At 39.8% G+C, this 57,671-nt stretch carries 58 protein-coding genes, 1 tRNA gene, 1 pseudogene and 1 other annotated feature (2 of these 61 only partly in view); of the genes and pseudogenes, 9 read left to right on the top strand and 51 right to left on the bottom strand.

The features are described 5' to 3' along the window. The 9 genes from CSV74_RS04710 to CSV74_RS04670 all read right to left on the bottom strand — a co-directional run. Positions 1–406, bottom strand: the 5' portion of a protein-coding gene (locus CSV74_RS04710; RefSeq protein ID WP_099690756.1) for a type II secretion system protein. It extends 41 nt beyond the left edge of the window; only the first 406 of its 447 coding nucleotides appear in the window; its start codon is at positions 404–406; its stop codon lies beyond the left edge, outside the window. A 118-nt stretch (positions 407–524) separates the two neighbouring features. Then, positions 525–1,736 (bottom strand): type II secretion system F family protein, encoded by a 1,212-nt coding sequence (locus tag CSV74_RS04705; protein WP_099690755.1) that lies wholly within the window; start codon positions 1,734–1,736, stop codon positions 525–527. A 2-nt stretch (positions 1,737–1,738) separates the two neighbouring features. After that, positions 1,739–2,776, bottom strand: a complete 1,038-nt coding sequence (locus CSV74_RS04700; protein WP_083031890.1) for a type IV pilus twitching motility protein PilT — start codon at positions 2,774–2,776, stop codon at positions 1,739–1,741. Between the two features lie 11 nt (positions 2,777–2,787). Next, a complete protein-coding gene (locus tag CSV74_RS04695; RefSeq protein ID WP_099690754.1) occupies positions 2,788–4,455 on the bottom strand; it encodes a GspE/PulE family protein in 1,668 nt (555 codons plus the stop codon). A 15-nt stretch (positions 4,456–4,470) separates the two neighbouring features. Next, entirely contained in the window at positions 4,471–5,967 is a 1,497-nt protein-coding gene (locus CSV74_RS04690) for a VanW family protein (protein WP_099690753.1), read from the bottom strand. Positions 5,968–5,999: 32 nt separating this feature from the next. Continuing rightward, a complete protein-coding gene (locus CSV74_RS04685; RefSeq protein ID WP_099690752.1) occupies positions 6,000–7,562 on the bottom strand; it encodes a DUF7305 domain-containing protein in 1,563 nt (520 codons plus the stop codon). Then, on the bottom strand, positions 7,559–8,017 hold the full coding sequence (locus CSV74_RS04680; protein WP_158231746.1) for a prepilin-type N-terminal cleavage/methylation domain-containing protein: 459 nt from the start codon (positions 8,015–8,017) through the stop codon (positions 7,559–7,561). The genes CSV74_RS04685 and CSV74_RS04680 overlap by 4 nt, the downstream gene beginning before the upstream one ends. Further along, the gene (locus CSV74_RS04675) at positions 8,017–8,493 is read right to left on the bottom strand and encodes a type IV pilus modification PilV family protein (protein WP_099690750.1); all 477 of its coding nucleotides are present in this window, start codon (positions 8,491–8,493) and stop codon (positions 8,017–8,019) included. The genes CSV74_RS04680 and CSV74_RS04675 overlap by 1 nt, the downstream gene beginning before the upstream one ends. Before the next feature lie 137 nt (positions 8,494–8,630). After that, positions 8,631–9,842 (bottom strand): bifunctional folylpolyglutamate synthase/dihydrofolate synthase, encoded by a 1,212-nt coding sequence (locus CSV74_RS04670; protein ID WP_099690749.1) that lies wholly within the window; start codon positions 9,840–9,842, stop codon positions 8,631–8,633. A gap of 59 nt (positions 9,843–9,901) precedes the next feature. On the opposite strand from CSV74_RS04670, the gene CSV74_RS04665 reads away from it, so the two are divergent. Further along, positions 9,902–10,768 (top strand): ATP-grasp domain-containing protein, encoded by an 867-nt coding sequence (locus CSV74_RS04665; RefSeq protein ID WP_099690748.1) that lies wholly within the window; start codon positions 9,902–9,904, stop codon positions 10,766–10,768. Then, on the top strand, positions 10,765–11,556 hold the full coding sequence (locus CSV74_RS04660; protein ID WP_099690747.1) for an ATP-grasp domain-containing protein: 792 nt from the start codon (positions 10,765–10,767) through the stop codon (positions 11,554–11,556). Before CSV74_RS04665 ends, CSV74_RS04660 begins: the two co-directional genes overlap by 4 nt. Positions 11,557–11,749: 193 nt before the next feature. On the opposite strand, the gene CSV74_RS04655 is transcribed toward CSV74_RS04660, so the two are convergent. Then, positions 11,750–12,160, bottom strand: a complete 411-nt coding sequence (locus CSV74_RS04655) for a hypothetical protein (RefSeq protein WP_099690746.1) — start codon at positions 12,158–12,160, stop codon at positions 11,750–11,752. Positions 12,161–12,194: 34 nt separating this feature from the next. Then, positions 12,195–12,389 (bottom strand): DUF6980 family protein, encoded by a 195-nt coding sequence (locus CSV74_RS04650; RefSeq protein WP_099690745.1) that lies wholly within the window; start codon positions 12,387–12,389, stop codon positions 12,195–12,197. Positions 12,390–12,547: 158 nt separating this feature from the next. Here CSV74_RS04650 and CSV74_RS04645 point away from each other — a divergent pair, with 158 nt between their 5' ends. Then, complete coding sequence (locus tag CSV74_RS04645; protein WP_099670027.1) at positions 12,548–13,132, top strand: helix-turn-helix domain-containing protein; 585 nt, start codon at positions 12,548–12,550, stop codon at positions 13,130–13,132. Between the two features lie 202 nt (positions 13,133–13,334). On the opposite strand, the gene CSV74_RS16585 is transcribed toward CSV74_RS04645, so the two are convergent. The 24 genes from CSV74_RS16585 to CSV74_RS04530 all read right to left on the bottom strand — a co-directional run bounded on the left by CSV74_RS16585 (position 13,335) and on the right by CSV74_RS04530 (position 36,219). After that, entirely contained in the window at positions 13,335–13,502 is a 168-nt protein-coding gene (locus CSV74_RS16585; protein ID WP_158231745.1) for a hypothetical protein, read from the bottom strand. A gap of 116 nt (positions 13,503–13,618) precedes the next feature. After that, a complete protein-coding gene (locus CSV74_RS04635) occupies positions 13,619–14,068 on the bottom strand; it encodes a hypothetical protein (protein ID WP_099690743.1) in 450 nt (149 codons plus the stop codon). A 37-nt stretch (positions 14,069–14,105) separates the two neighbouring features. Next, entirely contained in the window at positions 14,106–14,624 is a 519-nt protein-coding gene (locus tag CSV74_RS04630; protein ID WP_099690742.1) for a GrpB family protein, read from the bottom strand. A gap of 46 nt (positions 14,625–14,670) precedes the next feature. After that, entirely contained in the window at positions 14,671–15,270 is a 600-nt protein-coding gene (locus tag CSV74_RS04625; RefSeq protein WP_143560740.1) for a hypothetical protein, read from the bottom strand. Positions 15,271–15,287: 17 nt separating this feature from the next. Continuing rightward, complete coding sequence (locus CSV74_RS04620) at positions 15,288–16,319, bottom strand: S66 family peptidase (RefSeq protein WP_099690740.1); 1,032 nt, start codon at positions 16,317–16,319, stop codon at positions 15,288–15,290. A gap of 13 nt (positions 16,320–16,332) precedes the next feature. Continuing rightward, complete coding sequence (locus CSV74_RS04615; protein ID WP_029053665.1) at positions 16,333–16,587, bottom strand: hypothetical protein; 255 nt, start codon at positions 16,585–16,587, stop codon at positions 16,333–16,335. 21 nt (positions 16,588–16,608) lie between these two features. Continuing rightward, positions 16,609–17,094, bottom strand: a complete 486-nt coding sequence (locus CSV74_RS04610; protein ID WP_099690739.1) for a GNAT family N-acetyltransferase — start codon at positions 17,092–17,094, stop codon at positions 16,609–16,611. 237 nt (positions 17,095–17,331) lie between these two features. Beyond that, positions 17,332–19,977, bottom strand: a complete 2,646-nt coding sequence (locus CSV74_RS04605) for a valine--tRNA ligase (protein ID WP_099690738.1) — start codon at positions 19,975–19,977, stop codon at positions 17,332–17,334. 53 nt (positions 19,978–20,030) lie between these two features. After that, positions 20,031–20,249: a binding site (T-box leader), on the bottom strand. Positions 20,250–20,476: 227 nt separating this feature from the next. Further along, positions 20,477–21,100, bottom strand: coding sequence for a hypothetical protein (locus CSV74_RS04595; protein WP_099690737.1), 624 nt, complete (start codon positions 21,098–21,100; stop codon positions 20,477–20,479). Between the two features lie 165 nt (positions 21,101–21,265). Next, positions 21,266–22,561 carry a glutamate-1-semialdehyde 2,1-aminomutase gene (gene hemL / locus CSV74_RS04590; RefSeq protein ID WP_099690736.1) on the bottom strand — a complete coding sequence of 432 codons (1,296 nt, stop codon included), beginning with the start codon at positions 22,559–22,561 and terminating at the stop codon, positions 21,266–21,268. A 1-nt stretch (position 22,562) separates the two neighbouring features. Beyond that, positions 22,563–23,543, bottom strand: a complete 981-nt coding sequence (gene hemB, locus CSV74_RS04585) for a porphobilinogen synthase (protein ID WP_099690735.1) — start codon at positions 23,541–23,543, stop codon at positions 22,563–22,565. Then, positions 23,540–24,304 (bottom strand): uroporphyrinogen-III synthase, encoded by a 765-nt coding sequence (locus CSV74_RS04580; protein ID WP_029053660.1) that lies wholly within the window; start codon positions 24,302–24,304, stop codon positions 23,540–23,542. Before CSV74_RS04580 ends, hemB begins: the two co-directional genes overlap by 4 nt. Beyond that, positions 24,297–25,226, bottom strand: a complete 930-nt coding sequence (gene hemC, locus CSV74_RS04575; protein WP_099690734.1) for a hydroxymethylbilane synthase — start codon at positions 25,224–25,226, stop codon at positions 24,297–24,299. Before hemC ends, CSV74_RS04580 begins: the two co-directional genes overlap by 8 nt. 15 nt (positions 25,227–25,241) lie before the next feature. After that, positions 25,242–26,072 carry a cytochrome c biogenesis protein CcsA gene (gene ccsA / locus CSV74_RS04570; RefSeq protein ID WP_099670014.1) on the bottom strand — a complete coding sequence of 277 codons (831 nt, stop codon included), beginning with the start codon at positions 26,070–26,072 and terminating at the stop codon, positions 25,242–25,244. Between the two features lie 221 nt (positions 26,073–26,293). Next, a complete protein-coding gene (gene hemA, locus CSV74_RS04565) occupies positions 26,294–27,670 on the bottom strand; it encodes a glutamyl-tRNA reductase (protein WP_099690733.1) in 1,377 nt (458 codons plus the stop codon). A gap of 129 nt (positions 27,671–27,799) precedes the next feature. After that, entirely contained in the window at positions 27,800–28,381 is a 582-nt protein-coding gene (gene yihA, locus CSV74_RS04560; protein WP_029053656.1) for a ribosome biogenesis GTP-binding protein YihA/YsxC, read from the bottom strand. After that, a complete protein-coding gene (lon, locus tag CSV74_RS04555) occupies positions 28,378–30,699 on the bottom strand; it encodes an endopeptidase La (RefSeq protein ID WP_099690732.1) in 2,322 nt (773 codons plus the stop codon). The genes yihA and lon overlap by 4 nt, the downstream gene beginning before the upstream one ends. A gap of 129 nt (positions 30,700–30,828) precedes the next feature. Next, positions 30,829–32,097 carry an ATP-dependent protease ATP-binding subunit ClpX gene (gene clpX, locus CSV74_RS04550; protein ID WP_099670011.1) on the bottom strand — a complete coding sequence of 423 codons (1,269 nt, stop codon included), beginning with the start codon at positions 32,095–32,097 and terminating at the stop codon, positions 30,829–30,831. A gap of 210 nt (positions 32,098–32,307) precedes the next feature. Then, positions 32,308–33,594 carry a trigger factor gene (tig, locus tag CSV74_RS04545; protein ID WP_099690731.1) on the bottom strand — a complete coding sequence of 429 codons (1,287 nt, stop codon included), beginning with the start codon at positions 33,592–33,594 and terminating at the stop codon, positions 32,308–32,310. Between the two features lie 244 nt (positions 33,595–33,838). Beyond that, on the bottom strand, positions 33,839–34,804 hold the full coding sequence (locus tag CSV74_RS04540; RefSeq protein WP_029053652.1) for a tetratricopeptide repeat protein: 966 nt from the start codon (positions 34,802–34,804) through the stop codon (positions 33,839–33,841). Positions 34,805–34,888: 84 nt separating this feature from the next. Next, entirely contained in the window at positions 34,889–35,011 is a 123-nt protein-coding gene (locus CSV74_RS16990) for a hypothetical protein (protein ID WP_255408322.1), read from the bottom strand. A gap of 129 nt (positions 35,012–35,140) precedes the next feature. Then, positions 35,141–35,323: a hypothetical protein gene (locus CSV74_RS04535; RefSeq protein ID WP_099690730.1), complete on the bottom strand. Its 183-nt coding sequence runs from the start codon at positions 35,321–35,323 to the stop codon at positions 35,141–35,143. Between the two features lie 39 nt (positions 35,324–35,362). Next, positions 35,363–35,494 carry a hypothetical protein gene (locus CSV74_RS16985; RefSeq protein ID WP_255408321.1) on the bottom strand — a complete coding sequence of 44 codons (132 nt, stop codon included), beginning with the start codon at positions 35,492–35,494 and terminating at the stop codon, positions 35,363–35,365. Positions 35,495–35,589: 95 nt separating this feature from the next. Next, on the bottom strand, positions 35,590–36,219 hold the full coding sequence (locus tag CSV74_RS04530; protein ID WP_051210503.1) for an SIMPL domain-containing protein: 630 nt from the start codon (positions 36,217–36,219) through the stop codon (positions 35,590–35,592). 140 nt (positions 36,220–36,359) lie between these two features. Between CSV74_RS04530 and CSV74_RS04525 the strand changes: the two genes are divergently transcribed. After that, positions 36,360–36,548 carry a hypothetical protein gene (locus CSV74_RS04525; RefSeq protein ID WP_029053650.1) on the top strand — a complete coding sequence of 63 codons (189 nt, stop codon included), beginning with the start codon at positions 36,360–36,362 and terminating at the stop codon, positions 36,546–36,548. A 45-nt stretch (positions 36,549–36,593) separates the two neighbouring features. On the opposite strand, the gene CSV74_RS04520 is transcribed toward CSV74_RS04525, so the two are convergent. Further along, positions 36,594–37,901 (bottom strand): sensor histidine kinase, encoded by a 1,308-nt coding sequence (locus tag CSV74_RS04520; protein ID WP_099690729.1) that lies wholly within the window; start codon positions 37,899–37,901, stop codon positions 36,594–36,596. Further along, positions 37,898–38,557 carry a response regulator transcription factor gene (locus CSV74_RS04515; protein ID WP_233190781.1) on the bottom strand — a complete coding sequence of 220 codons (660 nt, stop codon included), beginning with the start codon at positions 38,555–38,557 and terminating at the stop codon, positions 37,898–37,900. Before CSV74_RS04515 ends, CSV74_RS04520 begins: the two co-directional genes overlap by 4 nt. A 220-nt stretch (positions 38,558–38,777) precedes the next feature. On the opposite strand from CSV74_RS04515, the gene CSV74_RS04510 reads away from it, so the two are divergent. Then, positions 38,778–40,250: a YfcC family protein gene (locus tag CSV74_RS04510; protein WP_099690727.1), complete on the top strand. Its 1,473-nt coding sequence runs from the start codon at positions 38,778–38,780 to the stop codon at positions 40,248–40,250. Between the two features lie 18 nt (positions 40,251–40,268). Next, the gene (locus CSV74_RS04505) at positions 40,269–41,369 is read left to right on the top strand and encodes an NAD/NADP-dependent octopine/nopaline dehydrogenase family protein (RefSeq protein WP_099690726.1); all 1,101 of its coding nucleotides are present in this window, start codon (positions 40,269–40,271) and stop codon (positions 41,367–41,369) included. Positions 41,370–41,683: 314 nt separating this feature from the next. On the opposite strand, the gene CSV74_RS04500 is transcribed toward CSV74_RS04505, so the two are convergent. Together CSV74_RS04500 and CSV74_RS17105 are read right to left on the bottom strand one after the other, a co-directional pair. Next, positions 41,684–42,310: an HD domain-containing protein gene (locus CSV74_RS04500; protein WP_099690725.1), complete on the bottom strand. Its 627-nt coding sequence runs from the start codon at positions 42,308–42,310 to the stop codon at positions 41,684–41,686. A gap of 476 nt (positions 42,311–42,786) precedes the next feature. Further along, positions 42,787–43,017 (bottom strand): annotated as a pseudogene (locus CSV74_RS17105) (peptide-methionine (R)-S-oxide reductase); the annotation flags it as partial. A 346-nt stretch (positions 43,018–43,363) separates the two neighbouring features. On the opposite strand from CSV74_RS17105, the gene CSV74_RS04490 reads away from it, so the two are divergent. Both CSV74_RS04490 and CSV74_RS04485 read left to right on the top strand, forming a co-directional pair. Continuing rightward, positions 43,364–43,999 carry a DUF1232 domain-containing protein gene (locus CSV74_RS04490; RefSeq protein ID WP_029053643.1) on the top strand — a complete coding sequence of 212 codons (636 nt, stop codon included), beginning with the start codon at positions 43,364–43,366 and terminating at the stop codon, positions 43,997–43,999. A 23-nt stretch (positions 44,000–44,022) separates the two neighbouring features. Continuing rightward, positions 44,023–45,099 (top strand): LCP family protein, encoded by a 1,077-nt coding sequence (locus CSV74_RS04485; protein WP_099690723.1) that lies wholly within the window; start codon positions 44,023–44,025, stop codon positions 45,097–45,099. Positions 45,100–45,273: 174 nt separating this feature from the next. Here the strand turns inward: CSV74_RS04485 and CSV74_RS04480 are convergent, their stop codons facing one another. The 10 genes from CSV74_RS04480 to CSV74_RS04440 all read right to left on the bottom strand — a co-directional run bounded on the left by CSV74_RS04480 (position 45,274) and on the right by CSV74_RS04440 (position 55,573). Next, entirely contained in the window at positions 45,274–46,266 is a 993-nt protein-coding gene (locus tag CSV74_RS04480) for a quinone oxidoreductase family protein (RefSeq protein WP_099690722.1), read from the bottom strand. Between the two features lie 13 nt (positions 46,267–46,279). After that, on the bottom strand, positions 46,280–48,052 hold the full coding sequence (locus CSV74_RS04475) for an acyl-CoA dehydrogenase family protein (RefSeq protein ID WP_099690721.1): 1,773 nt from the start codon (positions 48,050–48,052) through the stop codon (positions 46,280–46,282). Between the two features lie 57 nt (positions 48,053–48,109). Further along, positions 48,110–48,886, bottom strand: coding sequence for an SDR family oxidoreductase (locus CSV74_RS04470; RefSeq protein WP_099690720.1), 777 nt, complete (start codon positions 48,884–48,886; stop codon positions 48,110–48,112). 428 nt (positions 48,887–49,314) lie between these two features. Beyond that, positions 49,315–49,476, bottom strand: coding sequence for a hypothetical protein (locus tag CSV74_RS16870; protein ID WP_233190771.1), 162 nt, complete (start codon positions 49,474–49,476; stop codon positions 49,315–49,317). Between the two features lie 170 nt (positions 49,477–49,646). Continuing rightward, complete coding sequence (locus CSV74_RS04465; RefSeq protein WP_099690719.1) at positions 49,647–52,100, bottom strand: penicillin acylase family protein; 2,454 nt, start codon at positions 52,098–52,100, stop codon at positions 49,647–49,649. A gap of 1,140 nt (positions 52,101–53,240) precedes the next feature. After that, a complete protein-coding gene (locus CSV74_RS04460; RefSeq protein ID WP_158231743.1) occupies positions 53,241–53,630 on the bottom strand; it encodes a hypothetical protein in 390 nt (129 codons plus the stop codon). A gap of 288 nt (positions 53,631–53,918) precedes the next feature. Further along, positions 53,919–53,992 (bottom strand) — tRNA-Arg (locus CSV74_RS04455). 61 nt (positions 53,993–54,053) lie between these two features. Next, the gene (locus CSV74_RS04450; RefSeq protein WP_037561718.1) at positions 54,054–54,452 is read right to left on the bottom strand and encodes an SET domain-containing protein; all 399 of its coding nucleotides are present in this window, start codon (positions 54,450–54,452) and stop codon (positions 54,054–54,056) included. Positions 54,453–54,673: 221 nt separating this feature from the next. Further along, positions 54,674–55,318, bottom strand: coding sequence for a DUF3885 domain-containing protein (locus CSV74_RS04445; protein ID WP_099690717.1), 645 nt, complete (start codon positions 55,316–55,318; stop codon positions 54,674–54,676). A 36-nt stretch (positions 55,319–55,354) separates the two neighbouring features. Then, positions 55,355–55,573 carry a choline/carnitine O-acyltransferase gene (locus CSV74_RS04440; protein WP_099690716.1) on the bottom strand — a complete coding sequence of 73 codons (219 nt, stop codon included), beginning with the start codon at positions 55,571–55,573 and terminating at the stop codon, positions 55,355–55,357. Positions 55,574–55,996: 423 nt separating this feature from the next. Here CSV74_RS04440 and CSV74_RS04435 point away from each other — a divergent pair, with 423 nt between their 5' ends. Beyond that, a complete protein-coding gene (locus CSV74_RS04435) occupies positions 55,997–56,851 on the top strand; it encodes an Rv1352/Rv1906c domain-containing protein (protein ID WP_099690715.1) in 855 nt (284 codons plus the stop codon). 44 nt (positions 56,852–56,895) lie between these two features. Here the strand turns inward: CSV74_RS04435 and CSV74_RS04430 are convergent, their stop codons facing one another. Both CSV74_RS04430 and CSV74_RS04425 read right to left on the bottom strand, forming a co-directional pair. Further along, positions 56,896–57,249: a DoxX family protein gene (locus tag CSV74_RS04430; protein WP_099690714.1), complete on the bottom strand. Its 354-nt coding sequence runs from the start codon at positions 57,247–57,249 to the stop codon at positions 56,896–56,898. Positions 57,250–57,417: 168 nt separating this feature from the next. Continuing rightward, positions 57,418–57,671: the final stretch of an FAD-dependent oxidoreductase gene (locus CSV74_RS04425; protein WP_099690713.1), read on the bottom strand. 1,435 nt of this gene lie beyond the right edge of the window; 254 of the gene's 1,689 nt are visible here — the last part of the coding sequence; the start codon falls outside the window, past its right edge — the gene reads right to left on this strand; its stop codon occupies positions 57,418–57,420.

Here is a 57,671-nt window from a genome sequence, read left to right as displayed (position 1 = left end):
TAGCTGCATTAATATCTGCAGCTGAAGCTTCCTCGAATTTCACAGATACATTACCGTTTGTAGAAGTACCATTTATAGTTGTAGTTGTAACTTCTCCAGTCCCTTTGGTTATAGTTGCATCAGAATCTTTAAAGCCTCCTGCATCCTCTAAGTAACCTTCATCTTTTAATACAGTTGTTGTAACTGTGTTAGCTGTAGCAGTAGTCGTTTCAGCAAAATAAATATTAGCAGCAGATAGAGCATTTTGCCCATCAGCCTTCAAAGCACTTACCTTCGAATTCGTAATAATATTCCCAATAGCCGGCACCGCAATCGCAGCAATAATTCCTAAAATAACAATAACTGCTAGTAACTCGACAAGCGTCAAACCTTTTTGATTTAATTTCTTTTGCAAGAACTTTTTCATATAATTTCCTCCTCTTGTTTTTTCTTACTCTATGAATATAGTATATCAGAGGTATTAGGAAAATAACACTAGTTTTATTGAAATAAATAAAAATAATACATCACATTTGTTATTTCTGTTACAAACTATCTATCTGTTCAAACATACTAAACATCGGCAACATGATTGCCAAAACTATAGTCCCAACTATTGCCGCTAGGAAGACAATCATTAAAGGCTCTATTAAAGCTTTCAAACGGTCCGTAGCAGCCTCTACTTCTTTCTCATAAAAATCAGCAACTTTTGCTAACATAGAGTCCAAAGAACCAGTCTCTTCTCCAATCGCAATCATATGAGGTATTAACGGCGGGAATGCCCAGTGGTTCAACATAGGTTCAGTTAAAGATCCGCCACGTTCCATTGATACTCTAGACTCACCAATTACTTTTGAAATGACTTCATTACCTACAACTCTTTCCGTCATAGTTAGTGCCTGTAAAATCGGTACTGAGCTTGAAAACATTGAACTTAATGTACGAGTCATCATAGCAAGTGAAGACTTTTGAGCGATGCTGCCGAATATAGGTAGTTTCAACAAAATGGTATCAAGAATATATTTCCCCTTTGGATTGCTTCTAAACAGTACATAACCAACAACTAAAGCTGAAACAATTAGAATTAACAAGTACCAGTAGTTTTCAATCCATTCACTAGCCGCCATAACAGCGCGAGTTAGCCAAGGTAATTGTCCACCTATGCTATCAAACATATCTACGAACATCGGTACGACGAACCATAAAAGAAAAATGACTACAGCAATCGCTATAATGCCTACTACAACTGGATATGCCATCGCAGACGTAACTTTCTGTCTCGTACGATACGCTTTCTCGAAATGCTCCGCTAATTGATCCAATGATTCATCCACTGTTCCTGAAACTTCTCCCGCAGCCACCATATTCAAAATCAACGGCTCAAAAACTTTAGGATGCTTCCCAAATGCGACCGATAAAGCTGTACCTGTGCGCAAATCTTCCTGAACTGAGGTCAAAATCTTTCGGAATGAAGCCTGCTCCACCTGCTTAGATAAAATCCTCACCGCATCCACAATCGTAACCCCCGCTTGAAGAAGCGTTGAGAACTGTCGCAAAAACATGATCAATTGATCACGCTTTACAGGACTTCCAATAGTTATATCCTTCGTCAAGACTGTCTCTTTCTGTTCCACAAGACTTACCACACGAATTCCTTGCCCTTTAAGTTTGATTGCCGCATCGCGTTTATTCGTAGCGGTTACCGTACCACGGCGAATCGCTTTAGCATCTCGCCCTTCATATGTAAAACGAGCCACTATTAATCATCCCCTTGCAAAAACGGCAATGCTGCTTCATACGAAATGATTCGCTGATCCATCAAATTCTTTACGGAGTGATCCATCATATGCATCCCTTGCGCACGACTTGTCTGAATGACGTTCGGAATCTGGTGAATCTTCTCAGATCGTATCAAGTTTGACACAGCAGGATTATTAATCATAATCTCCGTTGCCGCACGTCTTCCTTGCTTATCCATCGTTTGGAATAAACGCTGAGAAACGACTGCCTTCAAAACGCCCGCCAATTGCACACGAATTTGCGCCTGTTGACCATGAGGAAATACGTCTATGATTCTATCAATCGTCGAAGCAGCACTCCATGTGTGTAAAGTCGCAAGAACTAAGTGGCCGGTTTCCGCAGCAGTAATGGCCGTAGAGATTGTCTCCAAATCACGCATCTCACCAACTAGAATAACGTCCGGATCTTGACGCAAAGCAGCACGTAAACCGTCCGCAAACGACAGCGTATCGAAACCGACTTCACGCTGATCAATAATAGAAGAACCGTGCGCATGCATATACTCAATCGGATCTTCCAATGTAATAATATGCTTACGCATTGTTTCATTCATATAACGAATCATCGCAGCAAGTGTCGTGGACTTACCTGAACCTGTTGGTCCTGTTACTAAGATTAATCCTTGTGCCGTATCAGACAAACTCTTCAACGTTCCCGGCATATTCAAATCATCGATCGTCGGAATCTTTGTAGGAATCGTCCGGAAAGCCAATGAAATCGCACCGCGTTGTTGGAATGCGTTGACACGGAAACGTGAAACGCCAGCGATTTCATAAGAATAGTCAATCTGTCCAGCTTCTTTAAAAGCAGGAATCATCTTTTCTGGAATCGTCTGATAGGCAATTTCTTTTGTGTCTTCTTCAGTCATAACGGTTTCACCAAAACGTTTTAAGTCACCATGTACTCGGAAAACTGGCGGCACGCCTATAGTTAAGTGAATATCGGATGCTTTAATTTTAAAGGCCTCAGTTAGTAATTGATCAATTCTTTCCGTCACAGCAAACACTCCTAATCTAACAAGGCTACTCTCAACACTTCTTCAGTAGTTGTAATGCCTTGCTTCACTTTTTCCAAACCATCATCTATCAGGAATATCGTTTCACTTCTCTCTGCAATATCACGAAATACTGTAGGTGCTGCGCCGCTATTAATGGCATCACGCAATTCCGCATTTATAATCAAAACTTCATGTATTGCAATACGTCCTCGATAACCAGTCATATTACACGCAGAACAACCTGTACCACGATGGATCGTTTCTATCGTTATCCCACGTCTAGCAAAAATTTCTTTTTCACGATCAGTAGCCGGCTGAGTAGTACCACAATCTCGACAAACACGTCGAACCAATCGTTGAGCTACAATCGCATTCAAAGAAGCAGTCAAAAGGAAAGGTTCCACACCCATATCAAGCAATCGTGATATAGAGGCAACCGAGTCATTCGTGTGGATTGTGCTTAAAACCAAGTGTCCTGTCAATGAAGCACGTATCGCGATTTCCACCGTCTCTTTATCCCGAATTTCTCCGACCATTACTACGTCAGGATCTTGTCGCAATATCGACCGTAACCCTGTCGCAAATGTCAATCCCACGTTAGAATTCACTTGAATTTGATTAATACCCTCTAGCTGATATTCTACGGGATCTTCAATCGTAATAATATTTACTTCTTCGCTATTTAATCGATTCAAAGCCGCATATAACGTAGAAGATTTACCTGAACCCGTTGGACCAGATATCAGAACGATACCATTTGGCTTCTCTATTTCTTCAAGAAAACGCTCTAGATTCGTTGACCCAAAACCAAGCTTTGTCATGTCGTTTAACGAACTGCTCAAGTCCAAAATACGCATAACGACTTTCTCACCGAAAACTGTCGGCAAAGTCGATAACCGCAAATCAATCGGACGGAAATCAATCATTACTTTAATCCGACCATCCTGGGGCATGCGTGATTCGGTAATGTTCAAATTTCCCATAATTTTAATCCGCGCAAGCAACATCGACTGCATATGCTTTGGTAAAACTCGTTCCGTCTGCAACTTCCCGTCAATTCTAAAACGGATGATGACTTGATGTTCTTGAGGATCAATATGAATATCACTGGACTTCATAGACACCGCACTAGAAATAATCTGGTTCACTAGACGCACAACAGGAGAATCATTATCTACGATATCATCTTGTTGCTCCAACTGACTTGCCGTAGTTTCTGGTTCTTCAAAAAACAAGTCATCAAATAATTCATCATCATAATATCGAGTGATCGTTCGTGTTATATCATCTTTTGACGCAATCGCTGTTTCTATATGAAATCCTGTGGAAAGTCGTAAATCTTCAATCGTATTGTAATCCATTGGGTCCGCCATCGCGACAAATAATTTATCTCCATCTTTTTTTAACGGAACAATCATTTTTTGCTGCGCTAAACCTTTAGGTACAATATTAAACAACTTCGGATCAAACGGATATCGGAACAAGTTGACGTGAGGAATTCCGAGCTGAAACTCCAACACTTCAATTAATTGCTGCTCCGTAATATACCCACGCTGCAATAACGCATCACCAAGTCGCTCATCCCGAGACTTTTCTTTCAACGTACTCATTAACTGTTCGTCCGATAGCAAACCAGACTCTATTAATAAATCTCCAAGACGTTTTCTAGTTGTCGCCATCTGAATCCCCCTTTATCAATCGATTGGATTACCATTCTTGTCGACTTTAATCAGATTGCCACCTTTATCGTAATCATATTTCACATCATCTTTGGTGCCGGAACCATTCGAGTTACTTGCATCACTTCCGTTAGATGATCCAGAGCCAGATGAATCACTGTTGCTTGATCCGCTTCCAGTAGATGATCCTGAGCCTTTGCTCCCCGATCCCAAGTCACCATCGCTACCTGATCCGCCACCATTTGGAGAAGTGGAGCCATTTCCGTTAGATGAATTAGACGGATTATCAGTCGACCCATTACCTGAAGTGTTTCCATCGGTATTGCCAGAATTACTTTCCACATTACTATCAGGAACTTTCTCTACTACTCTTTCTAAACTATGGCGTTCAATAATTGGTTGCGGCGCATAGAAATCAACCGATACATCTTCAATCTCTTCCAATGAACCATTCAGCATAACATTACGTTTAACCGCAACTTCCATGCCTTTCTTACCTTTATCCACTACTTCAATCGCACCCGCATTTACAAAAGCGCTATAACGGACAACCGTTTTAGGGTCATACTTTGTAATTTTCTCCACTTCAGTATCGTAGCTATGCACAAATGGCAGACCTTCAATTGACAGCTCCAATTGTGAGCCTGTCCAATCCGTACGAATCGTGAAGACTGTTTGATTAGGGTTCGTGAAAAGGAGATCCAAATCGAGCTTACGATTAATCGCCGCTTCGAATCCTGGTTCAACGCCTGATGGCAATTCAGTAGAAATGTTTCGTTCATCCATGATCCAATTCGTTTGCAGCGCCGCTTTATATAGAAGAGACGCCATAATCGTCATTTGTAAATCTGTCGCACTAGCAGACTCTTTCCCTTCTAGATATTCACGGAATGAAAACGAGGAATTCGGCTGAATCTCCAACCCATCCAAGTCATCCATTAATAAACGCAGACCTTTTGCTAGTTCATCCACTTCATATGTTGCTGAAGCAATCACTTGATTCTGCTCATATAACTCAGGAATATAGTTGGCTACATATACTTGTTGTGGCATAATACCACTCCGTAGCTGAACTTCTATTTGTGCAGCAATCGTCTCCACTTCGGCTTCACTGAATGTAAGCGAATTAAAACTCTGCTTCATCACCGTGCGAAGACCTTCACGGGAAACACTCGCGACTAATGAATTATCATCTCCACTTTTCGCTTGGTTTAGTGTTGCATCCGGATCAAAACTTACTATTTCTGCTGGAACATCTACTTGAAGATCTTGTACGATTAGTTGTACTGATAAAGTTTGTTCAAGCTCTGCAAAATTATTTATAAGCTTTTCTTTTGCATCTTTACGATTATGCTTTGATATGTCAAACGGCCCTGCATATGTGTGCTTGCTGAACTTTTTAAAACTCGAGAAGAAGCCGTCGCCTGCGTAGGCTTGTTGGGCGAATACTGCGGAGATGACCAGTAGTAGAACGCCTAAGGCTAGGCTGGTTTTGTATAGTTTTGATTGCATTGGGCACCTTCCTTTATCAATAAAATATATTGCTAAATTTCTTTGAATTCGCCTTTAGTAATATGCGGTGGTGTGATTATAGTATTGTCAGGAACTACCGGATCGGGCTTATTTGTTCCGGGACCAATTGGAACCGCACTTATAATCGGCTGCTTGAAAGTCACACTAGCTCCTCCATTAGCGGTAAATGAATCTGCATAAATCGCACCACTTATGTTACCTCCACCTGATATATTAACAGCGGCATTCGGTGCTAGGATTAATGTTGGATCTGCTTTAACCCCTCCACTTATCTTTACCTCTTTTCCACCCGTTAAAATATTTCCTTTAATTCCACCACCGCCTGTCAACTCGATGTCTGCATCCTTCGCATAAAATGAACCACTAATCTGAGTTTCATTATCGAATTTTACTTTTTTAGATTCCTTGGTAGTTGAGCCCTCGAAGAATATACCTAATTGATCGGCAGAGCCGCTGTTTCCAATAGATCCTTTTACATTGATTTTATCTTTTACCATTAATGTAAGTTTACCTGTACCTATGATCTCTATTTTCCCTTGAAGGATATCTAGATGGTCCACAACAATGACCCTATCTTTATCTCCTACATTAATTTTCAGCGTGTTATTTTCAGCAATCTTAATAGTAGTTAAATACATGTTATCATCGATGTTTAACGCATAGTTATTTGAGACATAATTGTCTGCGTAGACGCCACCATCTTTGATAACATCTTTTCGATTATATTGGTCGCCTATTGTTACATCAGACGGTTTCTTATAGGATGGGTATTGCGGAAACTCTGGTAATTTCATCATTCCAGTTTCTTGCATACCAATAGGTACTGGGATGGTCATCGAATTCGGTTTATCTAATGCACCTCTTTCAGAACCAATAGGCACAAAGATATTTCCAGAAATTTTAGGACCACCACTAAGCGTAATAGATTTATTATCTGTTAAGTTAGTTCCTATACTTCCATTTATTATAGCCCCACCACTTATACTTATTTTCCCATTGACAAAAACAGCTGTGCCGTCCGGAACTTTAATTGTGGGTAAACTAGTTGATGTATCTGTTCCTACATTTCCATCACCGCTATTCTCACCTTGGCCAGTGCCTATATTTGGAAGTGTTTCATAATTCAATGTTATAATCTGACTTACTGTTCTTACCTTTTGTCCTATTTTTCCTGTAGAACGGATTTCGTACTTCGAAATATCACGGTCAATTGCCCCTTTTATTTCAACATTTATAATCTTGGGAATCTCTCCGTATAAATCTTCAAATTGCTGATTTTCTGTATCTACCTCAATACCTGCTAAACGAACTTTTTCACTTACCACCTGAAAAAATTTAGTTTCATCGTCAACTTTAGTAAATTGAGGAGCAGTGGTAGTAGCAATTTCATTTATTCGGGCTAGTGTATAGTTCACTCCAGATTCTGCAATGTAGAAAACTGACTGATCGTCCTGCTCTCCCATAGTCATTTTAGAATTATTCAATGATAGTCCAATTATGGAGGTGCCTAAAACAGCCATTACAACCAGAACCATTAAAACAACAACAAGTGTATATCCTTTGTCGTTTCTCATGACTCCCCTCCTTTTCTAATCACGATGGTTGTCTCAATCTTTTTCGCATCTTTATTCCTATTAAGTTTATCATCGCTAAACACTTCAATTTTTAATGCTTTACCATCAGAAGACTCCACTTTGAAATCTTTAATATTATCAGCAAGCACTTCATCATTCTTAAATAATGTTGTACCCTTACGTCGATAAATATCCGTCCCTATCTCTTTTTTAATTTCCAGCACATCTTCATCGAATACTCTAAAATTATTCTCTTTTCTAATCTCTTTCGTGAGATATTTCATTACATATAGAATGTTTTCCTGATGTTCTGTTTTTTCTTTTTGGATATCATACTCTTTTTTACCAGAGAGATAGACTCCAAATATCATCAACCCTATTAGTGACAAAAGCACGAGAACAGCCAATAATTCTACCAGTGTTATACCTTTTTGATCTTTGACAGAATTCCCCATTATTTCTCCCCCCACCATAGAATTGTTTCCATCTGGGCTCTCAGCTTTTCCTCTAGGTCCAATTGAGAAACTTTTACTAGTACATGTGAAGTTTGATGAGTCACATCTTTATTAAAGATAATTACAACTTTATAGGATAACTCTGGAATTTCTCGTTCCAATACAATTTCTCTAGCAGTCGAAGGAACTATTTTGTAACTAACTCTACCTTCATTCTTTATTACTCTTTCACTTTCCTTAAGCTTTTTTGCTAAGTCAGTAAGACCATCTTCCTGTCCTTTTATGCTAATAATATATTCCATTTCAGATTGAGCAATATATGTTGCATCCATAAACTCTTCAGAAGCTTTATTTTGTTTTGCAACAGTGGGAAAGACTGCCAAGAAGGAAATTATTATAATTGATAGCAACACTAGAGATGCTAAAACCTCCACAAGAGTCATTCCTGAATTTTTTTTCACATAATGCATAAACATATTGGTCTTCCTTCCTGAAATGATTCTTTGATTTCTAAATATATATTAACCTTTATTTTCGTCATATTTTACTATACAGAATAAAACTAAATACCCTAATATAAATATATAAGTCTATAAAACTCATTCTATTAAGCCTATTGTCTCATTAAACTACTCAATAAGTAAAGAGAGCCAACGACTACTTTTATGTGTTTTTGTGAACATTTCAAATTCACTTCTTCATATGAAATTACGCGACTCGCTTCTATAGGACAAACCACCTGCAAATCCTCCGCTTTCGCAGCTTGCTCATGTGGAAAATCCACAAACGTAAAACTATTCGCAAGCGGTGCCAAGATCTTCAATGTTTCCGCGTAATCTTTCGTATTCAACATCCCGACAACCCAATCGACATTCTCTCCCGGAAACTGCTCTTCAATCGTCCGCACCAACATACGAGCCGCGGCGGGATTATGCGCTCCATCAATATACACATTCTCCGCAATTTTTTGGAATCGAAAAGGCAATGCAACATTCGTAATCGCTTCTGCTACTTTGTCTTGTTTTAAAGGCACCCCTGCCAATGATAAAGCTTCTAGTGCTACTGCATGATTGATTGCCTGATGTGGGCCTTTCATATGCCGCACTGGAATTTCAAATGTAGACATTCCCCTAAACTTTTCCGTCTCCCCTTGCTCCATAGTGAAATTCTCTCCATATGCACGCACTAAACTTTTTTTCATCTTTGCTTCTGCCAGTACAACCTCTTTCGCTTCTTCTGGTAGCTCTCCTATAACTACAGGAGTATATGGTTTAATGATGCCCGCCTTATGCTCTGCGATCTTCGCTACCGTGTCACCAAGAAACCCAATATGATCTAGCGCAATCGACGTAATGATGGACACTAAAGGCGTCACAACATTCGTGCTGTCGAATCTGCCACCCATCCCCGTCTCAAGTAACACATAATCAGGTCCCGCGTTACGAAACGCCAAAAAAGCCGCCACTGTCAGCAATTCAAAGTCCGTCAGCATACCACTCAATCCTGCGGCTTCCATCTCCTCGAACACATACTCCAATTCCTCATGTGTAATTGGCTTTCCATTGATTCGAATCTGATCATGTACATCCACTATGGCCGGTGAAGAAAATACGCCCGTTTCAAATCCGTGTGCTTGCAGGACAGCTTCCATTACCGCAATCGTCGAGCCTTTACCGTTCGTACCCGCCACATGAATAATTCGTAAATCTCTCTCAGGATTCAACACACTCGCCAATGCCTCTTCAATCGCGTCCAAACCCGGTTTAATCAAATCATCACTCATTATGTCAAATTGTTTTTTATATTCATCAAATTTTGGAATCAAAGAAATTCCTCCTGTGCTAAAATTAAGTTATATACAGTATAGCAAAGGTGGCGTCGGGATTGAAAAGTTGTTGGGTTATTTATAATGGTAGTTTAACGAGTGATAAATTCGCAGATCAAGCACGGCTTATACAGGAAGCGGCAGAGCGTGCTGGTGTACGGACGACAATTTTAAAAAATTATGAAATTCAGATGGATGTGCAAAACGAAGTGAAAGATGCTCCTGATTTCATCGTCTTCCTTGATAAAGATACGTTACTTGCACAGTATTTAAAAAATATAGGGATCCCCGTCTTCAATGATCCTGAAGTCATTGAAACTTGTGATAATAAAGCAAAGCAGTATCTTGAACTAGCGAAGCATGGTGTCGCCATGCCAAAGACGATCATCGCACCGAAAGTTTATCCTAATTTCACGATTACAGAAAGCGGATATTACGAGAATGTCCTTGAGACTCTACGCTTACCTATGATTATTAAAGAAGGTCATGGCTCATTTGGTATGAAGGTGTATTTGATTGAGACGAAAGATGCGTTCTATGAGAAAGTCGATGAGCTGCGTGGCGTGGATTATATCTTTCAAGAGTTCATTGAGACGAGTAGAGGTCGAGACTTACGCGTAAATATAGTAGGAGATCAAATCATTGCGGCTATGTATCGCCACTCAGAGACAGATTTTCGAGCGAATATTACGAACGGCGGCGTAGCTGAAGTGGTGGAATTGACTAGCGCACAGAAAACACTAGCTATGGAAGCGGCAAAAGCAGTTGGAGCGGAATTTGCAGGCGTAGATTTATTATTCGGCGCGGATGAACAGCCCCTCGTTTGCGAAGTGAACGGCGCAGCACATATCCGAAACCTCTTGAACGTCACCGGCATTAACGTAGCCGATGCAATGATCGCGTACATATTGGAGAAGATTAAATGAAAGGCGCCGTTTACTATAATGAGGAGGAAGCGAAGAGGAATCACGCGTTTATCGACGATCTTTTGAAAGAAGCGAAAAATCTAGGTATTGAATTAAAGCTGATAACTGATTCGCCTACCGAGCCGCTTGATTTCATTTTATTCCGAGATCGTGATCCTACATTCGCTTTGGAATTGGAACAAGCGGGCTACCGAGTGTTCAATCGAGCGAGTGTACAGAAAATCGCCAATGATAAACTGCGTACATTTGAACTCGCTACCCTACTTGGTATTCCCGCCGTTCCCACATTCCGAGCCGATCAACTTCCCCCCTTGCCCTTTGTAATGAAAACGCGCGGAGGTCATGGCGGTAGTGAAGTATTTCTATGCGAATCTGTGAAGCAAACTGAAACTATTCTAAATCAATTCAATCATAATGAACTAATCGTGCAGCCCTTCATCGAATCTAATGCAACAGATGTCCGAGTATTCATGTTGGGTAATGAAGTGTTAGGTGCTGTAAAACGAACTGGAGCGAAAGACTCATTCAAATCCAATTACACATTAGGTGGCACGGTAGAAATGTACACGTTGAACAACACGGAAACCAAACAAGTTCAAGCGATTTCCCGGGCAATTTCAAGCGATTATATTGGCATGGATTTCATACTTCCAATTTCAGGTGGCTGGTTGCTGAATGAAATCGAGGATCCAGTTGGTGCCCGTTCACTCTATCAAACACATGAGTTTTCAGTAGCGAAGAAATTATCGGAGTATGTCAAAAATCAGTTGGATGATGACTCATGTTAAGAAAACGCTATACTAATTTGGATGAAGTAGATGCAAGTAAGACAGTACGGGCCACGATTTGTTGGCAGAAAGAATATAATGAGATACGAAAGATTAACGGATCGTAATCGAACAAGCACCAAAAAAGTAAATCGCCCACTCCCTCGCCTATTTTCCAAAGGCAAGGGAGTGGGCAGTTTTTCAACTATTTTTTTTAAAAAGAGGTAATCCAGTTTGCAATATCTTCACGGGAAACTGTTAGAGTAATTCCAAGTTTCGATTCAGTTCCCATATAGGAATTAATATAGCCAGTATCCATGAAAACCGTAAACTCATAAAAATTTTCATCATGGGGATCTTTTGAATAAGCGAAAGAAACTCCTGGGGAAAGTACACTAAGAGTACCATAATTCTTTTCATCCATTTTCTTCATTTGTTCCAATAACGTTTCGATATCTTGATTTATCCAAATAAAATTATGTGAGTAATTCAAGAATCCATAAGAGAAGGTTAGTTTGAATTCAATTTCGAAAAGGTCATCCTCTGGTTCTCCAATTTTGATTACTTCATGTTTTACTTCTGTTTCACTGAACTCGAAACTTCTATCTTTAAGTGTATATTCCATAGTCACTTATCCTTTCAATAATCTGATAGCTCGTTCATAATTTATTCCCACACCAAGGGCAAAAAGAAATCCCAATACTTGAAGTACCTCCATCATGAATCAACAATCCATAATCCTGATCTGTTTTATCAAACAGGATGAATTGATCTGGACAATTAAACGGCTTCTCGTGTATTTCACATGTGAAATTTGCATGATACGCCATATCTTCGCAACAATGCTGTTTCATTCCTATTCACCTTCCTTTCTGCTACCTCAGTGCTGTTCTTTTATATTATTAAGTAAATTATCCATGCTAGTACAGATGAGTGTAACAAACTCCACGGAACGTTTGTTGATGCACGTGAGAGTTGCGCCTATGATATATAGAGAGCAGGAGGGAAAACGATGGATACGAGTAAAGTTGGAGAAGTAATATATAATTTGCGCAAAGAAAAAGGATTCACACAGAAGCAATTAGCCGATCAAATGAATATCTCGGATCGCACCATTTCAAAATGGGAGCGCGGATATGGTTGTCCTGATGTAACGCTTTTATCTAGCTTATCTACACTACTAGGTGTAAATATAGAAAACATTTTAGACGGTGAATTACTGTCTAATGAATTTATAGGAGGAAATATGAAGAAATCAAAGTACTTTGTATGCCCATCTTGCCATAATATCGTATTAGCAACAGGAGATATTACAATATCTTGCTGTGGCAGGAAGCTGGAAGCGCTCGAAGCGAAGAAAGCGAGCGAGGCAGAAAAACTAACGATTGAAGAAGTGGATAATGAACATTTTATCTCAAGTGATCACCCGATGACAAAAGATCATTATATATCCTTTATCGCCTTCGCCACTGGTGATCAAGTCCAAATCATCAAACAGTATCCTGAGTGGAGTTTCCAAACACGCCTACCAAAACGAAAACATGGCACTTTATTATGGTACGATACACAGTTAGGGTTGTATTATCAATTTATCTAAACAGCTAAAAGCACTTCTCCTCATGAAGTGCTTCCCTCTACACGATTCATTCCATTATTTCTGAAGAAGTCTATTGTTTGCTTACAGGTCATGTAAGCCAGTTCTCTATTGTATGAGGAAGCGTAAGGATCACTAAACCCGTGCTGCCCATCATACATATGTACATCTACATTCGATTTCTCTAATTTCCAAAGCATCTCTTTCACATCAAATGACTTCTCGACATTCGAAAAATAGCGCTCTTCGATTTTTTCTTAGGCAACGCACCTTGCTTCATTTTCTGATCCAGTCTCTTAATGACAAATACCACAATCAGGCCCGCTATTATAATAGGTAATACAATACCCAATACTTCAATAATTGCTAGCATTACTAAACTCCTTTCTGTTAGTACCTATAATAATATTATGTAAACCAGCTTAATGGAATCTCAGTATTTGATTCACAATTCTAAAGATGGCTAGCACCTCTAGTAACGGTTCTCCACTATTCAATTAACACGTTCCCTACATATTCTACCGTTCCACTATCTGCAAGAAGATGTAAGACAATGATATATTTACCCTTCTCGTTAGGCATGTTGAAAACTTCCCCATCTACCTCGATTTCTGTCTTGATTCCATCTTTCATAAAATAAGCGTTCAACTTCCTAATAGCAAAATCCTGAGTGACAAATACGATTCTCACTTCTTGTCCTATATGATAAACCAATGTTTTCTGATCGTTTGCGACTGAAAAAATATCATTGGTTTTCTTAGTGTATAATTTATCGGAATCCCACTCGATATTCACCGCAGTCAATTCATCTGTATCAGTATATTCCGTATGATTCATCAGCGTAACATCTGGAGGGGTGAAATCATAATCTTCTCCAAAACATGCGGTTAGTAGAAGTGTTGAAATTACTATGATTCCTAACTTCGCGAATAACCTCATAGAACACCTCTTTATCTTTCATTTTTCCTTCCACATATCACTCTTTGGCATCGTACCAAATAAGCGCTTTTCGCTCTAATTCCTTCACAAACAAATTTTTCCCATCCATATAGGATTGTATGTCGTCTGGAAACATGGCAGCCAGTTTCATTTTCAATTTGCCATAGAGCTTACTCTCCTCAGGATGAACGAGAAGATAATCTCTAACAGCTAAATGACGAGCAATGTCGTATAGGTTATCCTCCTGGAATACATGGATTTGATGTGTTCGAGTCTGTTCACCTTTTCTAAAATAACGTCTTCCCTTCATTCCAAATTCACCAAGCGCTTCATAACCGATTTCATTCATCTGAGTACTCAAGGCGTCAACATTTTCGATTGTCTTTACTACGGGCATTATATCAATAATTGGTTTAGCTGATAGACCTTCTACAGATGTACTGCCGATGTGATGAATACTTACTAATTCTTCTTCAAAAACCGTGGCGATCTTTTGAGATTCTATTTTAAACAATTCTGGCCATTGATTGTTGTATTCCACTACTTCCACTTTCATATCGTTCCTCCCTATTTATTTTATCGATCTACATTTAACCCCTTTATTAATCTTCCCAATAAAAGATGGCATCCAACACTAGATATTGTCGCTCATTCCGATATATTGTTGGGATTTTTGTTTTAAACGATAGTGGTGCACTCATTTCTTTTGCAGCTATTAGGTTGAAATCAAACTCCTGTAGAGCTTTTCGTAATTCTATTGCTAGTATTTCCACTTCCGCACCCACAACTAACGAAGTAGGATCATCAAGAATTGTACCTTGTCCACTGCTTACTTCCTCGTTCGTCTCTATACGAATAGTTCTATACCTAACGTCTTCTCCCATTATAGCGACTGATGCTAGACGACTTATATCGAGTATAATACCTTTTATCTCTATTTCACGTATTCCATTCTTTTCTTCCACAACGATACAATCTTCTTTCCGATAACAAAAAAAATCCACAAAGGAAGCATAGCCACTGCCAAAATGATCCCATTCCGCTTCGCAGAGCACATTGTGGATGCGATTGATTCGGTAAAACAGCCGATTGATATGTGCCAAGATCTCTTTTTCATCATAGCTATCATAAGGAAAGGTGTCCCCTATAACTTCACCTTTGACGAGCATTCGCAATTGCTGATCTGTAAAAATTAAAAACACCTCATTTATCTACTATTTTACTCAACGCCACTCTCGAGAATCGAAAACGTCTCGTGTTCACAATCTATCTTCGCCAATGCCCCATACGGTAATATAAACTTAGGTTCTGTATGGCCATAGTTCAAGTTGTATAAAATAGGCAAATGCTCCAAACCATATTCTTTCATCACGTTCAGAATTTCCTCTTTATACTCATCAAAATATTTCTCGTCTTGAGGTTTACCGAATATAATCCCATTCACTTTCTGTAAGATTCCTTGTGCTGCATAATTTCTTAACCAGTATCGAATCAAACTAGGCTCGGGCTTTTCTTCGGATGTCTCAAAGAATAATATACTGTTGTTCCAATACTCGTCTTCTGGCCAAATCGCCGTACCCTTCGCAAATTCTAATACTTCGATACACCCGCCGATCAATCGTCCTTGCACAGTACCTGAGCCTTGAAGCAGTTCGTATCCAGTATTCTGATTCATCGTACGTCGCTTATCTTTATTCTGAGCGATCCATTCCAACCGCTCACTTGTCCACTTTTCAGCTGGTTGGATCTCACCAATAATTTCAGTAGAAAAAAGGGTCCTATTTACCATCTCAACCGTGTAGGAATCCATCTCCATATTTTCAGCGAAATCGGTTAATATAGCTGGTCCGTAGAATGACGAAATTCCCGCTTTATGACAAAATAGATGAGATACCGTAACATCAGAGTATCCCATAAAGATTTTTGGATTTTCGTGTATTACGCTAAAATCGATATATGGAAGTAAGCGGATGTTGTCCTCTCCTCCGATATTCGCAATAATTCCTTTAATATTCGGGTCCTTAAATGCCGTCATCAAATCTTCTGCACGCGCTTTCGGATTCTCATAGAGAAAGGCGGCTCCCTTTAAACTGTTTGGCATCGGCACAACAGTTAAGCCGAAAATATCTTCCAATCTCTTTATGCCTTGCTCATATCGCCACCTGATTTCCGGTTCGCCTGCGCCTCCCCACGAAGGACTCACTGTTGCGACCTGATCACCACGTTGCAATTTCTTTGGTTTAATTAACATTCGCTTCTCTCCTTTATATATTCATAGCTGTAAAGTAGATATATAATATAAACATTACCGGAATAAACGTGATAATAAACCCTAAAACACGAATCCTTTTGCTTAACTGCAAAGCTAAGCCGACTGCCCATATTACGATTAAACCTAGTATGGCAATATTAGGAGTAGAATCTTCTCCCATTCCGCTAATTCCATAGCCTACAACACTAGTAATCAGCACAAATAAACCAGTAAAAATATTTACTACAATGAACAGTATTCTATTCAAGCAAATCCCCCCCAATTACTCTTAAAGAATCCATTTCATTTGAATCGTTTTCAACATATGGCCGTCAAAGTAATCATCATATTCTTTAACCGTCTCAAATCCTATCGCTTCATAAAACTTCCGCCCAACTAGATTTTCCTTTTCCACTTCGACCACAATTTCTCTCATCTCTCCCAGAACTTCAATTCCCTTTTGTATAAGAGCCGAGCCCAATCCCCTCCCTTGTCGATCAGGATAAAGATAAATAGCACGCAGTTCGGATTTGTCGCCATCATCTACCTGTGAAAAATCAGCAAACCCAACTACTTCATTTTCATCTTCTACAACAAATAGATTAGAATTTTGTAGACGGGTATTCATCATACTAGTACTATAAGCCGCATCCAAAAAGCAATCTTGAATCGCACGAGGAATCATCCCCTCATACGTAGCATGCCAACTCACCCTAGCAATATCTTGTACTCTCTCAATATCCTCACATAACATCTTCCGAACTAAAATGCCCATAGAACACCCTCCTAACATTCGCAATATCAGTATTCCAATTATACCCATATTACTAGATGAATACTATACTTAACATATGATTTTGGGTTAGGAGCGTAGGAGAAGCCCCTGGAAAGCGTCCCTTACGAAGCGTAAATCCCTATCTCTCTTCCCTTAACCCTCACCAACCCCAAACGACAAAAGCCCATCCAACAGCATCGCGCTGTCAAATGGGCTTTCACCTTCTTCAAACTACTTTTAAATTTCCTTCAGTTCCGCAATACGACGTTCAACCGCCGCATACTTTTCCAAATAATCCTTCTCTTTCGCACGTTCTTCCTCAACAACTGACTCAGGCGCCTTGGCAGTAAAACGTTCATTCGACAACTTGCCCTGAACCCGCTTTACTTCTCCTTGCCACTTGCCGAGTTCCTTCGTCAAACGAGCTAACTCTTCCTCAATATCAATCAATCCTTCAAGCGGCAAATACAACTCTGCCCCCGTCACGACTGCTGACATCGTCTTGCCTGGCGCATTCACCTTCACGCCAATCGTCAACGTTTCTGGATTACAGAAACGCACAATATAGTTACGATTCTCTTCCAGTACCGCCACCGTCTTCTCATCTTTCGCCGAAATATACAAATCGACTTTACGACTCATCGGTGTATTCACTTCTGCACGGATAGTACGTACGGATTTGATAATGTCCATCAACAGTTTCATATTCGAAGCACGGGACTTGTCCATCATCGTTGCATCTACTTCTGGCCACTTCGCTACAGTGATTGACTCTCCTTCATGTGGAAGGTTCTGCCAAATCTCTTCTGTAATGAAAGGCATCAATGGGTGCAATAAACGCATCGTCTGATCTAGAACATGCGCAAGAACCGAACGTGTCATTTTTTTCGCTGCTTCATCTTCACCGTGTAGTGGCAATTTCGCCATTTCGATATACCAGTCACAGAAATCATCCCAGATGAAGTTATATAACGCGCGACCCATTTCACCGAACTCATAACGGTCAGCTAAGCTAGTTACTGATTCAATCGTTTCATTCAGACGAGTTAAGATCCATACATCTGCAACGGATTTCTCTCCTGATAGATCGATTTCTTCATACGTCATACCGTCCATATTCATTAATGCGAAACGGGAAGCATTCCAAATTTTATTGGCAAAGTTCCAAATCGCTTCTACTTTTTCTGTAGAGTAACGCAGATCTTGTCCTGGTGAAGAACCTGTTGCTAGGAAGTAACGCAATGCATCTGCACCGTATTGCTCAATTACGTCCATTGGATCTACACCGTTGCCAAGAGATTTAGACATTTTTCGCCCGTCTTCCGCGCGTACTAATCCATGAATCAAGACATCCTTGAATGGACGCTCTTCTGTGAATTCAAGTGCTTGGAAGATCATGCGGGACACCCAAAAGAAGATAATATCATATCCTGTAACAAGGGCATCTGTCGGGTAATATTTTTTGAACGTTTCGCTGTCAACATCTGGCCAGCCCATAGTCGAGAACGGCCATAGAGCAGATGAGAACCAAGTATCCAGTACGTCATTGTCTTGTGTCCAGTTTTCTTCATCAGCTGGTGCTTCTTGACCCACATAAATTTCGCCTGTTGTGTTGTGGTACCAAGCCGGAATTCGGTGACCCCACCATAGTTGACGAGAAATACACCAGTCGTGTACGTTTTCCATCCAACCCAAGTATGTTTTCTCGAAACGTTCAGGCACAAACGTTACTTTTTCTTCTTCATTTTTCTGAAGATTGATTGCTTGCTCAGCAAGTGGCTGCATATTGACGAACCACTGTGTAGAAAGGTAAGGCTCCACTACTGCGCCGCTTCGTTCCGAGTGTCCGACAGAGTGCATATGATCTTCAATTTCAAATAGCACATTCATCTCTTGTAAGTCTTTGACGATTTGTTTACGGCATTCGAAACGATCCATACCTTCATACTTACCTGCTAATTTATTCATCGTGCCATCTTCATTCATCACCAACACACGTGGCAAGTTATGACGGTTACCTATTTCAAAGTCATTCGGGTCATGCGCTGGTGTGATTTTTACTGCGCCGCTTCCGAAGTCCATTTCTACGTAGTCATCCGCGACGATCGGAATCTCGCGTCCTACGATCGGTAATGAAACCATTTTACCGATTAAATGCTGGTAGCGTTCGTCATCCGGATGAACCGCAACAGCTGTATCACCGAGCATCGTTTCAGGACGTGTTGTCGCTATTTCAATTGAGCCTGTGCCATCTGTCAGTGGGTAGCGCATATGATAGAATGCACCCTGCACATCTTTATGGATAACCTCAATATCAGATATCGCCGTCTTTGTCGCAGGATCCCAGTTGATGATGTATTCACCGCGATAGATCAGCTTTTTCTCATACAACTTAACGAATACTTCGCGTACTGCTTTTGACAAACCTTCATCCAAAGTAAAACGCTCTTGGGAGTAATCGAGAGCCAGACCAAGTTTCGCCCATTGTGCACGGATATGGCTCGCATATTCTTCTTTCCATTTCCATGTTTCCTGTACGAAGTTTTCACGGCCAAGATCATAACGTGTTTTGCCTTCAGCGCGAAGTTTTTCTTCTACTCTCGCTTGTGTCGCAATTCCAGCATGGTCCATTCCTGGCAGCCACAACGCATCATACCCTTGCATACGCTTCATGCGGATGAGCATGTCTTGTAACGTCGTATCCCAAGCGTGCCCTAAGTGAAGCTTACCTGTGACGTTCGGTGGTGGAATCACAATTGTGTATGGTTCTTTTTCGCTTGTTACATCCGATTCAAAATACTTCCCTTTAAGCCACCATTCATAACGTCCTTTTTCAACTGCCTGTGGATCGTATTTAGTCGGCATCGTCAATTCATCAGTCATTTCAGTTCCTCCTTCAAATAAAAAGGGATACAAAAAAGCCCCACTCATCCCGGTAAAAGGACGAAGGAGCTCGTGGTACCACCTTTATTTATGAACGCTAAAAAGCATTACATCTTCATGATTTGGTAACGGTGTTCACCGGATCCTGCTACTACAACTTCACAGAAACTGCTCATAGGGGACTTCCATATGTTGTTTCCAGGTACGTTCCACCAATCGCACCCTCTCTAAAGAAAACGGTTCACATGTACTTTCCTACTCTTCGCATTTATATTCATATACCCATTATTATACGCGAAACATGTAGAGTCCGTCAACTGAATAGTAGTCTATAGAGAAAGGATGGTGAACGATGCGAAGAGGTTATAACCCATATCTATTGCCGCCATGGCTACGGAAAACGAGATTTTACTGTAAAGGCTGTATCATCCCATTAACTGTGTTTCAGTTGATCCGTTTGCTCATTGTCCCGACGACCGGCGACTTTTTAATATTTTGCTTACTCGCTGCTTTGTCCTTCTGCTTCTACAAAAACATTATTTGAATGGAAGATCTTTCTCGTTACATCGTCATCCATCTCGGCGATGTATAAGAGAAAGTCTTCCATTTCATTATTTACTTGTTCCACCGCACGGTCAGCATTTGCGAGAAACTCCATATGAGAAGTCGATGCAGCCACGAACTGTGGTGCTGCGGGCTCTTCTTCAATAACAACCGGTTCTTGTACAGGCTTTTCCTGTTTCAAGTGAACAGTCCACTCGAGCTTCAACCCTCCGTCTTCTTGTGATGAAGTTTTAATATCTGTCACTTCAAGTTGCAAGTCTCCATCGAGTTCTACCGGCAGATCAACATTTAAAGGCACAGCGTATTCAAAATACCCTTTACTATTTTCTACTTCCACGTCATTAATCACTAATACATCTTCAGTTATCAATTCCACTTGCTTGTCTGCATCAAATACAACGTTTGCCGCGATATGATAGATCCCTTGCAAACGGACCGCTTCTTCCGTACGATCCTCCGTAAACCCTGGTGTCACCTTTACCTCAGCCGATTCAGCAAATGCCCCATACTCAGCAGGGAAATAAAAAGACTCATGCAATGTCCATTGATGCGTCGTCATTTTCGCTTCACTCCTTTTCTTAACTCAGGCTACTATATGAAAAAATGGAGGAGTTTAGAAGTGAAGTATAGCGTAGATTGGAAATGAAATAATGGCTACCGCGCTATTCCACAAATTTTTATCAAAAAAAGCGCCAAGCAAATAACTTTGCCTGACGCTTCATCATTATCGCTTCAATTTCTCAAACACTGTATGGAATGCTTCCACAGTTTTCGCGATGTGTTCTTCTGTGTGTGCTGCTGACAAGAACATTCCTTCGAATTGGGAAGGCGGTAATAAAATACCTTCTTCTGCCATCAGACGGTAATACTCTGCAAACAACTCCAAATCAGATGTCTTCGCTTTATCGTAGTTATTAACACGTTGATCCGTAAAGAAGAACCCGATCATCGAACCTGCACGGTTGACGGTATGCGGAATATTATTAGCTTTCGCTGCTGCGCGGAAGCCTTCTTCCAACTGATCGCCAAGCTTGATGAAGTGTTCGTATGTTTTCGGTGTCAACTTTCTCAACGTTTCAATACCTGCTGTCATTGCTAATGGATTACCAGACAATGTACCCGCCTGATAAATAGTTCCTGCAGGCGCTACATGTTCCATAATCTCGCGAGAACCGCCATACGCTCCTACAGGCAGTCCACCACCAATTACTTTACCAAGACATGTTAGGTCCGGTTTGATGTTGAAATGACCTTGTGCACATTTATACCCTACACGGAATCCGGTCATGACTTCATCAAAGATTAGTAATGAACCATTTTCTTCTGTCAACTCACGTAAGCCTTTAAGGAAGCCGTTATCAGGTCCTACAACACCCATGTTTCCTGCAACTGGTTCTACAATAATTGCAGCAAGGTCGTCCCCGTACTCTTTAATAGCCAATTTAACACTTTCAAGGTCGTTATATGGAACCGTGATTGTGTTAGACGCAATCGATTCAGGTACTCCAGGGCTATCAGGTAAACCTAATGTAGCAACACCGGATCCCGCTTTAATGAGCAAGGAATCCGCATGGCCATGATAGCAGCCTTCGAATTTGAGGATTTTATTACGCTTCGTATAGCCTCGAGCTAAACGAAGTGCACTCATCGTCGCCTCCGTACCGGAAGATACCATACGTACCATTTCGATGGATGGTACACGGTCGATTACTAGCTCTGCCAATTCATTTTCTAGAAGAGTAGGTGCTCCGAAACTTGTACCTGTTTCAGCTACTTTCTGAATTGCTGATACTACATCAGGGTGTGTGTGTCCTAGGATTAGAGGACCCCAAGACAGAATGTAATCTATATATTCATTGCCATCGATATCCTTAATAATCGCACCTTTACCACTTTCCATAAAGATGGGATCCATGTTGACTGATTTGAATCCACGAACTGGTGAGTTGACGCCACCTGGCATTAACTCAACTGCTTCTTTGAATGCCTGTTTAGATTTTGTATATGTTTTTTGTCCCATATTACTTCTCCTCCAACCAGCGAGCAGCATCTTTTGCATGATACGTCATGATGATATCTGCGCCTGCACGCTTCATACTTGTTAACGTTTCTAATACAATTTTCTTCTCATCTACCCAGCCATTTAATGCAGCAGCTTTGACCATAGCATATTCTCCACTGACATTATAGGCTACGACAGGCAATAATACATGATTCTTCACGTCGCGAATGATATCAAGGTAAGACAATGCCGGCTTAACAATTAAGAAGTCCGCACCTTCAAGAATATCAGTTTCCGCTTCACGCATGGCCTCCATACGGTTTGCCGGATCCATTTGATACGTTTTACGATCACCAAATTGTGGTGTGGATTGCGCTGCTTCACGGAACGGACCGTAATAAGCAGATGCATATTTAACTGCATACGACATGATCGGAATGTTTTGGAACCCTGCATCATCTAGTGCTTGACGAATAACTGCCACAAATCCGTCCATCATATTCGATGGCGCAATAATATCCGCTCCCGCTTTCGCTTGACTGACCGCTGTCTTGGCAAGCAATACAAGGCTGGCATCATTATCTACATCATTGTCATGAATAACGCCACAGTGACCGTGATCTGTATACTCGCATAAGCAAGTATCTGCTACTACGACTAATTGCGGGTGACGTTCTTTCACTGCGCGTGTTGCACGCTGAATGATTCCTTCGTCGTCATATGCTTCAGAACCGGTTGCGTCCTTTTCGGAAGGAATACCGAATAAAATAATAGAGGAAATACCTAATTCGACTACTTCATCCGTCTCTTTCAATAATAAATCAATTGAAAACTGATCTACTCCTGGCATGGAAGCGATAGGATTACGTACGTTCTCGCCTTCTGTAACAAAGATAGGATAAATGAAATCCGCTGCTTTAATTTCCGTCTCTCTTACCATCGCTCGAACGGTCGGATGTGCACGAAGTCTACGATGACGCTTAAATTCTATTGGATTCATTTGAATTCTCCCTTTCGTTTGGCCAGTTCATGGACTAGCTCGACTAATGTATACGTTTCAGGTTTGACGTGAACGGGCGCACCTACTTTTAACAGTGCACGCTCCGTAACATGTCCAATTGCGCAAACCGTAAAGCCAAACCACGTCGTTTTCGGTGCAATACGTGAAGAGAACACTTCCACCGCTGACGGACTTGCGAACAGTACGGACACCTGATTTTTATGAAGTATAAAGCGACTCAATTTATCTATTTCACTCGTTGCACTCTTGGTCTCATAGACTGTCCATTCCGATACATGAAACGGCAACTCCTCACGAATTAAACTTCCTGCGAGAGAACCTTTCAAAAAGACCACATGTAATCGTTCTGACTTTTTCGGATTAAACTGTTTGACGAAAACATCTGCACTAAACACGCTAGGAATGAAAGATACAGCAAAACCAAGTCGATCTAGCGCAGCCGCTGTTCGCGTTCCGACCGCGGCAACTTTTCCGTTAAACGTATCCGCTGTTACATTGAACCGTAACATCTTCGCACGGAATGCAGCAACTGCTGATTGGCTCGTAAAAATGAGCCAATCAGCTTTCATTGCTTGTTGCAACTTTTGCTGATCAGCCTTCTTCTGTATTTCTCCCACTTCAATAAGGGGAATCGAAACCGGAATGCCGCCGTACTTTTTCACAAGTTCGGCCGCTTCCGTAGATTTTGGTGTTCCGGTGAAAATAACCGTTTCTCCTGCTAACGGTAATGCGTTACGCATCCATTTCCGCCTTCACTTTCTCGATTACTTCAGCAGCACCTTGGTCACGTAAAATTCTGCTAACTTCTTTACCAACTGCAACAGGATCTGTTCCTTTCACCGTTTCACGGAACACTTGAATTGCATCCGGAGACGCGATGAAGCCAGTCATTTCCACTTCATTACCATCATACGTTGCAAATCCACCGATAGGCACTTGGCAAGAACCGTCCATTTCATTAAGGAATGTGCGCTCAGCCTGTAACTCAACCCAAGTCTTCTCATCCGTGAGTTTCGCCAGTTCATTTAGTAATTCTGCATCATCTTCACGACATTCAATCGCTAATGCACCTTGTCCTACTGCTGGGATACAATCTTCAAGCGAGAGGTGTTCTGTGACGATGTTATCATCCCAACCCATACGCTTAAGTCCTGCAGCCGCTAAGAGAATTGCGTCAAATTCACCGTCACGTAATTTACGCAAGCGTGTATCAATGTTACCGCGAATCCACTTAATTTCAATATCTGGACGCAACATTAATAACTGTGAACTGCGACGAAGACTAGATGTACCGACAACCGCTCCGATTGGCAAGTCCATGAAGCGAACATGATCGTTTGCGATGTATGCATCGCGTGGATCTACACGTTTAGGAATACAGCCGACAGTCAAACCGTCTGGAATTACCGCAGGCATATCTTTCATGCTATGTACGGCAAAATCAATTTCTTTATCAAATAATGCTTGCTGAATTTCTTTTACGAATAATCCTTTACCGCCAACTTTTGACAACATGACGTCCAAAATTTGATCGCCTTTCGTCACGATTTCTTTTACTTCAAACTCAAATGGTGCACCCGCCTGCTTCATTTGTTCGATGAACCATTTCGTTTGAGTTAATGCTAGTTTACTTCTTCGTGAACCTACAATAATTTTTCTCACAAAACTCTTCCTTTCCTATATCCATAAATGAAATTGTGACAGCGTACTGCCCAAAAAGAAATTAACGACCGTTAAGAGAAATGCAAATATCGTCATCCAGGCAAACTCCATTGATTGAAGCTTTCCCTTATAGTTGAAATAAATAACTGAAGAATAGATGAGTAATACTGCAAATGACCCCATAATTTTCACATCAAAAGGAGACCAGTGTTCAAGCGCTACGTACGCCCATTGAACTCCGAATAATAAACTAACGAATAAAATCGGAATGCCGGTATAAATCGACATTTTCATCCCCGTCATGGTCTGATGTAAATTAGGTAGACTGGAAAATCGTTTTCCAAACTTTTTACTTTTCAATACGTTATATACAATCAAATATAATACCGCAAAAACAAATGCTAATGCGAACACTGCATACGAGAGGATTGCTGACGTAATATGAACAAATAGTACTTCTGAAATGAGCGAATCACCAACAGTGGATGCTGTGTATTTCAAATTGGAAAAGACATGAATCATTAAAAATGCAAATCCAATAATATTTGTGAAAAACACCATGAAGTTTACTTTATAAATCAACTGGAACACGATAGATAATGTGACCAGCAACCACACATAAAAATATATTCCTTCAACTAACGATAATACAGGAAAGCGTTTCATCTGAATAATATAAAGTGATAAAATTGCGGTTTGTGTAAGCCATACGGTAACGATGAGCCAAAAAGCAATACGTTGGACAGCTTTTGACTTCTTCAAGTAATCAATAAAGTAAAAAACAAGACCGAGGGCATAAAGAACAATCATGAATTCCTGAAGTCTTGCGACGGTTAAATCAACCATATGCTATTCTCTGCCTTTCAAGCGAAAACCTCTCTTTTGATAGTAAGGTGTGTTCGTCTTCATTGTCTCAAATGAGAGGGTGATACTGCAAATAATTGCATCCATGGAAAGCATCTTTTTACTAGTGACATGAATACTTATACATATATAGTATATTTACCTGCATTAAAAAAGTGGGCCTGTACCGTTCTTGTGAAAGACAGATACAGAACCACCTGGGATTAGTGTTGATAATGTAAGTTCGTCACATCAAAAACATCTGATTTTTGATCAGCACGTTTTTGAAGACGTTCTTTTGCTTGTAATGCCAGCTGTTCCTTTTCTGTTACGACATCTTCGGAAATTCCAAAGATTTGTTCGAAAAGTGCGAGTTTCTCCGCTGCTTTTTTATCAGTAGATAATTCTTTAGCCTGTAGAATAGGTTCTTTTAATAATTGATTAATAATCGACTTTGTATGCTTGTTCAGAACCTTCTTTTCACGTTCTGTTAAATCCGGCATTTTATTTTCAATGCTGATCATTGTTTCACTCTGAATACGACTCGCCTTCTTGCGTAGTGCAGAAATCATCGGCACGACGCCAAGTGTTGTTAACCATTCTTTGAACGCAACAACTTCTTGTTCAATCATCAGACCGATCTCATCAGCTGCACGCTTACGTTCAGCCAAGTTTGCTTCGACAATACCTTGAAGATCATCGATATCATACAAGAATACACTGCTCAATTCACCAATTTTCGGATCAAGATCACGTGGCACAGCGATATCCACCATGAATAGCGGCTTGCCTTTACGTAGTCTCTCGACATAATCCATTAATTCATAATCGATAACGTATTCAGTAGCGCCCGTTGAACTGATTAAAATATCCGCTTCGAGTAACAAACACTGCAACTCTTGCATAGATTTCGCTTCACCATTAAATTTCGCCGCTAGAATTTCTGCCTTAGAGAATGTTCGGTTGATTACGGTAATCTTCCCAACACCACTTCCCTGCAAGTTCTCAACTGCTAATTCACCCATCGTACCTGCACCAAGAATGGCAATATGCTTATCCTTTAGTGAACCGAAAATCTTTCTACCCAGTTCTACTGCTGCATAAGAAACTGACACGGCGTTTTCACCAATTGCTGTGTCGGTATGTGCTCTCTTCGCTGTTGTGATCGCTTGTTTGAATAATTCATTAAATACGGTACCTGTTGTACCAATATTTTGTGCAGCGAAAAAACTACTGCGAACTTGTCCTAATATTTGCGTTTCACCGAGTACCATGGAATCAATGCCTGCAGTTACACGTAATAAGTGTTCCACTGCACCATCTTCTTCATGAATAATTAAGTGACTGGAGAATTCCTCCATAGGAATAGAGAACCAATCAGCAAGGAATTTTTTTATATAATATCGTCCAGTATGAATCTGATCAACCACCGCATAGATTTCTGTGCGGTTACAAGTAGAAACAATGACGTTTTCTAAGATGCTCTTTTGTTGTTGCAATGTTTGCATCGCTTGTGGCAAATCAGCCTCAACGAATGATAGCTTCTCTCTAATTTCGACAGGGGCGGTTCGGTGGTTAACACCGACAACGACTGTATACATTAGGTGCTCACACCTTTCGGAATCTTTTTCGTACATTCATTATAACATACATAGCGCTTTAGTCGGAATGCAAATTGTGAACAACGTTTGAAGTCATAATGTAGCAATTCCATCATAACAACTCATTACTTACATGCGACTTTCAATTTCACGCCATGCTTCATCCATACCCATTCCCTTTTCAGATGAAAACAGGATTAGCGGCTCGTGTATTTCCATGTTAAATGTTGTACGCACGATCTTCTTATGTTTTTCCCATTTACCTTTAGGTATTTTATCTGCTTTTGTTGCAATGACGATCGTAGGGATATTGTAATGAGACAGGAAGTCGTGCATCATGCAGTCATCTTTTGTCGGTGGATGGCGCAAATCAACAATCTGTACTACTGCACGTAATTCTTCACGTGACGTGATGTATTGTTCGATCATACCGCCCCATTTTTCTTTTTCGGTTTTCGAAACTTTCGCATAGCCGTACCCTGGTACGTCAACGAAAAATAATTTTTCTTCGATTTTATAGAAATTGAGTGTTTGGGTCTTCCCTGGTTTTGAAGATGTACGTGCCAAGCTTTTACGCCCAATCATTTTGTTAATGAAGGAAGATTTACCTACATTTGAACGCCCGGCTAAAGCAAATTCAGGATAACCTTCTGTTGGGTATTGTTCAGGTCTAACCGCACTCATAATCATTTCAACGTTATGGACTTTCATTTCTTTTCCTCCAAAGCGATATCGAGTACTTCATGAGCATCCGATACTAGTTTAAATGTTAATTCTTTTCTTACACTACCTGGAATATCATCCAAATCGCGTTCATTATCAGACGGGATGATGATCGTACGCAGTCCTGCACGGTGAGCACTAAGCGTCTTTTGTTTTAGTCCACCAATTGGCAGCACACGTCCACGCAGTGTCACTTCTCCTGTCATACCGACTTCACGGCGTATCGGGCGTTCTGTCAATGAGGATACGAGTGCCGTGACGATAGTAATACCCGCGGAAGGTCCATCTTTTGGCGTTGCACCTTCTGGGACGTGAATATGAATATCCCATTTTTCATGGAAATCAGGATCAATATCAAATGTCATGGCTTTTGAACGAACATAGGATAATGCCGTTTGTGCTGATTCCTTCATGACATCCCCAAGTTTACCTGTCAGCAATAATTTACCTTTACCTGGGGATAGAGATACTTCAATTTGCAATGTATCCCCTCCGACAGTTGTATAGGCAAGTCCAGTTGCCATACCGACTTGATTCACCGTTTCTGCCTGCCCAAACCGGAAACGTTTTTTGCCAAGTAACACTTCTAAAGATTTCGGGCTCACTGTTAAGCTCTTCTTATCGCCTGCTAGAATTTGGCGCGCAGCTTTACGACAAATGCTTGCGATTTCTCGCTCAAGTGAACGTACACCAGCTTCGCGTGTATAGTATCGTACGACTTCCAGTACTGCTTCTTTCTGGAAACGAAGTTGTGATCTCTTTAGTCCATGTTCTTTCATCTGTTTGGGAATCAAATGATTAATAGCGATCGATTGTTTCTCCTGTTCTGTATAACCAGGAATCGAAATAATTTCCATACGATCTCGCAGTGGTCCGGGAATAGCCCCCAGATCATTTGACGTCGCAATGAATAATACACTAGAAAGATCATAAGGCTCTTCTATATAATGATCGCTAAAACTACTGTTTTGTTCAGGATCGAGCACTTCCAGCATGGCAGACGATGGATCTCCTCGGAAATCATTGGACATTTTATCGATTTCATCGAGTAAGAAGACCGGGTTGACAGTGCCCGCTTTTTTCATGCTTTGGATAATACGCCCAGGCATAGCGCCTACATACGTTCGGCGATGACCACGGATTTCAGACTCATCACGGACACCACCTAGTGATAAACGTACAAATTCACGTCCTAGTGACTCGGCGATAGAACGGGCTAACGAAGTTTTACCCACACCTGGAGGACCATCTAGACAAAGAATCGGTCCACGCAGAGAATTTGTCATCTGACGTACAGCGAGGTATTCAAGAATCCGTTCTTTAACGTTTTCCAAACCTTCATGATCACGATTCAATATATCTTCTGAACGAGACAAATCTAGTTGATCTTCTGTCGCATGAGTCCATGGCAGCATAATGAGCCATTCAATATAATTACGAATAATGCCACTTTCAGCTGAAACAGAAGGGATTTTTTCATAACGTTCCAATTCGCGCTCTGCTGCCTCTCTCACGGATTGCGGCATATTGGCTTCTTCGATTTTCTTTTTCAGTTCGGACACTTCTAGACCTTTACCATCTTTATCGCCTAGCTCAGTTTGAATCGCCTTTAATTGTTCGCGTAAGTAAAACTCTTTTTGTGTACGTTCCATTGCTTCCTTCACGCGTTCATTAATTTTTTGTTCAAGCTCCATAATTTCCTGTTCATTATACATTCGACTGATTAGCCATTCCAAACGTTCAGGCACGTTTAGAATCTCTAGCACTTCTTGTTTGGCAGTTAGTTTTAATGGCAAGTTGGATGCGATCATGTCCGCTAATCTACCCGGCTCTTGAATGCTTTCAACCGTCTCCAGTGTTTCGTCTGAAATCCGTTTGCTATTCTTCGCATATCGTTTGAACTGTGCAACAAGTGACCGCATCAGCGCTTCTGCTTGCGCGTCTATTTCTTCATTCTCTTCGTAACATGTGACATTGACAACTGGATACAGGTCAGCTTCTTGGTAACTGCTCCATTCTGCTCTATGTATGCCTTCGATTAACACACGGTACGTACCATTTGGTAATTGAGTCATTGATTTGATACTCGCCAGAGTACCTAATTCATGCAAATCTTCTTTTTCCGGATTTTCCAAACTCAAATCTTTCTGCGTCGCAAGGAAAACCTGATGATTATCTGCTAATGAATGTTCAATGGCGAAAATTGAGCGTTCTCGACCCACATCAATATGTAAAAGCATCGTCGGATAAACTATCACTCCGCGAAGTGGCAATAATGGGATGTTCTGCTTTTGAATCGTCGGCATGATAAGCCACCTCCAAATAATTATGTTTATGTATGTGTGCTGCTTAAATGAAATCTTATGTAAGAAAAAGCCGACTGCCGAACGTATAAGATACGCATCGGTGGAGCCGGCCCTTTTGCCTTTTCGGCGTTATGCGGTATTTTTTTCGCTATCTGATTCGTATATAGATCCATCTTCTCTGTGCAAGATCGGAGTCGACTTACCAAGAACAGAGTCCTTCGTAATGATACATTTCTTCACTTCTTCAAGTGAAGGAAGATCGTACATTACATCCAACATGATGTTTTCGATAATCGAACGAAGTCCACGTGCACCCGTTTTACGAGCGATCGCTTCTTTCGCAATTTCAATCAATGCGTCATCTTCAAATTGAAGTTCTACATCATCCAGTTCGACCATCTTTTGGTATTGTTTTACGATCGCATTTTTCGGTTCAGTTAGAATTTGATACAATGTATCCGCATCTAATGTATCGAGAGTTGCAATCACAGGCAAACGGCCGATGAATTCTGGAATCAAACCATATGACTGGAGATCTTCAGGAATCAGTTTAGCCAATAGGCTATCTTCTTCGTTGATCTCTTGCTTGGATTCAGAGCCGAAGCCGATCACTTTACGGCCAATACGGCGTTTAACGATATCTTCGATGCCATCAAAAGCTCCACCTACGACAAATAAGATATTCGTCGTATCGATTTGCAAGAATTCTTGATGAGGATGTTTACGACCGCCTTGTGGTGGTACGCTAGCAACTGTTCCTTCAAGAATCTTCAACAAAGCTTGTTGTACACCTTCACCGGATACGTCACGAGTAATCGATGCGTTCTCAGATTTACGAGCTACTTTGTCGATTTCATCAATGTAGATAATTCCTTTTTCAGCTTTATCAATATCGAAGTCCGCTGCTTGAATCAATTTCAAGAGAATATTCTCTACGTCTTCCCCAACGTAGCCTGCTTCAGTTAATGAAGTCGCATCTGCAATCGCGAATGGTACATCCAAAATACGAGCCAACGTTTGCGCAAGTAATGTTTTACCGCTACCAGTTGGGCCGATTAAGACGATATTGGATTTAGCCAGCTCGACATCATCAATTTTACTGCTTGAATTCACCCGTTTGTAATGATTGTATACTGCTACTGCGAGTGATTTCTTTGCGCGATCTTGCCCGATAATATAATCATCGAGGATACCTTGGATCTCTCTTGGTTTTGGAACGTCTTTTAGCTCGAAGCCTTCTTCAAGACCGACTTCCTCTTCCACGATTTCCGCACAAAGTTCAACGCATTCATCACAAATATAAACACCTTGACCTGCTACTAATTTACGGACTTGCTCTTGAGATTTTCCGCAAAAAGAACAGCTCAGGTTATCGTTTTCATCATTAAATTTGAACATTATGCTCACCCCTATTCAAGTGAATATACTACAAGATTAACATGACTTAATCAACTATTTAGAACTTAATGACCGATAACTACCAGCCTGATATGTATCATTATTTATGTTCTAGCTTATGGAGTTTCCCAAAGTCTATACATGAAGTTGTTTCATTTAAGAAAAACAAGGTACGGACAAACCGTACCTTGTTACATTCATATAGAAAGATTAGTCGATGATTTTAGCGTTATCAACAAGTAGTTGTACTGTTTTATTGAAGCGAAGATCGTTCTCAAGTACAGATGTGCCACCAAGAGTTGTCTTGATTTGCTCAACGTCCATACCGAATTGCTCAGACATCTTTTCAAGCTCAGCATTTACTTCTTCTTCTGGAACTTCTACTTTTTCAGTAGCGCCGATTGCTTCAAGTGTCAATGAAACGCGAACGCGGCTTAACGCGTCGTCTTTCATCTGGTCGCGAAGTGTTTGCTCGTCTTGACCAGAGAACTGGAAGTAAAGATCTAAGTTCATACCTTGCATTTGTAGACGTTGTTCGAAGTCCTGCATCATACGATCCGTTTCTGAATCGATCATCGCTTGTGGGATTTCCATTTCAGCGTTGCTTGCAGCTTGTTCTACTAAATCGTCACGAAGAGCTGTTTCAGAATCATTCTTTTTCACTTCTTCAGCTTCTTCTTTCAACTTCGTACGTAGTTCTTCTACTGAAGATACGCTTTCATCGATCTCTTTTGCTAACTCATCATCAAGTTCAGGAACTTCTTTAGACTTGATTTCATTAACTTTCACTTTGAATATAGCAGGCTTTCCAGCTAATTCAGTAGCGTGATATTCTTCAGGGAAAGTAATTTCAATTTCTTTTTCTTCTCCTGTTTTCATGCCTACTACTTGCTCTTCGAATCCTGGAATGAATGAACCAGAACCTACTTCAAGTTCGTAGTTTTCAGACTGCCCGCCTTCGAATGCTTCGCCATTAGCGAATCCTTCGAAATCGATTGTAGCTGTATCGCCATTTTCAACAACGCCGTCTTCTTTGACTACCATTTCTGCTAGTGCTTCAGTACGTTGTTCAAGCTGCGCGTCTACTTCCTCGTCTGTAACTTCAACTGCTTTACGAGTTACTTCAAGACCTTTGTATTCTCCAAGCGTAACTTCTGGCTTAAGAGCGACAACAGCAGTGAAAACGACAGGTTCGCCTTTTTCTAGCTTTTCGATGTCGATTTCAGGAGCTGCGATTGGATCAACGTCTGCTTCGTCTACTGCAGCAGAGTATGCTCCAGGTAGTACGATATCGATTGCATCGTTGTAAAGTGATTCTTCACCGTACATTTTGTTGAACATTTTACGTGGCATTTTCCCTTTACGGAAACCAGGTGCCTGTACTTTCTTAACTACTTTTTTGAACGCTTCGTCTAATGCTTCGTTGAAACGATCTACGGAAACTTCAAACGTAAGTTTCCCTTCACTACCTTCTAATTTTTCCCATTTAACTGTCATATGTATGACCTCCAAATCATTTGCAATACTTTTATTTTTATTTTAATCAATTATACCTTCGCATGATTGTATCTGAACTTTTTCTGTACATCCTAAAAAATCTTCGACACTCTTTGAAGGCTTTACCTGAATCAGCTTATTTTGTTTCACCTGTAAGTAGCGACAACGTTGCTGAGGACAGATAAGCAGTTGACAACCATTTTAGTATAACATAGTCTATTCATCTTTCAAGAATTAATCACTGTCAGCTTTCCATTTCTTCATCTACCGAACGTATGAACGTCAGTAATGAAGATTCCTCCGTCTGCTTACCATACAATAACTGCTTTGTATACGCTACATACGCTCCTGCCACCTCTTCCGTCGTGTAAGGACCCCAGTGGAATGGAAACAGCAAGACACTATACTTAAGGATCAGATTGACGACCAGTTCACTAGCGGTTGGATCTTTCTCAAATTGCGCTTTCGCGAGAAACTGCACTTCTCCAATAAATTGATCTTCTTCGGGTGACACTAGTCTTGATGGATTAGCTTCAGTCTCAAAGTGGTATTTTCGAACAGCTAGCGACTCTTGGTATCCCGTTTGTTGCAATAACATCAATGCATAGGTCTTGACAACAGGTAACGATTCCTCTGCTTCAATTACCTCTACGAGCAACGGTATATGCGGCTGTAATTTCTGATGTTGCAACGATAATAAGAATTCCTGTTGTTCCATCGATCCCATTTGGTGAAATTGCTCGCTTGTAATAGAGGGCTCCTCAATAGAAGGTTCTTCATAACGATCAGATAATCGACTATTCAATTCCCGCAAATATTGGAACTTCTGCAAGCTATATTCTGGAATGATTTCTTTCTCCAAAAGACCTTGTATCGTCAGCTCTACCTCGGCGTATTGCTGTAACTGAATCGAGATCGAAAGATAAAGCTCAAGTAACTCTATGTAATCGCCTGCTTGGTTTTGCATAGCCAGAAGGGTAAATTCTTTCGCTCGTTCATACTCTTTCATTTCATATAAAGAAATAGCCAGACCATCGAAAACTGTGTAATCTTCTGGATTAATTTCCAATACAGATTCGAAATTCCGGACCGCTTCTTCATGAAGATCACGTTCCATTGCTTGTCTACCTTGCCGATGAAGACGTTCGAGTGTTCCAGGGAAAACAACCACATTTCCTTTTCTAATGACTTGTCTTCTCTTCTTTTGCATTGTAATCACCTGCCTGCTTTGTTCCTTTCACTATAGCACAGCATTCTCAATCGATTCCACCTTGACGCCATGAATGATATGAAGCTAGTACACTTGCAATTTATCCGCCACATACCATTTCTGCTGATCTACTTCGCAAATGACTGGCTGATCAGTAGTTGTTCCAATATATCCCCCGTCGGTATGGCGACCTACTGCTTGATTCATTTCAATGCACTTGATTACTGACGGTGATTATCCAGACAACATAGAGCACGCGTGCATCTGCATCGTTTTGAATTACCGCGTTAAAAGGTTTGAGGGTTAGTAATCTATGCGCTACAGTCAAAGCAAACACTACGCTGCCAAGCTGCCAAGCTTCCATTTATCTAACGTCTCTTTAATAGTAGACGGACTAGCTGCCAATGAAACATCCAAGCCGAAATAACAATTACTTGCAAAATAACGTTGGTGTGCGTCATTCAATTGAACGGAGCCAAAGTCTACAGTTTTTCTTTCTGTTGCAATATACGATTTCACTTACCGTAAACTAGTGAATGCTGGAAACCACCTTGCTCATCATTCTATCATGATGAGCAATAACGACACGTTGGCTTGTCCAGTAAATTTCTGCGCCAGTTCTTTCGCATGATCACGTCGCTCCGTGATGTGTAATGGATAGCTGATGTTCGTTCGCAAGCTAGCCCACAACTTAGCTTCCCTGTCATCTCCAATTCATTTATGCTGAAGTGAACATCCATACGGACCGTCTCTTTCATCCTAGTCGCAGACTGCCAATTGACATACTAGACGATTTGATATTTCACTTGCAGACTTGCGCTGATTGTAATCGTGCCGGACTCGATTGGTGTTCTGCCGGTATCCGCCATAGCCATCGCACGAAATGCTACCGGTTGAGATGTATGCTGTTCTTCAATCTTCATAGGAATGGGTCGGTTCTGTAATTTCAATGAAGTTCCAATCGTAATCATCTTTGTCTCTGCATCTTGCAGAGCTAGTACTAACGCTTGCTGATATTGTTCATCTTGGTCCGGCATCGTGAATTCGATCGAGCCGATTTGATTCGCACCATTTTTGACCGCAAGATCGACGAGTTCTCCTGTTCGTGAAAGTTCATTACTTGTAATGCGGATGGAATTAATCACTTCATAGCCCTGAAAGCGCTGTTCGCCGTTAATATACTCATAGACTGGTCGAATTTGAAAATCAATTGTTTGAATAGACGTTTCCGCAATGCCCGCCTTTTGCAGCGACTGAATTACTTGATTCATACGTCTAGCATTTTCTTGCTGGATTTCTGCGAGTTCCGTACCTCTAGATATAACAGATAGTACAATATGAACCGTACTAGGCGAGACTTTTACTGCCCCTTCACCAAAAACAGTAATCGTGCGTGCTTCCTGTTCGTTATACATATAGAACACTCTCCTTTTTACAGTATTATCATGTCTATGCCACACTCGAACCTAGTTAGACCTTTTTTGTTTGTTCACACACTTGAACGAGAATAAAGGCTTCATCATAACTTAAAGAAAACGGCTATGGAGGGATTCCTATGCGTGAAAGTGAAAAACAAATCGCGAAATTAGCATTGCTCGGTGAATCTATCGGCTTGTTCGGCCAAGCGATTACGACGCTAGCGGCTTATCTTGCATTAGTAGATGAGGAAATCGAAGATGATAAGTTTATTAAAATGCAGAGACAGATTGATGATTTATTGAGCGAGATGAGACAAAAAAAGTAATGCAGAAAAGAGCTGTACATAAATCATCAGCTCTTTTCTACAACTTCATTTACAATTTCTTATAATAATTTTAAATGTGACTCCACTTGACTGCTTCAACAACTCGATCGATCCTTGATGCTTTTCTGCAATCTCTTTAACTATTGATAAACCTAGACCATGTGCTCCGGCCTCGCCTTTCGTAAACGGAGTAAATAATTTATCTTTAATCGAAGAATCAATAGCTTGTCCATCATTATGAAAATAAAGTACAGCTTTGCCATCTTCCTTTACACAACGGATGGATAGCAGTCTTCTCGCATATTTTATTTGATTGTCTAGCATATTTTCGATTAAAATTTCTAATTCATGACGATAGCCTATCACTGTCAACTGCTTAGCGAGTTGCAAATCGACCGTTAAGCCGGATGAATATACGTTGAGGTTTTCGGCAACTTGTTCAATGAGTTCATCCAACTGTACAAGTTGGATATCTCGACCATTTTGAAGTATTTCAGCATTTGACTTTGCAATAAATAGTAAGTCCTCTACTCTACTTTCTATCCTAGACGTTTGTTGTGTAATGGTTTCTAGTGTTTCGTCTATAGACCCTTTCGGATAAATTCCCTCTTTTGCGGATTCGGCATAACTGGATATGATCATAATGGGAGTCTTTAATTCATGAGAAATATATCGCAACGTGGACTGCTGTGCCAAATCTCTCTGTTTCAAATTGTATTTCATAGCGGAAAACGATGAAGCTAATTCTTGAATATCTGCATCTTCTGTTTCCAACACAAGTTCCGTGTCCCAGCTTTTTGTGTCAGTCTGCATCATATACCGTTTTAATTCATGAATATTATGATAAAGCTTGTTCGTGATCATTCGTGTGAGTAATACAGACAAAATAAAGATGAATGCGGTAATAGCCAAAAACCACAATAACATTTTGGGTAGAATTTCACGGTAAATATCTTTAACAACGGAGTATTTATATACTTTTTCACCATTTTCATAATCCAAATCGATTTTGTACAATAAATATTTACCATCTACTTTTTCACGGTATACTTTACTTTCCTCCATCTGTGCCACTGCGTGATCCATGATATATTCCGCGGTGGGCTGACCATGAATAGCTTCAACTATATCGATACTGTGCGCTGTCACACCTAAAATCCATTCATTATATACGCCACGTTCTTCATTCTTTTCATACGTATATTCATCGATAATACGATCTTCAAAAATCTGTCCGAAATAATAATACGACCAAAAGTATACGATTGCGACACTAGCAATACTCATCAGTGTAATAAAAACAGCCATTAATATAGTGATTTTTGACGCAAGCCATGTCTGACGTTTTTTCATACATTGCACCGATAGCCAAAACCGTATATCGTTTCTATATGAAATAGCGGCAGTTTCTGACGAATTTTTTTAATGTAATTATCCACAACACGTTCACTGCCGAAATAATCCTCTCCCCAAATTTGCTGTAACAATAACTCCCTAGGGATAGCAGCTCGATTATGTTCTACAAAAAATTGGATAATATCAAATTCCCGACTTGTCACATCCAACTCTTGTTCTTCTACCAAGATTAACCTTCGCTTTTCATCTATTTTATAAGGTCCTACTATTTTAAATTCCGTTTGATTTTGCATAGGTGTGCTCTGCAAGATCTTCTTTACACGAAGAACTAATTCTGCTGGTAAAAAAGGTTTTGTGATATAGTCATCACACCCAATTTCAAAACCTATAACCCGATCTATACTTTCACCTCTTGCAGAAATTAAAATTACTGGCGTATGAACATCGAGCTTTTTAATTTCTTTCAACAATTCAAACCCGCTACCATCTGGAAGCATGATATCTACTACCCAACAATCTATATGGACATGCAGCTGATTTAAAGCTTTGTATAAAGTATCGCATGTTACCACATTCCAGCCACTTTTCTCTAAATAAATCGAAAGTACTTGTAGTAAATCTTGTTCATCTTCCACAAGACAAATCGTTTTCATCACGTTCACTCCCTCCATTAAACACAGTATTTTTAGTATACAATTCTTCTACCCGAATGTAGTGCGGCCCTACTCTTCGACACAATCAAACACATTTCGTACATAAATGAATACATTTTCGTGAAAAAGTACACACATTCACACTTTATCATAAGAATTAGAAAACTTGATGCGCATGTGAAGTAAGCGCATACAAAAATATGATACATGGAGGTTTCGCATGGAAAAGAAGAAGTTTAAACTGCCCACGGCTTTCACTACATTACTTATAATTACCGTAGGAATTGCATTCCTAACGTTTATCATACCCGCTGGAGAATATTCCTACAATGAAGACGGAACACCAATTGTCGGGACATATGAACAAGTCGAGTCAAATCCCCAAGGTTTGTGGGACATATTCTCTGCCCCGATCAACGGATTCTTTGATGCCATTGATATAATTATTTTCGTTCTGGTTCTAGGTGGTTGTTTAGGTATTGTATTTGAAACGAAAGCAATCGATGCAGGTTTATCTAAAGTAGTCTTTTCATTAAAAGGGCGCGAAAAATTGATGATCCCTATTTTAATGACTATTTGTGCCATCGGTGGTGCTACATATGGGATGGCGGAAGAAACCATTGCGTTCTATCCCATTGTAGTTCCTATTCTTCTATTGGCCGGTTACGATGTCGTTACAGCTGTCATGGTGATTTTCTTAGGTGCTGGAATTGGTGTAGCGGGTGGAATCACCAATCCATTTTCTGTTGGAATTGCTTCCAACCTGGCAGGCATCTCTATTGGAGATGGAATTTTTCATCGTTTATTACTTTTCTCATTGTTCCTAGCTTTCGGTATTACCTTTGTTATGCGATATGCAGCAAAAGTAAAAATGTATCCTGAAAAATCGATTGTCTTTGATATTAAAAGTAAAGTCGAAGCGCCTTTTAAGAAGATCGATCCGAATGATGTAGCGGACCTTACGGGAAGGAGAAAAGCGGTACTCGCTGTATTCAGTAGCTTCTTTCTTATTATGGTTGTTGCTCTAATCCCTTGGCAAGATAAGTTTGGAATTTCAATATTTAATACATTGCATGATAACATACAACAAACACCTATACTGGGTGTAGTTTTAGGACATATTAGTCCACTTGGGGAATGGGGATTCGGTGAATTAACAGTTTTATTCTTCCTAGGTTCCATTATTATCGGAAAGATGTATTCATATAAGGAAGATGAAATAGTACGTTTGTTCCTTAATGGAGCAAAAGATTTGATCAGCGTCGCACTCATTCTCGCGGTGGCAAAAGGTATTTCTGTCATCATGACAAACGGATTGATCATTGGAACTATCCTGAATTTCGGGGAACATCTATTGGCAAATGTCAGCAGTTCTATAATTGCACCACTTGCCTATCTCTTGTATATACCGCTCGCGTTCCTAATTCCATCATCATCTGGCCTAGCCACAGCGACAATTCCTATACTGGCCCCTCTTGCAGACTTTGCAGGAGTTGACCGCGCTTATATTGTCACTGCCATGCAAGCTGGTGCAGAAACGATGAATTTATTTTCGCCGACACAAGCCGTTTTAGTGGGTGCTTTGACGCTGGCGAACATACCGTACGAACGCTGGCTGAAGCATATTATCCCATTCGTGCTCGGTATTATATTAATAACTACAGTCGTTTTAGTCACTTTGTCTATTATCTAAATTATAGGAGGATTTTATATGAATAAAATTTCAATCATTGGTGCAGGTAACGGCGGCTTGACAGCAGCTTATCATTTATCAAAACTTGGACATAGTATTTGTCTATACGATTCCCCTCAGTTCGATACACAGATCCAAGCGGTAAATAAACTAGGCGGAATTAAAGCACTTTCGGAAGATCACGGAGCCCAGATGATGTTTCCAGGTTTCGAGGAAATCACTCATGCGACAACTGATATAAAAAAAGCGATGGAGTTTGCTGAAATGATTATCATGATTTGTCCTTCATTCGCACAAGAACTTTTATTTGAACAAATGCTCCCTCACTTGCAAGATGGACAAGTTATTTTCATAATGCCAGGAAACTACGGTGGACTGGTCTTGAATCGCATGAAAAATGAATCTGATCAAAAGTATAAAGATATTACATTTGTGGACGGGATCAGTATTCCATGGGCAACACGCATTGTAGAGCCTGGTGTTTTAACCATTATGGGGTTGAAAAAGTTTTTATCTGTCAGCATTTTCCCATCAGAAAATGCGACTGATGAAGTGAAGCAGCTGATTACAGAATCTCTCCCAGTTCCTGTAGAATTTTTAGATAACCCATTAGTCGCAGGATTGGAAAACATTAATTTTGGTGGACATCCTTTATTGACTACATTAAATATGGGACTACTCGAAAACTTTGATGGAGATTTCAACTATTATCGGGACTGTTGTAGTCAAGCTACTGCAAATGCGGCAGCCAAGATGGATCAAGAACGGCTCGCTGTTGGAGCAGCTCTTGGATTTTCATTAAGGACTGAATTACAAGCAATGAATGCTTTGTATGGCTCAAACTATAAATCGGTCTATGATTTCAATCGTGATTCTACAACACACGGTAAAATAAACAGTGCTCCGAACAGTTCGAAAAACCGATATGTGACTGAAGATGTACCTTATTTACTTGTTCCATGCTTCGAATTAGCCCAAGCAGTTGGTATCCGTGTACCGATCGTAGAGTCTTGTATCCATATAGCTTCTGCGTATAATGATACCGATTATTTTAAGACGGGCAGAACATTGAAAGATATGGGTATAACTGCAGAGGAATTAAAGAATCTAACATCATAACTATTTAAAAACCCGGACATCTCTTGTAGATTTCCGGGTTTCGTTTTAAGAAACAAAACTGAACTTTCATTTTAACTAAAAAAGCTCTCGATCTATTATGACCGATGAGCTCTGAATATACGTTTTCGTATTAAAATGTGATGAATCCTTTTTGTACTGCAAATCCACCTAATGTAAACAAGGCGATGACAACGAGTGTAATGATGAATAATCGATTATTTCTGTCCAAGACGTCACCTTTTCTCTATTGGATAGATTAGTATTGCTAGTTACTTTATTCTATCCTATCGAGTTCAGAATTGGCAAACTAATTTTCAATCAATCTCTTTTCTTAGTTGATGCAAAAAATCTTCCATGAAGTCATGTCGTTCTTTCGCCAAACGCGTGCCTTCTCTCGTGACCATCAATTCTTTCAGCAATAATAACTTCTCGTGAAAATGCGTAACCGTAGCCGTTTCTTTTTTTCGGTATTCTGACACTGACATATCCTTTCGAGCTTCTTCTTGCTGATCATAAAGTTTCCTGCCACGCGCACCACCAAACGCAAATGCACGCGCTATTCCAACCGCGCCAATGGCATCCAAACGATCAGCATCTCTGACAATAGCGCCTTCAATCGACGTAATATCTTTTGCGTTGCCGCCACTGAATGACACACTATCAATCGCAGATATCACATTATCTGTAATCTGTTGTGTCGCACCTATTTTTTCAAGAAGCTCCACCGTAGTTGCTTCATGCACCTCTTTATATTTCGCATCTTCTACATCATGCAACAGGACTGCTAAACGTACGACTAGTTCATCCGCACCTGACTCAGTCGCTAAAATTTTCTCAGCGTTTTTCATTACGCGATCAATATGATCGAGATCATGACTCGCATCAAATTTATTGTAAATGCCTTCAACTTCTAACCTGCATTTCGCTATCATTTCTCGCATTGAATCCCTTCCCCTCTTTTTCATTAGTTATATGCGAATACCTCTCTAAAAATCAGTTCTTATTCATGACGAATAAAGCTCACTTCACTGAATTACCGAGTCGAATCATTACCGTCGTACCTATTTTTGAAGAAGAGCTTACTGAAACTTTAGACGCTTCACCGTAATAGAGTTTACCACGCTCATCATCGTTGTGAATACCTACACCGCCAAGTTTTATCATACTATGTGCTGATTAAACAGGCATACCCAATCCCGTTTACAGTTTCTTAAACGATAAATAGTACATGACCATCTTCATATACTGCGAGGACTCGTATTTCACCTTATCGTGTAAAAAGGAAAGGCAACCAAGGTGGCCCCTTTCCTTCTATTATATTACGAGTATACTATTTCACATAACTTGTCAGATAGCCGTAACCTTTCGCTTCCATTTCTCCAAGCAGTACAAAATTGATCGATGCGCTGTTGATACACTAACCTAACCCGCCGCGATCTTTCAGCCCGTCTTCGAAAATGTGTACGAGACGGCTATCTCCTGCACGGCTTGTCACTTCAGTTCGCACCATATTGAAACTTTTATCAATATATTCCGTCAGTATTTCCGGAACGATTGGTCGGGTGAAGCTTGGCCAACCACACTGTGAGTCATATTGATCGTCACTTGAGAGTAATGGTTCAATTAGTGCGACATCGATAGAGATGCCATTTTCAAACGTATCCTATTATTCATTCAAGAATAATGCTTATGTATGGTCGCCTTGTGTCACTTATTACTGATCTTTCGTCAATTTCTCTATCCATTCTTTATCGCTTGGTTTAGGAAAGTCCGCTATCGTTTGACGTCTTCCTTTACTATTTATGTACCTAGTATAAATTAAAGACACGATAAAACCTATGGATTGAGATTCTGAAAATTTTATATAGCCAAATCCAGACGTTTTTTGAAAAAATGATCCTCGCCTATACCTGTTGACAATTTGCCAACAAACATTTATTCTTTTAAAGAAGTAGATATTTTTACCGTTGTCGTAGAAATGGAGGGGGAGTGTCATGTCAGAAGGTAGTCTTGGTCTGTCTATCGGGCAATTATTGCGTACTGTTTTAGATGAACGTTCATTGTCCATGCGCAAACTAAGCGAACTTACAGATATTGATACTTCAACTATCTCTAGGATTATCAACGACAAGCGCAAAGCAACACTAGACCACCTGGAGAAGTTTGCGATCATTTTGGAAATCCCTTTAGCCAAATTACTTCAGGCGGCAGGCTATCCGGTTGATCATAAACACACGATACGTTCTGGTTATGATGAAACCATTCAACATTTGGTCAATACTTCAGAACTTCTATCTGCGGATATCTCCATTGAAAAAGTTAAACTTCAACTTACAAGTTACGAAGCGTATGTTCAGACAACTGAAGGAAGAAAAAGAATTTTATATGACTTCGATAAGAAGTTAAAATTGGCAGGCGGAGTAGGTCCATTCGTCGATCAAATAAAAGAATTATTTACACGATTTACAATGCAAGACGTTGCAAAACGTGATCTAACCGTTATCGGTAGCGCATTATTGTACTTTATCGTTCCTGTGGATGTCATCCCGGACTACATTTTTGCGGTCGGATATCTGGATGATGCAATCGCAGTCCAAATTGCTTCAAGCGTTCTAACAAAGAGTTCATAATCAGATGAGTAGGTGTGACATTAATGGAAAACAGAGAAACTGGAAAGCGTCGTAAGAAAAAACTTAAAAGAAAATATAAACGGGTACTATTCTTGGTATTCACTTTGCTACTATTAGCGGGTGGCGGATATGTCGCTGCACAATATTCAAACGGCCTGTCCTTTGCGAATGACGGCAACACAAACGAAATACATACAGAACTTAGCGATAGTAGTAATACCTTTTCTGATAGCAATTCCACCTTTGACGACTTTGAAGGTGGCGAATCACAATTTGGAGAAATTAACGTATTGTTGATCGGTGATGACGCAAGAGGCGACGAAGATGAAACTCGTTCAGACGCTTTAATGATTGGCCACTACGATCAGACAACCAACAAAGTAAAGTTGATCTCTCTAATGCGTGATACATACGTCGACATTCCAGGTCACGGTATGGAAAAGATTAATGCCGCTTATGCACTTGGTGGACCTGAATTAGTACGACAAACGATTAAGCATAATTTCGATGTGGATGTACAATATTACGCAATTGTTAATTTCGAAGGTTTCTCTAAAATCGTCGATGTTATTGCGCCTGACGGTATTGAAGTCGATATTCCATATGAAATGTCACACGGCCTAGGTTTAACGCTCTATCCTGGCCAACAAAAATTAAACGGAGATCAATTACTCGGTTACGTACGATTCCGCCACGACATCCATAGTGATTACGGTCGTGTGGAACGTCAGCAAGAAGCTCTAGCGAAACTGAAAGACGAAGCGATGAGTTTGCAGACACTCGTCAATATACCGAAACTTATGGGTGTTATTGATCCGTATATTGATACGAACATCGACAGTAAAACTATCTTTACCATTGCTAAAGGTATGTTGACTGGTAGCAAGAATAACGAAATGGAATCTCTGCGTATTCCCGTAGAAGGATCATTTGGCGATCTACGCACAGACGTTGGTGCTGTTCTCGAGATTAATTTAGAACAGAACAAACAAGCATTACGAGAGTTTTTATCATTAGAGGATGAATCCGTAGATGATGGAAGCGTACAAGACGTAGAATATGCAGAAGATCAACCATATAATCAAGATCAGCAATTCTGAAACGATATACGTCCACATAAGAATAAGCTGTTCCAGTCATTCAACCGACCGGAACAGCTTATTTTTACGTTAAATTATTTATTTGCCAGAATAGATTTCACTCTTCCCTAGCCTCCTCCATTTAGTGCTTCAATTATATGAAACGTATCTTATAATCCTAAATGAAACTAAATTTTAACTTTCCGTTTTATATGATGTGGTCAGCACTAATTTTCCCATCGTCTTCCTACCCTGCAATAGTCGCTGTGCTTCTGCCGCCTCTTCCAAATCAAATGTCCCACCTATTGTTAGTTGTAAATCTCCATTTCGTACATAATCGAGTAACTCTTTAAAGCTATTTTGATATACTTCATAGTTTTTCATAATTTGCGGCAAGAAAAAGCCTACGACCGATTGATTCCGTTGCATCAATTCTCCCGCATCCATTGGAGACCGTTCTCCACTTGCCGCACCAAAGACTACCATGCGTCCAAATGGTGCAAGACACTTTAGTGTTTTTCTAAAAATATCTCCCCCTACCATTTCAAGCGCCACATCCACACCTTTACCATCAGTCAGTTCCCGCACCTTGGATTCCCAGCCTACTTCTGTGTAGTTGACCAGATGATCTGCACCCATATTTTTTGCGTGTGCTAGCTTTTCCTCACTGCTCGCTGTAGCAATAACTTTGCCAGCACCAAATAGTTTTGCTAACTGCACTGCAATTGCCCCTACACCGCCTGCTGCTGCATGTACAAGAACTGTTTCCCCTTTTTCCAATCTTCCCATTGTCTTTAAGATGTGATAAGCCGTCTGACCTTGAAGGGGTAGTGCAACTGCATCACGATATTCCACACCGTCTGGAATCGGTGCAAGTGTCATTTCTGGGATCGCTGCATATTCGGAATATCCTGCCGATTCAATAAGTGATACTACTCGCATACCTGGCTTAAAACGTTTTACGTCTTTCCCAACTTCCTTAATAACCCCCGCCACTTCAGCTCCCGGGATAAAAGGAAGTGGTGTCGGTACTACATACTTCCCTTCACGGCGTGCAACATCTGCATAATTTACACCAATAGCTTTAATTTCTACCAGTACATCTCGATTCCCTACATCTGGTTTATCAATTTTCACAAGTTGTAGTACTTCTGGTCCGCCATACCGTTCTAATTGAATTGCTTTCATGTCATCTTCCCCTTTATGAAATATAGTCTTCTGCTTGGTTAACCGCTTCTGCAATTTCACGCTTTGTACCCACTGTACCTTCAACCGATAATTCACTACATCTATTAAATATATTGTTCAGAATATATGTTTTAGTATGTCCCGAAGCAACACTAGAAAGTAGTTTTCTCGCATTCATTTCCACACGTAGTAATGTATCCGTAACAAGGGCTTCTGTTAGTTTGATTTTTAGAGAGGCAGACTTGATATTTGAAGACTCTATTGCTTTAATTGTTCGTAAGACAGCCGATTCCATTGCATAGAGATCAATTGCTATATCAGCAAGTTTCATGAGAGCTTCCTGTTCATTCACAATATGTTCTCCATACTTTTGATACGTGAGATCGATACTTAGTAAGAACATATTTCTTACTAACGTAACTGCTTGTTGCTCTCTTGAAAGTGCAGCACTTTGCAGAGTCGCCGGTTGAGCCAGTGCTTTACTTGCTTCTTTTACCAATTCTTGAAGTGGAACCATTCCTTTAGATGCCTGACTTAGTAATGAAATGGGAATGAGCAACCGATTAATTTCATTCGTTCCTTCGAAGATTCGGTTAATACGAGAGTCCCGGTACACTTGTTCAATTGCATAGTCTTTGATATACCCATACCCTCCGTGAAGCTGCAATGATTCGTCGGCTACTTGATCTAGCGTTTCGGACCCATATACTTTACAAATGGCACATTCCACAGCATATTCCATCATCCGTTTAGCAAGTAAACGATGGTCTTCTGAATGCTCCAAGTCACCCAGTGCATTTTCTAAAAGAGAAGCAGTTCTATACTGAAGCGATTCTGCAGCATAAATCCGCGTCATCATATCCGCTATCTTTTCTTTTGTAGCAGTGAATTCAGCGATGGATTTTCCGAATTGCTTGCGCTCTTTTGTATAATCAATTGCTAATTTCATGCTGAACTTTGAAGCGCCCATTGTTGCAGAACCTAAATTAAAACGTCCTAAATTGAGTACGTTTAATGCAATATGGTGACCTTTTCCCACTTCCCCCAGTAGATTACGAACGGGGACTTCACAGTTTTCAAAATACACTGCAGTCGTTGATGAACCTTTAATTCCCATTTTCTGCTCTTCTGGGCCAAGAGAAATTCCCGGGAAATCTTTCTCTACAATAAATGCAGTAAATGATATACCGTCTACTTTTGCATAAACGATAAATGTATCGGAAAAAGCAGCATTCGTAATATACAACTTTGAACCGTTCAAAATGTAATGTGTGCCTTCTTCATTTAACTTTGCTGTCGTTTTCGCCGATAATGCATCAGAACCTGAAGCTGGCTCTGTTAAACAGTAAGCACCAATAAATACGCCAGTTGCAAGTTTCGGTAAATAGTATTCTTTTTGCCATTGCGTTCCGAAATAAGTGATAGGTAGCGTGGCTATACATGTATGATTGGAATGCGCCACACTATATCCCCCCGCAGAGCCTAAACACTCACCAACAAGTCCTTTAGTAATTTTATCGAGACCTAGCCCACCATATTTTTCCGGTATACTGTGCGCTAGTAATCCGAGATCTCCCGCCTTAGTTAACAATGACTTCACAAGAGTAAAATCTTGTTTTTCAATTTCTATATTTCGTGGATGTACTTCTTTTTGTATAAAGTTTTTTGCTGTATTTGCAATCATATGGTGTTCGTCAGTAAATTCTTCTGGAGTAAATACTTCATGTGGTAATGTTGAGCGATATAGAAAAGCAGCACCATGGTAGAGCTGATTTTTATTAGACATGTACGTTCTCTCCTTTATCAATAATACAGCTGAAAACTTTGTCCCGATTTCCATTTACTAGACTTGGCTACTCATACCGCCATCCACCACTAATACGTCTCCAGTCATATATTCAGACGCTTTTGATGCTAAAAATACAGCTACACCTTTTAAATCATCTTCGTTACCTAATCGATTTAACGGTGTTCCATTTAAAATGTACTCACGACCGTTTTCAATTGTGACATTCGACATTTTCGTCGGGAAGAACCCGGGGGCAATTGCATTCACGTTAATATTATATCGTCCCCATTTTGCTGCCAAATCTTTAGTCAATACGATGACTGCACCTTTGCTCGTATTGTAACCAATCGTATCCATGAAATCTGGATGCGTTCCGCCAAGTCCTGCAACAGAAGCAATATTAATGATTTTTCCGCTATTTTGCTTAATCATGACCTTTCCCACTTCTCTGCTCATGATGAATGTTCCCGTTGCGTTTACGTTAAGCACTTTCTGAAAAGCTTCGATCGGCATATCTATTGTTGGCGCCCCCCATGTGGCACCGCTATTATTCACCAGAATATCAATTGTTCCAAATTCCTTTACTGTCTCTTCAACTACTCTTTTCACATCTTCTTCATTTGCTACGTCACAAGCTAAACCTATTGATCTAACACCTAGCTTTTCTAACTCTTGACTCATGTCAATGCAAGGTTCTACTTTGCGCGAACAGACCACAACATTTGCTCCTGCTTCTGCAAATCCCCTAGCAATTTGTGCACCTAGTCCTCTTCCACCACCAGTAACTACTGCCGTTTTACCCTTTAGATTAAACAAATCAAGAACAGTCATGCCTATTTCCCCTTTTCTATAAACTACTATTTTCTTTCTCCACATAAAAACCACTTTAGTATACTAACCAGTTGGTATGTTCAGAATAAAAAGATATAAATATTATAGTAAACGCTCAGCTATTATTAAGCAAGACTTTACTTCCACCTTTAATCGTTAAACTTGAAGAATACCTCTTTAGGAATATTAGGTGGTTTACACTTGGTTGAACAATAAAATTAACGGTAAGTAGAATCATACACAAAAGTGAGAAGTCTACTATGCAGACAAATCGAAGAACGTTTTCAACAGATTTCCAAAAACATGTCTCGTCTGTAAATCGGTCGTTGTAAATAGTTGATTGTCCTATAGATTTGTGGCTATTGTATAGACCATCATACTAACAGTGGCCGATGTTAGAAACCCTACCATTGAAACGCCAATGTCATTTAAATATTTATCATCAACCTGCCAAATCCCTTTTGCAATCCACCCCTCGCTATGATTGCTTTAATTTGCAAGATTTTATCACAATTCGTTGGAACCGCCCCATGATTAGCGACTTCCATTAGTTCGGCCACTCCATATTTACCTATTTCATCTTTCTCCATATCTACTAGTCATTAGGCAAGAGTCATTGACAGTAAATTCCATGCTTTAAATTAATACGCTCGATCCATACTAATAAAAAACTGAGAAGAAAAATAAATGCTTTTTCTTCTCAGTATCTCCTTTACGTTCTACCTGAAAGTTCTTTCATAGTAAAACTTGACTCATCCTATTATTTTCCTTGAAAATCAATCTCAAATGTCTCTACAGCATTATCTAGAACGTCCTCTTTTTCAAAAAGCATTTGCTTATACTCAAAGTTCTTAAACATTTCAATTTGATCTTTATAATGTTGCGAATACTCACCGTCTTGTTTAATGAAACCTATCTGGCCAGGTGGTGTAATATTCATGCCTACAGGTCCATTCTCTGTCATTTCCACAAAATGATTTTCACTTCCTCGGTTCATAAAAATAATTGGTTGCTGATCTCCGAGTCCATGTGGCACCCCTATAAGGGATTTAGCTCCGAATGTCATCGTCTCAATAGGCATGATCCATTCTTTCATAGACACACCATATTCTTTTTCCAGCTCAACTACAACTTGGTCGAAACTATCACGTGCAATTTCTTCGATGTTGCGTCCTTTTAACCAATCATTTTCTACTTGTAACGCTGCTTTATCTCCTTGAACAAGATGGGACAATAAACTTGATCCACCTGATCGATGATCTACAAATGGTCTCATTTCTTCATAAAACTTACCAATATCTTCTTCTGTAACATTTACAAAGAACTGATCCCACCAAGCCTTCATAATTGTTGCGCCGGGCGAATCATAGTAGCCATCATTGTCACTATCTTCATTTAAATTATTCCAATCCTCTAAAATGAAGTGAGCTTCTTCATATTTGCGATCGCTATCTACCTTCTCAGAGAGAGCATCTAGCAAAAATGGTTTGAACCAACGTGTCTTCAAATTAACAAAGCTTGCTTCATAGTTTACTTCATTAACTTCTTCAATCGTTAGCTTATTTCGTTCACTAATCCTGTCAATAAATTGATGATTTCGGTGATCTGCCCCCCACATATAGTTTTGTTCATTCGTATTCCAGTTCGGTCCAGGTTTGTTGTTCCAATTCGCTACAAAACCACGTTCAGGATTGACCTCATGCGGATTATCCTCTGTTTCTAGAAAACCTTTCCACTCATACTCACCTGTTCCTGGTGTGGGAAAACGCCAATCTACTCGCTCATCCCGCTCTGGTATTTGACCGACATGATAGTAAGCAATTTCATCGTTTTTATCAGCATAAAACCAATTCAATGACATGGTATACTCTCTTGCAGCAGTCGCAAATTCGTCTTGATTCTTTGCATAGTTCATCTTTAAATAAGCTGCCCAACTGTCTGCTTCAGTTCCTCGAAATGCCCACTTTTTACTGTAAGCAACCGGGTGGTTATCATCTTTAAAAATAACGGGACCATGAACACTATCGTGAAATTCCCGAGTAACCGTTTCAATCTCCCCATCATCCTTCTTCACATCAATACTTTCAGTTCTTTTTTCAAATTCAATCCATTCTCCATTGAACTTATACTCATTTGGATTTTCGGGGTTTACCTCTTCTTCAAATACATCTGATACATCACCATAGCCAGCAGTTGCTGTAAAGGCAAAATCATTCGTCGCACCAAACATAATGAATGGATATCCAATAAATGAAGAACCTTGAATAGTAAGATCTGGACCGTGAAGCCCGACTTCATAAATAAAGCCAGGTGCTGTAAAACCTACTTGTGGTCCACCAAACATGATTGGATTACCAGATTCAGATTTTGAAGCACCAATAATCGCTGCATTACTTCCTACTTTCAATGGAACTCCTAGTTCTTGCCGTTTATCAACAAAATCCTCTCGCAACGTCGAGACAGTTTCCCCTGCGAATGCGACTTGATCTAGCGTTTTAGCATTTGCAAATGGCGTTCCTTCCCCAATTGAAGCATCGCTATCTGAACTCGTTGGTGCATCTAGGTCATTTATCCAAACCATATCATTAAAGATTGCTTGCGCTTTTTTTTCATCGTATTCATCTAACAATTTGGCATAAATAGTAGCATTTTCAAGCTCTTGTTCTTGGTCCATGAAGGCCGTCATAGATGCCATGTACAAACGAAGAACATCTATACTTGTCCAATTGTCAGGTTTCAAATCATACTCAGCAAATTCCTTTGATAATTTATTTTCGGGATCCTCAAGGGCCTCATCGACATAGCGATCAATCCCACTTGAAAAGTTTTCAATAACTTGTTTCGCAAAAGGATCCATTTCATCGATCATTTTTTGAATCGCTTCATCAGTGTGTCCATCACGTCGAATCTTTTCATCATGCGCTAAGTACTCTTCGCCAAATACTGCCGCAGCGGTACCTTCATTTGCCCGTTTAAACATCTCCAGCTGAAAAAGTCGATCTTGTGCCATCACATAACCATAAGCTTTGTATAAGTCTTCCATCGAGTCCGCATAAATATGTGGAACCCCAAATTCATCGCGATGAACTTCCACAGCTTTGGAACCAGCTTTCACTTTTTCATTTAACGATTCATCCTCTTTTGAGCAAGCAGATAAGAAGATTAAAACCAAAATAAGTACCGTATGCGTAAGTAATTTCATTGAACGCTTCATTAAAATAACCACCCTATCAACTAGTATTCTAAAGATCAATTCAAACTGCGTTTGTTCCTACTTGTGTAGAGAACTACATTCAATTAATAATACTTCAATAAGAATTTTACTAAGTGATAGCGTTTTCATTTTCTAGAAAAAAAAGATTTATATCGCAAGATCCTACACCCCTTCCTGTCTTCCATCGAATCCCGTTTTTTCCTAAAAAGGTTTAACCCTTCAATATATAACACTTTTTAAACGGAGACCTTGTTTTTCATTATAAACATCCACTTTCATAAGTCAATAATATTAAAAATATTCAAACTTTAGTAATTAAATATTTTACTAACATAGGTACGAAGAAGTACACTATATTTCTTTTGAAGTGTTCCTGGTACATGAATTAGATACTCCAGAAAAAATATGCTTATAGAAGAACTTTATCGAGAGAGACTTTAACGTAGGTCAATGGCGGAATGGATACTACCTTTAAGATAGGGCGATCTTGTAAAAAGGAAACAGACTGGTAATGAGCTTCAAATAACGCTTACCGAATGGACTTCGGTTTATGGACTACGCCATACACGCGCAAGTATCTTGCACTACACAAAGGTTAGAACACAAGGATATTGACAACACATTGAAGTATTGTGCACACATCATTAATAAATTACGCGTACGTGATGAGAAGATTACCATCGCTACTTGCGAGAATATGATCGAGTAAATGTGTTTAATGGCTTTACTTCCTATCGTTTTCTAACGTCTTCTCCAAAAATAAAAACGCTATAAACGCTGTTATTACAACGTTTATAGCGCTATTTAAATTTCTTAACTTCTTCTTAACTGTCTTGATTGCGTCCCAGAAGGGATTCGAACCACGACCTACGACTTAGGAGGCGTTGCACTTTCAAGCTGAGCTGCTGTGCTTGAAGCGTCGTGAATACAGCGCCTATAGGAATACTTGTTTAGTAACATTCAAGCTTACTCTTTTTGTTCGAACTAGAGTATTTGTCCAATTATCTAACTCACCTCTTCATATAATGAGTATAAGGTCGGCCGGCATAAAAAGCGTAATGGAGGTGAAAAGATATGTGTTTCAAAAATCATAGACGGGGAAATCGGGTAGAGTTGGATTGTAAATGTCGAGAAGTAAGATCAAATCACGATAATAGGCACCACTGTGACCGTGACTTTAAGCATCACGATAATAAACATCACTGTGACCGTGATTTTAAACACCAGGATAATAAACACAACTGTGATCGTGACTTTAAACACCAGGATAATAAACATCACTGTGACCGTGACTTTAAACACCACGATAATAAACACCACTGTAACCGTGATTTTAATTGTAAAAATGAGTTCAGGTGTCAATGCAGAAGATGTAATCGCAGACGCTTTAACTTTTTCTGGTAAATACAATGAGAGTAAGAAGGTAAAATAATAAATGTGTCTGCGCAGACAAAGCATAAGAAATGGAAAGGCAATTACTTTAAATTGAGTAATTGCCTTTTGGGGATTTGAAGTCGTAAAGCGTGACAATAGGTTATATATACTGTTAATACGTAAGGTGATTTTAAAGTGTAACTTTTTATCAAATCTCCACTTTTATAAACTGTTTTTTTACTAAACGAGATTAACTATTGCAATATCTTAGAGGGATTGGTGGTTCTGCCGAGATTTGTGTTCATCTTTAGTACTCTAACACTGGCAAGTCATTTTTAATAGACCTAGTATTTGTTAAGTCATTTTAAAGGTCCATTCTAGTAATCAATTTCATGGATTTGATTACTATCAAAGTGTTTGGTTTCAGTAAAAGTAACCAAATAACGTCCTAGAAGGGATTCGAACCCCCGACCTACGCCTTAGGAGGGCGTTGCTCTATCCAGCTGAGCTACTAGGACATGATAGAAATGAGTAACACTTCGATTCATCTGCTGATTCAAAGTGTTCTCATGCTTATGATTAATCGTTAGCCGTACCATCATAATCTTCATTAAACCATAATTGCTCATCATCATCCACGTCGCCATTATAGTTAATCAAAATTTCTTCTCCAGCCTTGATATCTGTATAGGCAAAGAAGTCAAATGTATGGTGATCGAAATTAATATCATAGGTCGCATTTGGTTCATAAGAATGATTGAATAACATTCCGTAACCAAGTAGGACAGCGGTATGATTTTCTCCATACTCGAAAGCGTAATCAGCTAGAACAGTTTTTTCAATATGTTGATGTTGTTCATTTGGATAGGAGATAACAGGCGCCTCGTGTAACAGCTGCCCTTTTTTAATATCGCATTTTGCAAATACGCCCCTATTGAATTCCCCTTCGCCAATTGGAGAAAGTTTTACTTCTATCATGTCTTTCACCTACTCGCTTGTAAATTATACTTGGCTAGTATACCATTAATTCCATCCGATTGCTGATTTCTTTTCTCATAAATAAAAACGGACTTTAATAGTAATTACTTATTTTTCAAAGATAGATGCCGACCAAACACCTTGGTACAATCAATCGGTGTTACAACTGACCGGAATAGACCTTTGACTGAATACACTTCATACATAAAACCTATACCTTTCTATGCGAAGTCTTTATCCACTTCCTGCTTATCATAATCAAGGATCCACTCTGGGTATTGTTCATATAATAATCGAATAGATTCTCTGTCAGCCGCTATGATATCACATCCCCGATCATCGTATAGATGATAAATGATATTTTTGGATAGGTGGATGAAGAATATATCATAACCACTTTCAGGATTCTGTTTTAAAATCGTTGTTGGATCAGCAAAGTCTTCGTAACAAATCGCTTTCAGCAACTGCTTATACCGAATATCCTGTTTCTTACAAGTAAGCATAAATCGATGCGTTAGAATTCCTTCCTCCTCATGACCATGGGGATTAGGAATCGTAGAAAACCGCAAAGTATATAATAATTCTTTTCGTTTAATAAACTTGGAATACACATTCAAAGGTCTTTCACGTAGAAAATGATTATTTGTATGGACATCAGTAACCATCATGATTTCATCATCATCCCCAAACACCGCTTCGAATAACGTAATGGACCGATAGAATGCTTGTTTTAAGAAATCTGGTTCATCAAATGCAATGGATTCTGAAATTTCAAAACGTATAGCTTTATTTGTTTCGTAAAATAGTGCAGGTGCCAGTTCAATCCCATGGAAATACTTATCTAAATACAATTCTAAAGTTCTCATTCATTTCACTCTCCATTATGATTACTTAGATGATAGTTAATGCAACATCTCGTAGTTCTTCCAACGCATCTTAAAATAGCTTGGATCAGTAAATAGTGCAGGTGCTTTTTCCCTCTTATGCTTATCTCCATACATCGGAAATATTTTATGTATACCATATAAATGTCTTTCCACACCAAAACCTTTTTGTGCTTCTCCTGCTTCTTCGAAAACACTGTTGTACAATCCTTTTGGTTTCTTAGAATTCTTCTTCATTGATCAATGGTTATTCACTTCGAGTAATTTACTCTGTATCTACGAGTCCACTTTACATAATATTATTATATTTCCACCCTTCAATTTATAAACTATACAGTAAAGAATAGCATATTAAATTGATTACCCACCTACTTATATGGAAGATTCTCTATCATCCACTCTAAGAACACCAAAGAGCTGCACTGGTCTATGCTGTTAGGAACTTGTTCTAGTTTTCATGGTACCAATTAATCTACTGTAAAATAGTACGTAAACATTCTTGACGAGCTCTTTCTTCTTAATACTATATTATTTATCAATTTATAGGCAAGCTGATCAGCATCCCACTTCTCTGGTTCTCAAAATGCCTAATAGGTAGATTTTGTAAAGGACTATCATGTATCATATAGATACAATGTAAAAAGTGAGGTTACAGACTATATGAACAAAAAACAATTATCATGGGCTGTAGCTGGTGCAGTCGTATTGCTAGTAGCGCTAATTATTGCCATTATAAGCAACAAAGAAACACCAGAAACTACAACAGAAGAGCCAGTATTAACCGAAACCCCGACACAAGGCAAAGCAACAGAACAATCCGATGAACTTAAACTTACAGAAGTTCCCACTAAGGAACAGCCTAATATGAATGAAATTAAAAAAGATGGCAAAGAACCTGAAGAACCAACAAAAGAACAGTCAACAAAACCAGTTACAGGATCATCTAACACGGTTCAAAATACAGCTCCGACACAGCCGTCAACGCCGGCATCAAAACCAACAGAACAAAAGAAACAAGCTAAACCGGCAACTACGAATTCCATAAAAGACGGTAGGTATGAGGTAGGAACAGATGTAGAACCAGGTGAATACCTCGTATTCTCCAATGGTGTTACACTCTTGGAAAATACAACGGATCAATCAGGAAATCCTGACAGTATTGTATTCAACGTGGCACTGGATGGACGTTCCCATACTTACGTAACATTACGCGAAGGTGAATACTTTACGCTAAAAGGTGGAGAAATGTATCCCGTAGCATCCGCGCCTAGTATTAAACCGTCAAACGGAATATACAAAGATGGCCAATACAAAGTGGGTACAGATATTCCCGCTGGTTCGTATACATTGTTGGTAGATGATCAAAGCGACATAGGATTTTATGAGATTAGCAAAAATAGCCGACAAGACATGATGGATCTTCTCGTAAGTGATGTAGTGGAAGGTGAAACGTCTATTAACATAACGAACGGCCAATATTTGACGATCCGAAATGCCTATTTAGAAGTACAATAAAAAGCACACACAAAACCTCTTTGGTTTTGTGTGTGCTTTCATTTTTAGATCTTTCGCACTTTCAATACCCACCAAATTAATATAAATTGCAGTGGAAGTCTTAGCCATAATGCTGTTGCCAATACATCGAATTTCTCAGCTGTAAAGGCCATATATATATTAACTGGGAATATTAGAACTAAAAATATCGCAATTAAAAAACCTGTAACATAACGTGTCCGCTTCATGAACAATCCAATAGCCAATGCAATTTCCATTACACCTGATATATACACAACGGCTTTTCTAAACGGTACCCACTCGGGCATCATGCCTGTAAAAAATGCTTCCATTGCAAAGTGACCGATTCCTGCCGCTAAAAATAACACACAAAATGCGTATAAAGCAATTTTTCTCATACACTATAGTCTCCTAACATTCCTCTACTCTGCTAGTGTCCTTTACGCAACCTACGTAAACCTGATCAACTATTAATATTATATTAAAAAAGTAAAGTGGTCTACTATTCATTTCAATAAACAAAAAACCTAAGCTCTCCGAATGGGAGCTTAGGTAATAAATTAAAGTTAATTGAAGTTATACTCCGTTACAATTTTTTCTCTATCTGAGATCACATCATTGTAATACTCATATAAACAAATACCAAGGAAAGAACCCGAGATATTCACGATGTTATCAAAGCCACTATTTTGTAAGGCCATCAACGCATTGTAGCTACGCTGTGAAGACCTGCAATGAACATAGACGGGTACATCTTTCGGCACTTCTTCCATTCGGTCACGTAGCTGACTGAGTGGAATATTAATCGCATTCAATACGT

Origin of the sequence: Sporosarcina sp. P19 (assembly GCF_002743165.1) — a bacterium.
Lineage (GTDB): Bacteria > Bacillota > Bacilli > Bacillales_A > Planococcaceae > Sporosarcina > Sporosarcina ureae.
The sequence above is the reverse complement of the archived record's forward strand: the minus strand, read 5'-3'. Positions and strand labels throughout refer to the sequence as shown.

What these genes read in the sequence shown, in the direction of transcription:
- CSV74_RS04430 (WP_099690714.1), bottom strand. Translation starts at nt 57,249, where the DNA reads ATGAGAAAAATTGCTTTATACGCATTTTGTGTGTTATTTTTAGCGGCA.
- CSV74_RS04510 (WP_099690727.1), top strand. Translation starts at nt 38,778, where the DNA reads ATGGAAAAGAAGAAGTTTAAACTGCCCACGGCTTTCACTACATTACTT.
- hemL (WP_099690736.1), bottom strand. Translation starts at nt 22,561, where the DNA reads ATGGGACAAAAAACATATACAAAATCTAAACAGGCATTCAAAGAAGCA.
- CSV74_RS04465 (WP_099690719.1), bottom strand. Translation starts at nt 52,100, where the DNA reads ATGAAGCGTTCAATGAAATTACTTACGCATACGGTACTTATTTTGGTT.
- CSV74_RS16870 (WP_233190771.1), bottom strand. Translation starts at nt 49,476, where the DNA reads ATGGAGAAAGATGAAATAGGTAAATATGGAGTGGCCGAACTAATGGAA.
- CSV74_RS04505 (WP_099690726.1), top strand. Translation starts at nt 40,269, where the DNA reads ATGAATAAAATTTCAATCATTGGTGCAGGTAACGGCGGCTTGACAGCA.
- CSV74_RS04630 (WP_099690742.1), bottom strand. Translation starts at nt 14,624, where the DNA reads ATGAAAGTGGAAGTAGTGGAATACAACAATCAATGGCCAGAATTGTTT.
- CSV74_RS04515 (WP_233190781.1), bottom strand. Translation starts at nt 38,557, where the DNA reads ATGAAAACGATTTGTCTTGTGGAAGATGAACAAGATTTACTACAAGTA.
- CSV74_RS16585 (WP_158231745.1), bottom strand. Translation starts at nt 13,502, where the DNA reads ATGCTAGCAATTATTGAAGTATTGGGTATTGTATTACCTATTATAATA.
- CSV74_RS04525 (WP_029053650.1), top strand. Translation starts at nt 36,360, where the DNA reads ATGCGTGAAAGTGAAAAACAAATCGCGAAATTAGCATTGCTCGGTGAA.
- hemA (WP_099690733.1), bottom strand. Translation starts at nt 27,670, where the DNA reads ATGTATACAGTCGTTGTCGGTGTTAACCACCGAACCGCCCCTGTCGAA.
- CSV74_RS04450 (WP_037561718.1), bottom strand. Translation starts at nt 54,452, where the DNA reads ATGATAGAAGTAAAACTTTCTCCAATTGGCGAAGGGGAATTCAATAGG.
- CSV74_RS04690 (WP_099690753.1), bottom strand. Translation starts at nt 5,967, where the DNA reads ATGCAATCAAAACTATACAAAACCAGCCTAGCCTTAGGCGTTCTACTA.
- CSV74_RS04660 (WP_099690747.1), top strand. Translation starts at nt 10,765, where the DNA reads ATGAAAGGCGCCGTTTACTATAATGAGGAGGAAGCGAAGAGGAATCAC.
- CSV74_RS04540 (WP_029053652.1), bottom strand. Translation starts at nt 34,804, where the DNA reads ATGCAAAAGAAGAGAAGACAAGTCATTAGAAAAGGAAATGTGGTTGTT.
- CSV74_RS04635 (WP_099690743.1), bottom strand. Translation starts at nt 14,068, where the DNA reads ATGAGGTTATTCGCGAAGTTAGGAATCATAGTAATTTCAACACTTCTA.
- CSV74_RS04530 (WP_051210503.1), bottom strand. Translation starts at nt 36,219, where the DNA reads ATGTATAACGAACAGGAAGCACGCACGATTACTGTTTTTGGTGAAGGG.
- CSV74_RS04580 (WP_029053660.1), bottom strand. Translation starts at nt 24,304, where the DNA reads ATGCGTAACGCATTACCGTTAGCAGGAGAAACGGTTATTTTCACCGGA.
- ccsA (WP_099670014.1), bottom strand. Translation starts at nt 26,072, where the DNA reads ATGGTTGATTTAACCGTCGCAAGACTTCAGGAATTCATGATTGTTCTT.
- CSV74_RS04675 (WP_099690750.1), bottom strand. Translation starts at nt 8,493, where the DNA reads ATGTTTATGCATTATGTGAAAAAAAATTCAGGAATGACTCTTGTGGAG.
- CSV74_RS04470 (WP_099690720.1), bottom strand. Translation starts at nt 48,886, where the DNA reads ATGACTGTTCTTGATTTGTTTAATCTAAAGGGTAAAACGGCAGTAGTT.
- CSV74_RS04695 (WP_099690754.1), bottom strand. Translation starts at nt 4,455, where the DNA reads ATGGCGACAACTAGAAAACGTCTTGGAGATTTATTAATAGAGTCTGGT.
- CSV74_RS04680 (WP_158231746.1), bottom strand. Translation starts at nt 8,017, where the DNA reads ATGGGGAATTCTGTCAAAGATCAAAAAGGTATAACACTGGTAGAATTA.
- CSV74_RS04435 (WP_099690715.1), top strand. Translation starts at nt 55,997, where the DNA reads ATGAACAAAAAACAATTATCATGGGCTGTAGCTGGTGCAGTCGTATTG.
- CSV74_RS04620 (WP_099690740.1), bottom strand. Translation starts at nt 16,319, where the DNA reads ATGTTAATTAAACCAAAGAAATTGCAACGTGGTGATCAGGTCGCAACA.
- CSV74_RS04445 (WP_099690717.1), bottom strand. Translation starts at nt 55,318, where the DNA reads ATGAGAACTTTAGAATTGTATTTAGATAAGTATTTCCATGGGATTGAA.
- yihA (WP_029053656.1), bottom strand. Translation starts at nt 28,381, where the DNA reads ATGAAAGTCCATAACGTTGAAATGATTATGAGTGCGGTTAGACCTGAA.
- CSV74_RS04480 (WP_099690722.1), bottom strand. Translation starts at nt 46,266, where the DNA reads ATGAAAGCAATTCAATTAGAACGGTATGGCGGACCAGAAGTACTACAA.
- lon (WP_099690732.1), bottom strand. Translation starts at nt 30,699, where the DNA reads ATGCCGACGATTCAAAAGCAGAACATCCCATTATTGCCACTTCGCGGA.
- CSV74_RS04440 (WP_099690716.1), bottom strand. Translation starts at nt 55,573, where the DNA reads ATGAAGAAGAATTCTAAGAAACCAAAAGGATTGTACAACAGTGTTTTC.
- CSV74_RS04475 (WP_099690721.1), bottom strand. Translation starts at nt 48,052, where the DNA reads ATGTCTAATAAAAATCAGCTCTACCATGGTGCTGCTTTTCTATATCGC.
- CSV74_RS04645 (WP_099670027.1), top strand. Translation starts at nt 12,548, where the DNA reads ATGGATACGAGTAAAGTTGGAGAAGTAATATATAATTTGCGCAAAGAA.
- hemB (WP_099690735.1), bottom strand. Translation starts at nt 23,543, where the DNA reads ATGAATCCAATAGAATTTAAGCGTCATCGTAGACTTCGTGCACATCCG.
- CSV74_RS04595 (WP_099690737.1), bottom strand. Translation starts at nt 21,100, where the DNA reads ATGACGACGCATCAATGGACATTGCATGAGTCTTTTTATTTCCCTGCT.
- CSV74_RS04485 (WP_099690723.1), top strand. Translation starts at nt 44,023, where the DNA reads ATGGAAAACAGAGAAACTGGAAAGCGTCGTAAGAAAAAACTTAAAAGA.
- clpX (WP_099670011.1), bottom strand. Translation starts at nt 32,097, where the DNA reads ATGTTCAAATTTAATGATGAAAACGATAACCTGAGCTGTTCTTTTTGC.
- CSV74_RS04490 (WP_029053643.1), top strand. Translation starts at nt 43,364, where the DNA reads ATGTCAGAAGGTAGTCTTGGTCTGTCTATCGGGCAATTATTGCGTACT.
- CSV74_RS04605 (WP_099690738.1), bottom strand. Translation starts at nt 19,977, where the DNA reads ATGACTGATGAATTGACGATGCCGACTAAATACGATCCACAGGCAGTT.
- CSV74_RS04520 (WP_099690729.1), bottom strand. Translation starts at nt 37,901, where the DNA reads ATGAAAAAACGTCAGACATGGCTTGCGTCAAAAATCACTATATTAATG.
- CSV74_RS04650 (WP_099690745.1), bottom strand. Translation starts at nt 12,389, where the DNA reads ATGAAACAGCATTGTTGCGAAGATATGGCGTATCATGCAAATTTCACA.
- CSV74_RS04610 (WP_099690739.1), bottom strand. Translation starts at nt 17,094, where the DNA reads ATGGGCATTTTAGTTCGGAAGATGTTATGTGAGGATATTGAGAGAGTA.
- CSV74_RS04500 (WP_099690725.1), bottom strand. Translation starts at nt 42,310, where the DNA reads ATGCGAGAAATGATAGCGAAATGCAGGTTAGAAGTTGAAGGCATTTAC.
- CSV74_RS16990 (WP_255408322.1), bottom strand. Translation starts at nt 35,011, where the DNA reads ATGAATCAAGCAGTAGGTCGCCATACCGACGGGGGATATATTGGAACA.
- CSV74_RS04655 (WP_099690746.1), bottom strand. Translation starts at nt 12,160, where the DNA reads ATGGAATATACACTTAAAGATAGAAGTTTCGAGTTCAGTGAAACAGAA.
- CSV74_RS04685 (WP_099690752.1), bottom strand. Translation starts at nt 7,562, where the DNA reads ATGAGAAACGACAAAGGATATACACTTGTTGTTGTTTTAATGGTTCTG.
- tig (WP_099690731.1), bottom strand. Translation starts at nt 33,594, where the DNA reads ATGACAGTTAAATGGGAAAAATTAGAAGGTAGTGAAGGGAAACTTACG.